General features: G+C 37.9%; 46 protein-coding genes and 1 other annotated feature (1 of these 47 only partly in view). Of the genes, 33 read left to right on the plus strand and 13 right to left on the minus strand.

Going from position 1 to position 50,279, the window contains the following annotated elements; genetic code table 11:
* From rplA to LI951_RS09325, 9 genes are all read left to right on the plus strand, one after another.
* Positions 1-462 carry the 3' portion of a 50S ribosomal protein L1 gene (rplA, locus tag LI951_RS09285; RefSeq protein ID WP_202066887.1) on the plus strand. 228 nt of this gene lie to the left of the window's left edge, so 462 of the gene's 690 nt are visible here — the last part of the coding sequence; its start codon lies off the left edge, out of view; its stop codon occupies positions 460-462.
* A 335-nt stretch (positions 463-797) separates the two neighbouring features.
* Positions 798-930, plus strand: a sequence feature (ribosomal protein L10 leader region).
* A 42-nt stretch (positions 931-972) separates the two neighbouring features.
* Entirely contained in the window at positions 973-1,470 is a 498-nt protein-coding gene (gene rplJ / locus LI951_RS09290; protein WP_202066888.1) for a 50S ribosomal protein L10, read from the plus strand.
* Positions 1,471-1,536: 66 nt separating this feature from the next.
* The gene (rplL, locus tag LI951_RS09295; RefSeq protein WP_202066889.1) at positions 1,537-1,905 is read left to right on the plus strand and encodes a 50S ribosomal protein L7/L12; all 369 of its coding nucleotides are present in this window, start codon (positions 1,537-1,539) and stop codon (positions 1,903-1,905) included.
* A 176-nt stretch (positions 1,906-2,081) separates the two neighbouring features.
* Positions 2,082-2,810 (plus strand): alpha/beta hydrolase, encoded by a 729-nt coding sequence (locus LI951_RS09300; protein ID WP_229441947.1) that lies wholly within the window; start codon positions 2,082-2,084, stop codon positions 2,808-2,810.
* A 278-nt stretch (positions 2,811-3,088) separates the two neighbouring features.
* Positions 3,089-3,385 (plus strand): ArsR/SmtB family transcription factor, encoded by a 297-nt coding sequence (locus LI951_RS09305; RefSeq protein ID WP_229441948.1) that lies wholly within the window; start codon positions 3,089-3,091, stop codon positions 3,383-3,385.
* 58 nt (positions 3,386-3,443) lie between these two features.
* Complete coding sequence (locus tag LI951_RS09310) at positions 3,444-4,379, plus strand: ABC transporter ATP-binding protein (RefSeq protein WP_229441949.1); 936 nt, start codon at positions 3,444-3,446, stop codon at positions 4,377-4,379.
* Positions 4,372-5,142: an ABC transporter permease gene (locus tag LI951_RS09315; protein WP_202066893.1), complete on the plus strand. Its 771-nt coding sequence runs from the start codon at positions 4,372-4,374 to the stop codon at positions 5,140-5,142. Before LI951_RS09310 ends, LI951_RS09315 begins: the two co-directional genes overlap by 8 nt.
* Before the next feature lie 337 nt (positions 5,143-5,479).
* The gene (locus LI951_RS09320) at positions 5,480-5,680 is read left to right on the plus strand and encodes a cold-shock protein (protein WP_202066894.1); all 201 of its coding nucleotides are present in this window, start codon (positions 5,480-5,482) and stop codon (positions 5,678-5,680) included.
* Positions 5,681-5,763: 83 nt separating this feature from the next.
* Complete coding sequence (locus LI951_RS09325) at positions 5,764-5,976, plus strand: hypothetical protein (RefSeq protein ID WP_202066895.1); 213 nt, start codon at positions 5,764-5,766, stop codon at positions 5,974-5,976.
* 170 nt (positions 5,977-6,146) lie between these two features.
* On the opposite strand, the gene LI951_RS09330 is transcribed toward LI951_RS09325, so the two are convergent.
* The 4 genes from LI951_RS09330 to LI951_RS09345 all read right to left on the minus strand — a co-directional run bounded on the left by LI951_RS09330 (position 6,147) and on the right by LI951_RS09345 (position 8,891).
* Complete coding sequence (locus LI951_RS09330; protein WP_202066896.1) at positions 6,147-6,659, minus strand: VanZ family protein; 513 nt, start codon at positions 6,657-6,659, stop codon at positions 6,147-6,149.
* A gap of 238 nt (positions 6,660-6,897) precedes the next feature.
* Entirely contained in the window at positions 6,898-7,188 is a 291-nt protein-coding gene (locus LI951_RS09335; RefSeq protein ID WP_202066897.1) for a hypothetical protein, read from the minus strand.
* A gap of 13 nt (positions 7,189-7,201) precedes the next feature.
* Entirely contained in the window at positions 7,202-7,582 is a 381-nt protein-coding gene (locus tag LI951_RS09340) for a hypothetical protein (RefSeq protein ID WP_202066898.1), read from the minus strand.
* Entirely contained in the window at positions 7,566-8,891 is a 1,326-nt protein-coding gene (locus tag LI951_RS09345; RefSeq protein ID WP_229441950.1) for a Y-family DNA polymerase, read from the minus strand. Before LI951_RS09345 ends, LI951_RS09340 begins: the two co-directional genes overlap by 17 nt.
* 1,220 nt (positions 8,892-10,111) lie before the next feature.
* On the opposite strand from LI951_RS09345, the gene LI951_RS09350 reads away from it, so the two are divergent.
* A complete protein-coding gene (locus LI951_RS09350; protein ID WP_202066900.1) occupies positions 10,112-10,420 on the plus strand; it encodes an antibiotic biosynthesis monooxygenase family protein in 309 nt (102 codons plus the stop codon).
* 175 nt (positions 10,421-10,595) lie between these two features.
* On the opposite strand, the gene LI951_RS09355 is transcribed toward LI951_RS09350, so the two are convergent.
* Positions 10,596-10,841 (minus strand): GlsB/YeaQ/YmgE family stress response membrane protein, encoded by a 246-nt coding sequence (locus LI951_RS09355; RefSeq protein WP_229441951.1) that lies wholly within the window; start codon positions 10,839-10,841, stop codon positions 10,596-10,598.
* Positions 10,842-10,963: 122 nt separating this feature from the next.
* Between LI951_RS09355 and LI951_RS09360 the strand changes: the two genes are divergently transcribed.
* Positions 10,964-11,512, plus strand: coding sequence for an RNA 2'-phosphotransferase (locus tag LI951_RS09360; protein ID WP_202066902.1), 549 nt, complete (start codon positions 10,964-10,966; stop codon positions 11,510-11,512).
* A 194-nt stretch (positions 11,513-11,706) separates the two neighbouring features.
* On the opposite strand, the gene rlmD (LI951_RS09365) is transcribed toward LI951_RS09360, so the two are convergent.
* Entirely contained in the window at positions 11,707-13,077 is a 1,371-nt protein-coding gene (rlmD, locus tag LI951_RS09365) for a 23S rRNA (uracil(1939)-C(5))-methyltransferase RlmD (protein WP_229441952.1), read from the minus strand.
* Positions 13,078-13,292: 215 nt separating this feature from the next.
* Here rlmD (LI951_RS09365) and recX point away from each other — a divergent pair, with 215 nt between their 5' ends.
* From recX to LI951_RS09385, 4 genes are all read left to right on the plus strand, one after another.
* Positions 13,293-14,096: a recombination regulator RecX gene (gene recX, locus LI951_RS09370; protein ID WP_229441953.1), complete on the plus strand. Its 804-nt coding sequence runs from the start codon at positions 13,293-13,295 to the stop codon at positions 14,094-14,096.
* Positions 14,086-15,279 carry an A/G-specific adenine glycosylase gene (gene mutY, locus LI951_RS09375; protein ID WP_229441954.1) on the plus strand — a complete coding sequence of 398 codons (1,194 nt, stop codon included), beginning with the start codon at positions 14,086-14,088 and terminating at the stop codon, positions 15,277-15,279. The genes recX and mutY overlap by 11 nt, the downstream gene beginning before the upstream one ends.
* A gap of 303 nt (positions 15,280-15,582) precedes the next feature.
* A complete protein-coding gene (locus LI951_RS09380) occupies positions 15,583-15,732 on the plus strand; it encodes a hypothetical protein (RefSeq protein ID WP_229441955.1) in 150 nt (49 codons plus the stop codon).
* Positions 15,733-16,670: 938 nt separating this feature from the next.
* Positions 16,671-17,204, plus strand: a complete 534-nt coding sequence (locus tag LI951_RS09385; protein ID WP_202066907.1) for a DUF402 domain-containing protein — start codon at positions 16,671-16,673, stop codon at positions 17,202-17,204.
* A gap of 143 nt (positions 17,205-17,347) precedes the next feature.
* Here the strand turns inward: LI951_RS09385 and LI951_RS09390 are convergent, their stop codons facing one another.
* Positions 17,348-17,779, minus strand: coding sequence for a GNAT family N-acetyltransferase (locus tag LI951_RS09390; RefSeq protein ID WP_229441956.1), 432 nt, complete (start codon positions 17,777-17,779; stop codon positions 17,348-17,350).
* 132 nt (positions 17,780-17,911) lie between these two features.
* On the opposite strand from LI951_RS09390, the gene LI951_RS09395 reads away from it, so the two are divergent.
* Both LI951_RS09395 and LI951_RS09400 read left to right on the plus strand, forming a co-directional pair.
* A complete protein-coding gene (locus tag LI951_RS09395; RefSeq protein WP_202066909.1) occupies positions 17,912-19,054 on the plus strand; it encodes an AI-2E family transporter in 1,143 nt (380 codons plus the stop codon).
* Positions 19,055-19,587: 533 nt separating this feature from the next.
* Positions 19,588-20,967, plus strand: a complete 1,380-nt coding sequence (locus LI951_RS09400) for a hemolysin family protein (RefSeq protein ID WP_202066910.1) — start codon at positions 19,588-19,590, stop codon at positions 20,965-20,967.
* Between the two features lie 391 nt (positions 20,968-21,358).
* Here LI951_RS09400 and LI951_RS09405 read toward each other — a convergent pair whose 3' ends face one another.
* On the minus strand, positions 21,359-22,840 hold the full coding sequence (locus LI951_RS09405) for a helix-turn-helix domain-containing protein (protein ID WP_202066911.1): 1,482 nt from the start codon (positions 22,838-22,840) through the stop codon (positions 21,359-21,361).
* Between the two features lie 323 nt (positions 22,841-23,163).
* On the opposite strand from LI951_RS09405, the gene LI951_RS09410 reads away from it, so the two are divergent.
* Complete coding sequence (locus LI951_RS09410) at positions 23,164-24,741, plus strand: peptide chain release factor 3 (RefSeq protein ID WP_202066912.1); 1,578 nt, start codon at positions 23,164-23,166, stop codon at positions 24,739-24,741.
* Positions 24,742-25,152: 411 nt separating this feature from the next.
* Entirely contained in the window at positions 25,153-25,371 is a 219-nt protein-coding gene (locus LI951_RS09415; protein ID WP_229441957.1) for a hypothetical protein, read from the plus strand.
* A 304-nt stretch (positions 25,372-25,675) separates the two neighbouring features.
* On the opposite strand, the gene LI951_RS09420 is transcribed toward LI951_RS09415, so the two are convergent.
* A complete protein-coding gene (locus LI951_RS09420; protein WP_202066914.1) occupies positions 25,676-25,990 on the minus strand; it encodes a DUF1827 family protein in 315 nt (104 codons plus the stop codon).
* 251 nt (positions 25,991-26,241) lie between these two features.
* Positions 26,242-28,464 carry an ATP-dependent Clp protease ATP-binding subunit gene (locus LI951_RS09425; protein ID WP_202066915.1) on the minus strand — a complete coding sequence of 741 codons (2,223 nt, stop codon included), beginning with the start codon at positions 28,462-28,464 and terminating at the stop codon, positions 26,242-26,244.
* 245 nt (positions 28,465-28,709) lie between these two features.
* On the opposite strand from LI951_RS09425, the gene LI951_RS09430 reads away from it, so the two are divergent.
* The 6 genes from LI951_RS09430 to LI951_RS09455 all read left to right on the plus strand — a co-directional run bounded on the left by LI951_RS09430 (position 28,710) and on the right by LI951_RS09455 (position 34,868).
* A complete protein-coding gene (locus LI951_RS09430) occupies positions 28,710-28,892 on the plus strand; it encodes a hypothetical protein (RefSeq protein WP_202066916.1) in 183 nt (60 codons plus the stop codon).
* 163 nt (positions 28,893-29,055) lie between these two features.
* Complete coding sequence (locus LI951_RS09435; protein ID WP_202066917.1) at positions 29,056-29,322, plus strand: phosphocarrier protein HPr; 267 nt, start codon at positions 29,056-29,058, stop codon at positions 29,320-29,322.
* Positions 29,322-31,049 (plus strand): phosphoenolpyruvate--protein phosphotransferase, encoded by a 1,728-nt coding sequence (gene ptsP, locus LI951_RS09440; RefSeq protein WP_229441958.1) that lies wholly within the window; start codon positions 29,322-29,324, stop codon positions 31,047-31,049. Before LI951_RS09435 ends, ptsP begins: the two co-directional genes overlap by 1 nt.
* 292 nt (positions 31,050-31,341) lie before the next feature.
* Positions 31,342-31,743, plus strand: a complete 402-nt coding sequence (locus LI951_RS09445) for a DUF1398 family protein (RefSeq protein WP_229441959.1) — start codon at positions 31,342-31,344, stop codon at positions 31,741-31,743.
* A gap of 219 nt (positions 31,744-31,962) precedes the next feature.
* On the plus strand, positions 31,963-33,246 hold the full coding sequence (gene tig / locus LI951_RS09450; RefSeq protein WP_202066920.1) for a trigger factor: 1,284 nt from the start codon (positions 31,963-31,965) through the stop codon (positions 33,244-33,246).
* A 287-nt stretch (positions 33,247-33,533) separates the two neighbouring features.
* Entirely contained in the window at positions 33,534-34,868 is a 1,335-nt protein-coding gene (locus tag LI951_RS09455; protein WP_229441960.1) for a hypothetical protein, read from the plus strand.
* Between the two features lie 70 nt (positions 34,869-34,938).
* On the opposite strand, the gene LI951_RS09460 is transcribed toward LI951_RS09455, so the two are convergent.
* The 3 genes from LI951_RS09460 to LI951_RS09470 are packed head-to-tail and all read right to left on the minus strand — an operon-like array spanning position 34,939 to position 38,541.
* Positions 34,939-36,864, minus strand: a complete 1,926-nt coding sequence (locus LI951_RS09460) for a PTS fructose transporter subunit IIABC (RefSeq protein WP_229441961.1) — start codon at positions 36,862-36,864, stop codon at positions 34,939-34,941.
* Between the two features lie 16 nt (positions 36,865-36,880).
* Positions 36,881-37,792 carry a 1-phosphofructokinase gene (pfkB, locus tag LI951_RS09465; RefSeq protein ID WP_229441962.1) on the minus strand — a complete coding sequence of 304 codons (912 nt, stop codon included), beginning with the start codon at positions 37,790-37,792 and terminating at the stop codon, positions 36,881-36,883.
* Positions 37,789-38,541 carry a DeoR/GlpR family DNA-binding transcription regulator gene (locus LI951_RS09470; RefSeq protein ID WP_324254782.1) on the minus strand — a complete coding sequence of 251 codons (753 nt, stop codon included), beginning with the start codon at positions 38,539-38,541 and terminating at the stop codon, positions 37,789-37,791. The genes pfkB and LI951_RS09470 overlap by 4 nt, the downstream gene beginning before the upstream one ends.
* A 339-nt stretch (positions 38,542-38,880) precedes the next feature.
* Here LI951_RS09470 and pcrA point away from each other — a divergent pair, with 339 nt between their 5' ends.
* The 8 genes from pcrA to rlmD (LI951_RS09510) all read left to right on the plus strand — a co-directional run bounded on the left by pcrA (position 38,881) and on the right by rlmD (LI951_RS09510) (position 50,010).
* Positions 38,881-41,094, plus strand: a complete 2,214-nt coding sequence (gene pcrA / locus LI951_RS09475; protein WP_420705925.1) for a DNA helicase PcrA — start codon at positions 38,881-38,883, stop codon at positions 41,092-41,094.
* Between the two features lie 13 nt (positions 41,095-41,107).
* Positions 41,108-43,141: an NAD-dependent DNA ligase LigA gene (gene ligA, locus LI951_RS09480; protein WP_229441965.1), complete on the plus strand. Its 2,034-nt coding sequence runs from the start codon at positions 41,108-41,110 to the stop codon at positions 43,139-43,141.
* 424 nt (positions 43,142-43,565) lie between these two features.
* Positions 43,566-43,871 (plus strand): Asp-tRNA(Asn)/Glu-tRNA(Gln) amidotransferase subunit GatC, encoded by a 306-nt coding sequence (gene gatC, locus LI951_RS09485; protein ID WP_202066927.1) that lies wholly within the window; start codon positions 43,566-43,568, stop codon positions 43,869-43,871.
* Positions 43,871-45,340 carry an Asp-tRNA(Asn)/Glu-tRNA(Gln) amidotransferase subunit GatA gene (gatA, locus tag LI951_RS09490; RefSeq protein ID WP_229441966.1) on the plus strand — a complete coding sequence of 490 codons (1,470 nt, stop codon included), beginning with the start codon at positions 43,871-43,873 and terminating at the stop codon, positions 45,338-45,340. Before gatC ends, gatA begins: the two co-directional genes overlap by 1 nt.
* Positions 45,340-46,770, plus strand: a complete 1,431-nt coding sequence (gatB, locus tag LI951_RS09495) for an Asp-tRNA(Asn)/Glu-tRNA(Gln) amidotransferase subunit GatB (protein WP_202066929.1) — start codon at positions 45,340-45,342, stop codon at positions 46,768-46,770. The genes gatA and gatB overlap by 1 nt, the downstream gene beginning before the upstream one ends.
* A 17-nt stretch (positions 46,771-46,787) precedes the next feature.
* Positions 46,788-47,846 (plus strand): diacylglycerol kinase, encoded by a 1,059-nt coding sequence (locus LI951_RS09500; RefSeq protein WP_229441967.1) that lies wholly within the window; start codon positions 46,788-46,790, stop codon positions 47,844-47,846.
* Positions 47,847-47,875: 29 nt separating this feature from the next.
* Positions 47,876-48,133 (plus strand): hypothetical protein, encoded by a 258-nt coding sequence (locus LI951_RS09505; RefSeq protein WP_202066931.1) that lies wholly within the window; start codon positions 47,876-47,878, stop codon positions 48,131-48,133.
* A 512-nt stretch (positions 48,134-48,645) separates the two neighbouring features.
* The gene (gene rlmD, locus LI951_RS09510) at positions 48,646-50,010 is read left to right on the plus strand and encodes a 23S rRNA (uracil(1939)-C(5))-methyltransferase RlmD (RefSeq protein WP_267491713.1); all 1,365 of its coding nucleotides are present in this window, start codon (positions 48,646-48,648) and stop codon (positions 50,008-50,010) included.
* The last annotated feature ends 269 nt before the right edge of the window (positions 50,011-50,279 follow it).

Genomic DNA, 50,279 nt, shown 5'->3' on the forward strand with positions numbered 1-50,279 from the left:
GTATTCGCTAAAGGGGACAAAGCAAAAGAAGCAGAAGCTGCAGGAGCTGACTATGTTGGCGATGCAGATATGGTTAATAAAATTCAACAAGGCTGGTTCGGTTTTGATGTAGTTGTTGCTACTCCGGATATGATGGCTGAAGTTGGTAAATTAGGTCGTGTTTTAGGTCCTAAAGGTCTAATGCCTAACCCTAAAACAGGTACTGTAACCATGGACGTAACAAAAGCAGTTAACGAAGTTAAAGCAGGTAAAGTAACTTACCGTGTTGATAAAGCCGGTAACATCCATGTACCTATCGGTAAAGTATCATTTGATACAGAAAAATTAATTGAAAACTTCAACACAATCAATGATGTATTGCTGAAAGCTAAACCATCAGCTGCAAAAGGTCAATATATTAAAAATATTTCAGTAACAACAACATTTGGACCTGGAATCCACGTTGACCAATTTTCTTTCTAATATTTAAAAGCTGAACGGACTCGGTCAAATCATGAGCAAATTAGGAAAATGACCCAAAGATGCTTTCTATCTTTGAGGGCAGTTTATCTATTTGTTGAATGATTTAGTTTGAGAAGCTGGATAAAGTAAAAGCTGAGCAGACTCGGTCAGCTCTCGAATAATAAGGAAAAGCAATTATAGCGATGCTTTTCGTCGCGAATTGTTTAGACTTATTATTGAAGAGAGCTAGTTTGAGAAGCTGGATAAAATAAAAGCTGAGCAGACTCGATCAAGTCATATAATATTAGATAATAAAAACTATTGACTCAACTACCTTACCTGTGGTAAGGTAATTGAGGTTAATAATAACTGTACCGAAGACAGCAGGTGACATAAGTCTTAATTTCCTGCCGAGGACAATGATTGATGAAAAAATTTGTCAATGAGTCCCTCTATGTCAACGGTGGCATGGAGTTTTTTGTTGTCTGCAGCAGAAAGCTTCTCCATCATCATTCAGGAGGTGAAAAATAAATGAGTGAAACAGCAATCGCTAAAAAAGCAGCATTAGTAGATGACGTAACTGAAAAATTCAAAGCAGCATCTTCTGTAGTTATCGTTGACTACCGTGGATTAACTGTTGAAGAAGTAACAAATTTACGTAAACAACTGCGTGATGCAAACGTTGAAATGAAAGTTATTAAAAATTCTATTCTTTCACGTGCAGCAAAAGCAGCTGGTCTGGAAGGACTTGATGAAGTATTCACAGGACCTACAGCTGTAGCATTCAGTAATGAAGATGTCGTTGCACCGGCTAAGATTATGGATGAATTTGCTAAAGATGCAAAAGCATTGGAAATCAAAGGCGGAGTTATCGAAGGTAAAGTGGCTTCTATGGAAGAAATTACTGCGCTTGCGAAACTGCCAAGTCGCGACGGTTTATTATCTATGTTGCTATCTGTTCTACAAGCACCAGTCCGCAACGTTGCCTACGCTGTCAAAGCAGTGGCAGAAAAAGAAGAAGCTGCTTAATCCCAGCATGAAATTAGTATTACAAAAAAATATAGTTTATCAAACTTTAAATGGAGGAAATTAAAAATGGCATTGAACATTGAAAACATTATTGCTGAGTTAGAAACAGCAACTATCTTAGAACTAAGTGAATTAGTTAAAGCTATCGAAGAAAAATTTGACGTATCTGCAGCAGCTCCTGTAGCTGTAGCAGGCGGAGCTGCTGCTGGCGCTGTTGAAGAACAAACTGAATTCACTGTAGAATTAACTGCAGCTGGAGATCAAAAAGTTAAAGTTATCAAAGCAGTTCGTGAAGCAACTGGTCTTGGCTTGAAAGAAGCTAAAGCTGTAGTTGACGGAGCTCCTGCACCAGTTAAAGAAGCAATCGCTAAAGAAGAAGCTGAAGCATTGAAAGCAGCTTTGGAAGAAGTAGGCGCTTCTGTAACATTAAAATAATACAAACTGATTATTTTAAGTCGGAATCCTTAGCAAATAAGGGTTTCGGCTTTTTTGTTTTTACTGATAAATTAACAATTTTTCTTTAAGATATCTTACTCATGAAATGGGTAGAGTGCAGGAATGGTATAATTATTTAGGTCAGCAATGAATTTTTTTAACAAGAGGAGGCTATCATGAAAGAAAGAGCTGTACTGATCATTCATGGATTTGGCGGGAATGAACAGGAAATTTTATTTCTACATAATTATTTAAGAGAGAACAAGATTGACTCTTTCTGGATTCAGCTTTCGGGACATAATGGCAACAGAAAAAGCTTTTCAAAAGCTACCTGTCAGGATTGGCTGAAAGATGTAAACAGCAAAGTTGCCGAACTTAGTGAAATTTATAAGCAGGTGACCTGTATTGGTTTTTCAATGGGTGGTTTACTTGCGATTCATGCTTCGGAAAATAAAGTAGTGGATCAACTGGTCTTATGCAGTACGCCTATCTATCTTTATAATCCAGCAGTTATTATGAGTAATCTTTTAGGCGGTTTTTTCTCCGGTAATAAGAATATAAGGGATTACTATTTTGATTCCGTAACGACCACTTCATTTAAGGCCTGTCTGCAGTTTTTAAAACTTTTGCATCTAACAAAGAAAAGACTTAAAGTGGAGAACAATGTGAAAAGCAGTCTAATGATTCTGCAAAATAAAAGAGATGAAACCAGTCATTATCGAAGTGCTGATTTTCTATGGCTGTATACCGGTAAAAAAGGAAGTGTACGCTTATATAATAATGGAAACCATCAGCTGTTTTTAAGTGAAAATAAAGAAAAGGCTGTTGAAGAGATTCTACTCTTTATTGTCGGACTGGAAGAAACAAACGTATTCCGGCAAAATATCACAGTATCTGGGATTTAATCATAAACAAAAATTTTGTCACAATACATAATAATCATTGATAGTTTGATTTATAACGATAATTGCAGTTTGACTTTCTGTGATTATCTTTTTTATTTTATCAGATGTTTTGAAGTTATTAACGATGTTCAAATTTTGTGTAACTCGTCTAAAATAGTGTTAATAGTTATTTATCTACATTTCTCATTTCATTCTCACAAATGTTCTTTAACAATTGACATTACATAGATGTTTATCTATATTTGAATAGATGATTATCTATGTAGGAGGAGATAACGATGGATTATGAATCAACTTCCCTGATACTTAAAGCGATAGCTGATCCAAACCGTATGAAAATTATTGATTTGCTTTCAAATGGCAGTATGTGTGCATGTAAGGTGTTGGAGCATTTCAATTTTACTCAGCCGACTCTTTCGCATCATATGAAGATATTGGAAAATGCTGGGATTGTTTCAGTCAGTAAACAAGGTCAATGGCATCATTATTTGTTAAGAGAAGATTTTGTGAAAAGATTTATGACTGATATGGAACAGCTGCTGTCCGATAAAAATTTGGAATCAGAAAAAAATTGACTGAAAAAGAGAGCGTCAATTAATAGGGAAAGAATATCAATAAGGGGATAGGTATCAAATGACAAATGCACTTGAAATTAAAGCCTTAACAAAAGTATATGCTACAGGAGTTGAGGCATTACGAGGGATTGATCTAATCGTAAAGGAAGGCGACTTTTATGCGCTGCTGGGACCAAATGGAGCCGGAAAATCAACGACTATTGGAATTATTACATCCCTTGTCAATAAGACCTCAGGAAAAGTGAAGGTATTTGATTATGATCTTGACATAGATTTAGTTCGTGCAAAGCAGCAAATAGGGCTGGTTCCTCAGGAGTTTAACTTTAATCCATTCGAGACCGTTCAGCAAATTGTTGTCAATCAGGCAGGGTATTATGGGGTTCCGCGTAAAGAAGCATTAAAACGCAGTGAAAAATATCTAAAGCAGTCAGATTTGTGGGAAAAGCGAGAGGTGCGTGCCCAGATGCTTTCTGGAGGGATGAAGCGACGATTAATGATTGCCCGTGCGCTGATGCATGAACCGCGTCTGCTTATTTTGGATGAACCGACAGCGGGAGTAGATATCGAGCTTCGTCGTGAAATGTGGAGCTTTTTAAGAGAATTGAATGAAAATGGGACTACGATCATTCTGACTACTCATTATCTGGAGGAAGCAGAAATGCTTTGCCGAAATATTGGAATTATCCAATCTGGTGAACTGATAGAGAATACAAGCATGAAAGAGCTTTTAGCAAAACTGCAATTTGAAACATTTATTTTCGATTTGGCGCCATTTGATGAAAAACCGAAAATCACAGGCTATAAAAGTATATTTGAAGATGAGCTGACCCTGGCTGTAGAAGTTGAACGAAATCAGGGAATTAATGAAATTTTTGAACAGCTTACTAAACAGGGGGTAAGGGTTCTTTCCATGCGCAATAAATCCAACAGACTGGAGGAGCTGTTCCTGAAAATTACAGAAGAAAAACATCAAGTGGGGGAAAAATATGTTTAGTCTTTATTTCACAGCATTGAGAAGTTTGGCAGTAAAAGAAACAAACCGCTATATGCGAATTTGGGTACAGACGCTCGTACCGCCGGTGATTACTACATCACTGTATTTTGTTATTTTTGGGAAAATGATTGGTGGACGAATCGGAGAGATGGGCGGATTTTCCTATATGGAATTCATTGTTCCCGGACTGATCATGATGTCTGCCATTACAAGCTCTTATTCCAATGTCTCTTCTTCTTTTTTCTCTCAGAAGTTTCAGAAAAATATTGAAGAGCTGCTGATTGCACCGGTACCAACACATGTGATTATCTGGGGCTTTGTTATTGGAGGAATGGGGAGAAGTATTTTGGTAGGTACACTTGTGACAATTATTTCTCTGCTCTTTGTGCCGTTACATGTTTATTCATGGTTCATTGTTATTATTACGCTGCTTATGACAGCCATATTGTTTTCATTAGCAGGACTGTTAAACGGTATTTTTGCCAAGTCCTTTGATGATGTGTCCATTGTACCGACGTTTGTTTTACAGCCGCTAACTTATCTTGGTGGAGTCTTTTACGCAATCTCCATGCTTCCGTCATTTTGGCAGGCTGTTTCAAGAATTAATCCAATTGTTTATATGATTTCAGGATTTCGCTTTGGTTTTCTTGGAACAACAGATGTACCGATTGCTGTTTCTGTAATAATTCTTGTTCTGTTTATACTAGTTCTTTATATTGTCTGCTGGCGTTTGATTGAAAAGGGCCGTGGGTTGAGAAGTTAATATCATATAAAAAAGCTGATTTTTAACAGGAATAATGTCTAGGGTCATCGTCATCTTTTTATTTTAAGCGTGGGATTATCACGGATTCACTCACAGTATTCTTCAATTTCAGCCTAATTTAAATATTCACTTCAAATTATTTTTATTTAATGTACTCAGTTATAAAGGATATTGCTATACTTTTTTAGTTACTTGTGGTATTGTAATAGATGTAGTATTTTTCTGGTTCAATTTAGTAGGCTTTATCCTTATCTGTTTTTAGAATAATTCCTCTTATTTTTATCATGAACATATATTGCAAATAAAATGTGCAAAAAGCACTAGGAGGAACATAACTATGAATACAGGTACAGTAAAATGGTTTAATGCAGACAAAGGATTTGGTTTTATTACTGGAGAAGACGGAACAGACGTTTTTGCTCATTTCTCAGCTATCCAAGGAGATGGATTCAAGACTTTAGATGAAGGTCAGTCCGTATCATTTGACGTTGAAGATGGTCAACGTGGACCACAAGCAACAAACATTGTAAAAAACTAATTTAATTTAACCATTAAAAACAGTCTTTTTAAGGCTGTTTTTTTAATAAGAAAGATTACTGCAATTAATTGGAGGCGAAAAAGATGTATAGAAAAAAAGTTGATAATGATTCTGAAATTAAACAATCATTTGATCTTGAACAGAAGGTCTCATTTATTTACAAGCAGGAAATTCGGACAGGAAAAATTGTTAAAAAACTTGATTACGCCGCTGTTGTAAAAATAGATTTGTTGGCTTCAGCATCGCATTCAGAGGACAAGACTGTTGTGAATTACAGTGATTTATACAAGAGATAAAGAAGATGTTTTCTTTTAGCCTACTAATACTTCAGTAATACAAAATCGATTATAAAGTTTTTAAAGAGCGATAATTCTTTGAAGTGATTCCAAAAAGTTAGACCAAAAAATCTAACTTTTTGGGATCGGTTTACTTAAGAAAAGAATTATCGCTTTTTTTATTGAGTCTGTTATAGTGCATATTTAAAGACTGAAAAAGTTAAAATTAAAATAGAAACAGTTCCCATTCCAGCTAAAATAGTCAGGTATTTATCCAAATCTGATCTATCTTTAATTATTTTCACTAATACCAGATAAACGAGAATTCCTGCAATCCCACCGCCAGTATTCATAAGAAAATCAGTTACATCTGAAACACCAATAGAGAAGATATATTGAAGAATTTCAAATGTCAGGCTTACACCAGCCATTAAGAAAATTTGTTTAACATAAGACAACTTGGTTGGAACCAGATTTAAATAGACCCCAAAAGGAAAAAAGATAAATAAATTGCCGAGAACTTCGGGCGTATTGAATTTTCCTTTTTTAAAGGAAGAATCGCCAAATGGGTGAAGATTAACTGACTGAAGGTCTGGCATATTATCGAGTGACAGTTGAAGCTTAAAAATAACAGTCCAGACCAGCATGAAAAGATAAATAATAAAAAGAACTATAGAAAATTTTTGAAAACTTGACAGTTTCATCCTATCCCTCCTTTTGAACAAGCCATTGTTTTATTATATCATGAATAAATTAAGCTTTAGGAATGACATTTACAATACAGGGCTTACATTAACGAAAGCTTAAAAAAATAGAAAAAGAATGACTGCTCATCGTAAGGAAGATAAAAATATTAACTTTTAAAAAAAGAGACAATTCAGTGTATTCCCATGAAAAATGCCCAGGCTCATGTTGATTTACTGGGCAGAGTATTTAATTGGACTAGGCAATATTTTTTAATGGTTGTAGGACAAATTTGCGGATGAATGAATTAGGATTTCTAACGATAAATTTTTCAATAACCAGCTGCTTTCGGCTGTTAAAATGACCAAAAACAGAAAGCTCAAAGGTATTATCCTCTAAAAAAAGTATGAGATTAGCCAGCTCTCGTTTGGCAACCAGACAATTAATCGGTTCATTTCGGTTATGCAGTGTGAAACGGACCAGTAGATCAGGGAACGATGAAACCAGTCTGATTTTATCAGCAATACCAACATAACTGTGTTTTTTCATAATAAATTCCTCCTTAAACTTCACTCCATTTATGAAACGCCGGCAGCTCAATATTTCGTATCTCATCATAATGTACTTTCGTATCATCCACAAAAAATCCAAGCTCATCAAAACCTTTAATTATTCCTGTAATATCGCTAAAATAATTATTTTCAAGATCCTTCATCTCAAGCTGAATTGCGACGATCTGCTGATTTTGATAGGCGAATGCCAACAGTTCCTGTATCTCATTTTCAGACATCGCTTTCTTGGGGAGAATCACCCGCTGTTCTCTTTTTTGTTCTTTCTCCATTTCAGCAGTATGCTCAGATAAATACATTCCTTGCCATTTTTGAATCCCTCTATCCTGATATTCTCTGAAGTAAGAATCATTTAAATCAATTTTTTTCGGCATCATATTCACTCCTTAAACCATCCATTCCTCCGGCATGTCCGCCAATCAGTGAAGCTCGGCTGATTGCTGTTCCTCCTGATAATAATGAATTGGCATGCACAATTGAGGTAAAACCATATTTTTTACGAATTGCATCAATCAAGTGATCCAGTTTATAATCATTTACCAGATCTGCCGGCTCGTGAAATAAATCCAGTTGGATCATATCTGTTTCCACCAGCTTTGAAAAAGAAACACCGACTTGTCGTACTTCCATTCCTGTCCAGTTATGTCTGAATAGTTCAAGGATATATTCTTTTAGTAACTTCGACTGATTGGTAGGCGGTACTTTCATTTGCTGGCGAAAGCCTTTGTTTCCCTGCTTTCTGTACCAGCTGGAATAACCTATGTAAAGAGAAACACACTGTGTCTGAGCATTATGTTTTCGTAATCTGGCAGCCACTTGATCTGTAACCTCCTGAAGTACTGTTTCTATTTCTGTCTGCAAACGATAGTCCCTGGGCAAAATCTGATTGTTGTTGAATGATTTTTCTGCTGGAACATAAGTATCAGAGATTCTTGTTCGATCGATGCCCCATGAATGGGCGTAAAGCTGTAAACCAATAACACCCAGTTCCTCTTTCAGCTTGTATTCATTTGCATGGGCAAGATCAAAGATTGAATGGATATTCAAGTTGTGTAAGCGTTTGGCTGTTCGACTATTAATGCCCCACATTTCGGTAATGGGGTAAATTTTCCATAATTTATCAGGCACATCTTCGTAGCGCCATTCTGCGATTGATTCAACCGTCTGCTTTGATTCAACATCCAAAGCTGCTTTAGCCAATAAGGGATTGTCTCCAATCCCGATGGTAACATGAAGTCCGGTATCCTCTTTAATCCGTTTTTGAATTTCTTCTGCCAACTCAAAAGTATTTTTTCCAAATAATTTTTTACTGGCAGTAATATCAAGAAATGTCTCATCAATAGAGTAGATGAGGATGTCTTCTACAGCTGTATACTGTTTAAAAATCGAATTGATTTTCATATTTTCATTAATATAAAGCTGCATCCGTGGAGGAACAATCAGCAAGTCTGGATGGTCAGGCAAATCCCACTTACGCATAACATTGGAAAGCCCCAGCGCTGATTTTGCCATAGGAGAAGCAGATAGAATCAAGCCGCCTGCATTTTCTGCATTGCTCATCACAACGAGCATGGTTTCCAGCGGATCAAGCCCCATCTGGATGCATTCTACAGAAGCATAAAAGGATTTAACATCAATACATAAAATATCTCTGCGTTCTTCTTTATCGTAGTCGAATTTCATGGTCAGCATCTCCTGAAAAATATTCTATGATTAAATTATACGAACATTTGTTCTTCTTGTCTAGCATAAGATATTTGACCAGAAGAACGTTATTAAATCAGTTATTGTAAAAAGAGATTAAATCTGGGATTTATTTATATAAAATATTAGAATCTGACTGAAAAGTATTGAGAAAATGAGTTACCAACGTTTTTCCAAATAGACGTATTTGTATTGAGAATTGAACAATGTGAGACTCACATATACAAAAAATTTTTATTAATATAGAAACTTTTAACAGAATGGAATGATTCATCTCTCAGAAGCTGATAGTTTAATAAATCACTGAGGAAAATAGGGAGTGGTTATCAACTTTCAACGAATGAATGATAGAAGCTTCCCGCTTTTGACGAAATAGAATAGGTGTTTTGGGAATAGATGGCTGTTTTTTACTTATGGGGGACAAATCATGGTATGCGTACCGAGAATGCAATTGATTTTATGGCTATAAAATCAATTCATTAATACGAAATTAAGGATATGCTCCTACGCTTCTTCGAATGCTCGTCGCATGTCTGAGGGGCAAGTAAAAACATGCTCCTACGGTTCTTCGCATGCTCGTCGCATGTCTGAGGGGCAAGTAAAAACATGCTCCTACGGTTCTTCGCATGCTCATCGGCATGTCTGAGGGGCAAGTAAAAACATGCTCCTACGGTTCTTCGAATGCTCGTCGCATGTCTGAGGGGCAAGTAAAAACATGCTCCTACGGTTCTTCGAATGCTCGTCGCATGTCTGAGGGGCAAGTAAAAACATGCTCCTACGCTTCTTCGAATGCTCGTTGCATGTCTGAGGGGCAAGTAAAAACATGCTCCTACGCTTCTTCGTATGCTCAGATCATACAAAGATTGGAACAGCGTTTATTTAGCTTTAAGGGTATCAGACATACTAATGTCACAGACTCATACGAAAGATGCGGTAATACTCCTTCTTTAAACGGAACTAGCTCATATCTATTTTTGCGAAAAAACTCACTGCTAAAGTTTTCAGACAAGTCTTAATAAAAGCAAAAGGATTAAGCTGTTAGAATGAAGGATAAAATTTTGGAAAATAAGAATAACTATGAAATATGTTGAGAATTTATTTATTTTAATAAGCGATAAGTAGAAAAAATGTAGTATAATTGATATTGATAATCATTATCAATAAAAGTTACCTACTTGCAAAAGAAATGAGGAGAGTAAATGTTTGTTCAATCAGTGACATTTGTCGTAAAAAAAGAGGGTAAAGAGCACTTTGAAAATAAGACGAAAAAAGATGTGGTTTCAATGCTGGGAAGAGATACCTGCTTATCAAGTGAATGCTGGTTTGCTGAAACAAAAGACACCTGTGAATTTGTATTAGTCTCCAAATGGAAGGATAAAAAAGCTTTTCAGGCGTGGTTGAAACGTCCGGAACACTTGCAGCAGCATAGGGAAGCTCATAAGAATAAAGATTCCAGACCAAATATTGTAGTGGAAAAAATAAAAAAAGGATATACAATTTTAGAATAGTTTTAAGAGTTAGAAAGCACTATTGCTGAAGTTTTAATGATTTCAATTACTGTAAATAACTTCTTTCCAACAGACGGAAAAAGGATATTTTGAGAAGCTTGTTTTTAATACAACATGACTCTCAAAATATCCTTTTTATGAAATTATCAGAAATGGAACACAGTTACTTCCCTAATTAATCTCTATGACCTGAAAAAAATGAAACAACAGCTATCAGAATTACTGCACCCAGTAGTGAGGGTACTAAAGCCATTCCTGCCAATTTCGGTCCCCATGAGCCAAAAAGCGCCTGTCCTATAGAGGAGCCGACTAAACCGGCGATAATATTAAATACACAGCCCATTGATTCTCCTTTATTTGTAATTGAACCTGCAAGGGAACCAATAACGGCGCCTACAATCAATGTCCAAAGCCAACTCATAATGATCACTCCTTCAAATTTATTTACTGTTTAATCATACCATAAACTGTGATATATTAAATCAGACGGAAGCCCTATCTAACCTATATACTAATAGATGACTAACATGGAGGACAAAGAAAATGCTGACAAATCAGGAAATAAAAATCAGTAAGACTCTTTCTTATGCATTAAGGCATAAGCCTGAGGAATTCAACCTTGTTCTGGATGACCAAGGATATACGGAGTTGTCAGAGGTTATTAGGAAAATGGCTGAAAGTGGTTTTCCGGGATTGACAAAAGAAAAACTCCAAGCTATTTTGAACAGAAGCGATAAAACTCGTTGGGAAATAAAAGATGAGAAAATTAGAGCAGTTTATGGTCACAGCACAAAGAAAAAAATCGAAAAACTTCCTGTAATACCGCCTCAATATCTTTACCATGGAACAGCACACAGGTTCTTAGAGAATATTTTAAGGGAGGGATTAATTCCTAAGGGAAGACAATATGTTCATCTGTCACAGGAGGTTGAGACTGCAGTGATTGTTGGAAAAAGAAGGGATCAGTCTCCGATCATTCTCAGAGTTGCTGCATTGGAGGCTTCTGGAAATGGTTTACGTTTTTATCAGGAGCTTGAAGGAATTTGGCTGAGTGATGTGATACCTCCAAAGTATTTGGAAATAGAACAATAACCAGATATATCCAAAATGTATAAGCTTAAAAATAGAAGCAAAGGTTATACTGATCTTTAGAAGTTAGATTTTGATCTAATTTTTTGAGTCAGTTTAGATGTGCTTCTATTTTTATTTGCTTGAAAATATTTATGATAAGTTTACCGGGCTCAGCCGTTTATTTCGTATATTTAATAAGTGGAGTAAACCTCCATTTATTTTTTTGTCAGTTTTACCACGACTTCACAACGGGCAGTTTGTGGAAACATATCGACAGATTGCAGATAATTTACTTTGAAAACTTTCGCTAGCTGAACTAAGTCCCGTGCAAGGGTTGAAACATTGCAGGAAATATAAACCATTTTTTTAGGCGGCTGTTTTAAGATGACCTGCAGCAGCTTTTCATCCAGTCCAGTTCTTGGCGGATCAACAACAATACTATCAGGAGAGAACCCTTCGTTCAGCCATTTAGGCAGCAGCTCTTCTGCTGTTCCGACTTCATAATGAGTATTTGAAATACCTAAGGCAGCAGCATTTTGTTGTGCATCCTCAACCGCAGCAGGAATAGTATCCATTCCCCGGACTTCTTTCACCTGCTTTGCCAGACTAAGACCAATTGTTCCCACCCCGCAATAGGCATCTACAACTGTTTCATTTGCTTTGAGATTCAGTGCCTGACGTGCTTCGGCATATAGATGCTCTGTCTGTTCAGGATTCAACTGGAAAAAGGCTCTTGGTGAAAGATCAAAAGATAGTTCGCTTATTTTTTCGTTGATACTTTCTTTTCCCCATAGATGAACAGTTTCTTCTCCCATGATAAGGGAAGTTTTTTTATTTTGTATATTCTGCATGATTGAGACAACCTCCGGCAGAAGCTGTTGAATGTCTGTCAGTATTTCTCTTTTTTTAGGGAATTTCTGTGATTGCATAATGAATACCACTTGAACTTCACCAGTCTGAACACCAATGCGAACCATTAGTGTCCGGAAAATACCGCTGTTTTTTCTTTCATCGTAGATTGGCAGCTGATATTTATTCAAAAGCTCAACTAAAGTATTTATGACCTTGGTCACAGTAGTGTTTTGAACAAGGCAATTTTCAATAGGTACCAGATTATGAGAGTTCGGCTGATAAAGTCCGGCTTCAATAACCCCATCTTTTTGACGAAGCTGAAACTGTGCCTTATTTCGATAGTTCCATGGATTTTCCATTCCAATTGTCTTTCGCAGCTCGTATTGCTGGTAATTATCCGGTTTGAATTTTGCCAAAGCTTGTTTCAGCAAATCTCTTTTGAATTCAAGCTGCGCACTGTAGTTTAAATGCTGCAGCTGACAGCCGCCGCAGGTTTCATAAACCGGGCAGGGCGGTGTGATTCTGTTTGGAGAAGGTGTATTGATTTTTAGCAACTGTCCTTCAATAAATCTGGGATTTATTTTTGTGATTTTTATAGAAACCTGTTCATTCGGTAAAGCATTGGGAACGAAAACAATTATCCGTTTATAGTAGCCTAAACCTTCTCCGTTAATGCCCAGACGTTTAATTTTTAAAGGAATGATTTGTCCGATTTTTATTTGTTGATTACTCATAAGTCCATCCTTTGATTTGTTTTTTTATGACAAAATTATTCGTAAACTTTTATTAATTTAACTTTAAAATAAGAGTGTGCATAGTTTATGAAATTCTGCCAGCTTTATTAATTTTGTCAAGCCTTTTTCTATTTTAGCACAGTTTTTCAGGTTTGGCTTCTTGAGAATTTATGGTATAGTAGAATGTATGTTCTGATAAGAAAGGCGGAAAAAAGATGGAAAAGATTGTAAAGATTACGAAAGAAAAATCCCAATTCTATCTTGTTTGGCTGACTTCGGGAGAACATTTGCGTGTTTCAGAAGATATCCTGGTGAGATACCGGTTACTAAAAGATCAGGAAATTTCAGATTCAATAATTGCAGAAATCAAAAAGGCCGGCTCTTATGATGTAGGGCTGCAGTTAGCTTTAAACTATCTTAGTTATCAAATGAGAACGAAAAAAGAAATTCGGGATTATCTTAGAGATAAGGAATTTGAAAAAAGCGACAGAGAAAAAATCATTAATCAGCTAGTTGAAATGCAGCTGCTGGATGATTATTTATATAGTGAAAGCTATGTCCGAACTTTGATGAAAACGTCTGATAAAGGACCGCAGCAGATTAAACAGCAGCTTAAGAAAAAAGGTGTGGAAGATGAAGCAATTCAACAAGGGCTGGCTGCTTATACATTAAGTGATCAGCTGCTGACAGCATCAAAAGCTGCTGAAAAAGGGATGCACCGATATCGAGATAAAAGTTTTAAGGATGCTGTTCAAAAGACTAAACTTTATTTGATACAAAGAGGCTTTTCAAAAGCTATTGTCGAACAGGCGATTACTGATCTGGAATTTGAAAAAGATGAGGACCAGGAACTGACAATACTGCAGACGCAGGGAGATAGACTCTGGGAAAGAAATCGAAGTCTTGAACCAGCTAAGCGGAAATTAAAAGTAAAGCAGTCGCTTTATCAAAAAGGCTTTGACTATGAACTGATTTCACAATTTATTAATGAGAAGGAACAGGAAGCTGATGGAGAATAAATGGCAGAGCTGGATGCCTGATAAGAAGCAGGATTTTCAGATAAATTTTATCGAATGGTACGAAAAAGAGAAAAGAAATCTGCCTTGGCGAATAAACCTTGATCCATATAGAATTTGGATTTCAGAGATTATGCTGCAGCAGACTCGCGTGGATACGGTGATTGATTATTATTACCGTTTTATGGAATGGTTTCCCACAATTCAGGCTCTGGCTGAAGCTCCTGATGACAAGCTGCTGAAAGCCTGGGAAGGCTTGGGGTACTATTCCAGAGCCAGAAATCTTAAAATTGCTGCACAGCAGATTATGATGGACTTTAATGGACAGATGCCTCAAACGATTGAAGAGATACGACGGTTAAAAGGAATCGGACCTTATACAGCCGGAGCGATCGGAAGTATTGCTTTCCAGCTTCCGGAACCGGCAATTGATGGCAATGTGATGAGAGTTGTCAGTCGTCTATTTGAAATCAATGCAGATATAGCTAAAGCTTCCAGTCGAAAAATATTCGATAAAGCTATGCGGGCGATCATTGATGAGGAGCGTCCGGGGGATTTCAATCAGGCAATGATGGATTTAGGTTCGTCAATTTGTACACCGACTTCTCCCAAATGTGGAGAGTGTCCAATCAGCGGCTATTGTGAAAGCTATGAACAGGGAACGATGACGAATTACCCTGTTAAATCTAAAAAGCTGAAACCCAAAGATGTCTATTACATTGGTACAATTATAGAAAATGCAAATCAGGAGTATTTGTTGGAACAGCGTGAAGAAAACGGTCTGCTGGCAAATATGTGGCTGTTTCCAATAACAGAAGTTGGAAAAAAAGAATTTGAACAAATGAAAACTGAGTGGTCAGGCACTGAAAATAATCAACAGATTTCTTTGGAGTTGGAACAACCGTTGTTAGTGGCAGAAGAGTTACCCGGAACTTCAGTGTTGGAAAATCATGATCAGGTTGTCTGGCAGAAACGTTCACTGGGAGAGGTCACGCATATTTTCAGTCATTTAAAATGGCATATTTTAGTTTTTTATGGTCGAAGTGTGGGAATTGCAGAGAATAAAAGAAATCAGACATGGGCATCGACAACTCAATTTTCAAAGCTCGTTTTTCCAAAACCGCAACAGAAGATGGTAGAGCTGCTAGAAAAAGTACAATACTTGAACAAGCATTTAAGAGAGTGATCAGCTTGTTATTATTATTATTGTTTTTTTCAAACACAAATAAAAAAATTGAAAAGAAGAGAAAAAATTCCTTGAAATGGAAACTTTTTTCTCTTCTTTTCTGTCTTTATATTATCATAAAATCAGCAGGTACGACATGATATTCTTTTTATATTTCTTATTTTGTTAAGTACTAGATAAAAAGGAGGGTTGAATATGATGTTCAGTCTAAATTAATTATTTAATGATGATTTTAGTAGTGGGTTGTATGGATTGAATTGTCATATTATACGAATAGATTTGCAATTAACAGAGACACAATTCATGAAACTGACAGAGAAAAGAACGGAGGCATTAAAAGCGAATCGCCTGCTGGATTTATCAATGGTAAACCAAAACTTCCCAGCTCAAAAACTCGGAGAATCTTTGCCAATTGATAATAGAAGTTCTTTCCAGTATTTAATTGAACTGTAGGAGATTTTCTATTTTATCCGAAGCAGTATCTCTTTTCAAAAAGAAGATAAGGAAATGAGGCAAGGAAAACTCTGTTTATTTTTAAAAGTGAACAGATATCTTTATTTCGAATAAAGGGATGCTTTTTTCTGAGTTTGCTTTGATTATCCGACAATTGGAAAATTTAAAAGGGATTGAGAAGGTTAAAATGCTGAAAAATAATTTTTTTCTGTCTACGAATATCTTGAATTTTTTGAATTGAACTTGTTGAATGACTGCGAGTTTGACTTGTTGCTTCACTAGTTAGGAATTTAAGTAATGACAATATTTTTCAAGTTCATTTTAAGTGAAGAGCAGGAAAGGATTCTATTAGTCCAAGAATTTTCAGCTAAATAATTTGAAGCAAATGGAAACAGCATCTGTAGAAATATCTTTTACGACTTAGCAGCAGACAGCAAAAAGAGCTGAAGAAGAAAATACTGAAAATAGGTCTTCCTCCTATGGATTTTAGCTGAAATTTGCTTAAAAACTAACTTGTTTGCAAAAAAGAAAATTGTGCTATAATTAAGAAGATATCGGTGTAATGAGATCCTGAGGTTGTGGCATAAGTTGATGGCAGCTTTAAAACCTGAACAAACGGTGCTCCAGTCTGTGTGCTTCGAGGATTGCAGCATGAGAGCCGTAGAAGCAAACCTTTTCGTGCGACGAGTAATTGCAGGAGAAAAAATAGCTCTTCTGTGCTGCGCATACAGTTTCACTAAACTAGCTGAGCTGGTTTCATTTAAGGAATACTTATCGAAACTATGTGTACCATTCTGTTAAAGTACCTATGCAAGCAGAAACGGCAAAGTGGAACTAGCATCTCGGAGCTGAACAATTTTGACTTTACGATTCTTACTTTGTTGTGATTCTCGAGTCATACAAAAATTGTCACAACCTCACGGGAAAGTTGGGGTATTATGAAGATTCCTAAAGAGGGAGAGTTTGTAACGATTCAAAGTTACAAGCATGACGGCCATTTACATCGAACTTGGCGTGATACAATGGTATTAAAAACAAGCGAGTACTCTCTGATCGGCGTAAATGATCATACTCTGGTTACGGAGTCTGACGGGCGCAGATGGGTTACTCGAGAGCCGGCAATTGTGTATTTTCATAAAAAATACTGGTTCAATATAATAGCAATGATTAGAGAAAAGGGGGTTTCTTATTATTGCAATCTTGCCTCGCCGTTTCTTTTAGATGATGAGGCTTTAAAGTACATCGATTATGATTTGGATATCAAGGTTTTTCCTGATGGAGAAAAACGTCTGCTTGATGTGGACGAATATGAATTTCACAGTAAAATTATGAATTATCCGGAAAATATCGATTTTATTTTGAAGGAGAATGTTAAAATTCTCGTAGATTGGATTAATAATGAAAAAGGGCCGTTTTCTGACGCGTATATTGATATCTGGTATCAACGCTATCAGCAGCTTGCTAAGAAATGATCGATGTAAATGAATCGAAATGTAGTAAAAACTTCCACACTTTTAAAGTGCGGAAGTTTTTGTTTGTAATGAATGAACCAGGTTTATCCAGTTCAGGCATTGCCAATAGTTATTTGAGAAATTTATTTCCTAATTTGACGACTCTAAAGAACTTTATCCATTTGAAAGTGGGGAATATCTGCATCAAGAAATTCTTCACCGTGCTTGGTATAGCCGAGCTTTTTATAAAAATCAAGAGCAGTAGCCTGAGCACCTAAAGTAATGGTGTGAAAGCCTTGTTTTTTTGCAAAATCTTCAACGCCTTCAATCAGCAGCTTTCCGAAATGCTTTCCTCTATAAGGCTTCAAAACAGCCATTCTTTGAAGTTTTACTGTATTGTTTTCTAATGGAAGCAGTCTGCAGGTTGCTATTGCCTGATTTTCCTGGTAAAGAATGAAATGAATGCAAGCCGCCTCATATTTATCTATTTCGATATCTTTGGGAACGCCCTGTTCAATCATAAAAACCTGATGACGGATGTGAAGTGCATCAAGATACATATCACTCATTGTGTCTTTTGTATGGACAATTTTCATACTTTGCCTCCTCTTAAGTTTTGAGATAAATCAATTATACTATAAAATAGGATAAAAAGAATTTTGCTATCTTTTTCTGCAAAAGATATGCTAGAATTCATTAACAAGAATTTTGGGTGAGGGGGAAATAAATTGTTTGAGAAATTAAAGCAGTCAAAGTTAATGTTTTGGTCTGTTGAACTGCTGGTATTGGCTACACTGATCCTGGTTTCATCGAAAATTAATTTCATTTTTGAACCAATCGGCACTTTTTTTTCTACGTTGTTTGCACCTGTACTGGTTGCGGGGTTTCTATATTATGTGTTGAATCCATTGGTGAATCTGTTGATGAAATTAAAAGTTAAGCGGATTTGGGCAATTGTTCTTGTCTTTTTACTGCTGATTGCTGCAATTATTTTGATTCTGGTTAGTATTATTCCAAGCTTGGCAAATCAGCTTGCCAGTCTGGCTGCAAGTATGCCGGAATTCATTAGAAATGCAGAAATCTGGTTTTATGAAATGGCTTCTCTGCCAATTTTCAAGGACCTGGATTTGACCAGCTATATTGAGCGGCTGGATATTTCTTATGGGAATATTATTCAACAGTTTCTGAGCGGGCTGTCCAACAGTTTAGGCTCTATAGTTTCCACTGTTGCATCAACAACAATTGTGATTTTCACCTCGCCGTTTATTTTGTTTTACATGCTTAAAGACGGCAGTCATGTTATTCCTGCACTTGAGCGTTTTATGCCGAAAAAGCGCAGAACTGATTTGGTTGAACTACTTGAGAAGCTGGATAAGACATTATCCAGCTATATCAGCGGACAGGCAATTGAATGTTTGTTTGTAGGTACATTCACCATTATCGGTTATTCGATTATCGGTGTGAGGTATGCTTTTCTGTTTGGCGTTATCGCAGGTCTGACGAATTTAATTCCTTATTTGGGTCCGTATCTGGGATTAGCCCCAGCTGTGTTAGTTACCATTTTTGATGATCCATTTAAAGCATTACTTTGCTGTATTGTTGTGCTGATTGTTCAGCAGCTGGATGGGAATATCATTTATCCAAATGTTATTGGTAAAACACTTAAAATCCATCCATTAGCCATTATTCTTATTTTACTGGTAGCAGGAAATATTGCTGGATTGTTAGGAATATTTCTTGGTGTTCCTTTCTATGCGGTTTGTCGGACAATTGTTATATACATTATTGAGACAGTGCGGAAAAGTAAGAAAGAAGAACGGGAAGCGTTGGTTTTGGAGGATTCAATTGAATTAAAAAATAGTAATCAATGATTGAAATAATTACCCACTTGTGCTACTCTTTTATCGTGACTGCTGGAAAGTGTGGTCACGTTTTTTATCACTTTTATTAGAGCAAAGAATTTAAAGAGACGAAGGCCCTGATGCTAAACATAGCAAGAGTAGCTAGGATTTTTATTTACAGTGGGACTCGATACAAAGACGTGTCAATAGGTGAATCTATGGTTCTCGTTACACTGCGATCCTCGATACAAACGCGTTTATAAGAAGATGAAACGCGTTGGCTACCGGACCTCAAAAATGAAAAGCAGATCATGAAAGATGAACTGCTAACTAAAATTTAAAGGAGAGCCGAAGTCCTTACCGCTTCAGCGGTATAGGAATTGGGACATCGGACCTCAAAAATGAAAAGCAGATCATGAAAGATGAACTGCTAACCAAAATTTAAAGGAGAGCCGAAGTCCTTGCCGCTTTAGCGGTATAGGAATTGGGACATCGGACCTCAAAAATAAAAGCAGTTCATAAAGGTGAACTGCTAACTAAAATTCAAAGGAGAGAATACCATTATGAACAATGCTGACCCCGAGAGTCAGTCGCTAATTGCGCAGCTTTTATTATTAGTTGTTTTAACATTGATTAATGCATTTTTAGCTGCTGCCGAAATTGCTGCAGTGTCGGTGAACAAAAATCGTTTGGAGCAAAAAGCAGATGAAGGAGACAATAAAGCTAAAAAATTATTAACCATTTTGAATGATCCGACAAATTTCCTGTCTACGATACAGGTTGGAATTACTTTGGTAAATATTTTGTCAGGGGCTTCACTTGCAAACACTTTATCATCAAAGCTGGCTCCCATACTAGGTGGAGGCGCATTAGCAAAAAATTTAGCCAATATTATCATTTTGACGATATTAACATATGTTTCCATCGTATTTGGAGAACTTTATCCAAAGCGTATAGCAATGAATAAATCGGAAGAGGTGGCTCAGTTTACTGCTGGTCCGGTTCGTTTTATAGGAATGATTGCCCGACCTTTTGTCTGGCTGCTTTCTGCTTCCACAGATTTAATCGCTAAACTGACGCCTATGAAATTTGACGATGAAAATTCAAAAATGACGAGAGATGAAATGCGGTATATGCTTGAATCTGAGGGTGTTTTAGAGCATGATGAGCTGGAGATGCTTCAGGGGGTTTTTTCACTTGATACAAAAGTGGCCCGCGAAGTTATGGTTCCCAGAACAGATGCGTTCATGATAAATATAGAAGATGATATTAAAGAAAATATTAGTCTGGTCTTATCGGAAAATTATTCGCGGATACCTGTTTATAAAGATGACAAAGATAAAGTAATTGGTGTTCTTCATACGAAAAATTTGTTGAAGGCTGCACATAATTTTGGATTTGACAATGTCAAGCTGCATGAAATCATTCAGGAGCCGCTGTTTGTACCGGAAACAATTTTTATTGATGATCTTCTATACGAACTGAAACGGACACAAAACCAAATGGCTATTTTGCTGGATGAATATGGCGGAGTAGTTGGACTTGCAACACTCGAAGATCTTTTAGAAGAAATTGTCGGTGAAATAGATGATGAATCAGACGAAATAGAAAACCTGTATTCTAAAATTAATGACAATGAATACCTTATTCAAGGTCGTATGCTCATAGATGAGTTTAATGAAGCCTTTGGAACAGACTTGCATATGAGCGATGTTGATACAATGGCAGGCTATCTGATTACGGCGTTAGGGACAATTCCTGATGAGAATGAAAAGCTTTCATTTGATGTTGGGAATGTCACACTCATCTCTGAAGAAATGGAAGGTGCTCGAGTTCTTGTTATCAAAGCGATTTTCCACGAAGAAGAAGAAATAGATGCTGAACCGGAGGAATCGAGACGTTTCTTCCGTAAAGAGCATGGAGAAGATGAACCTAGACGCTAAAAGATTTTGATGAGCTGAATATCTGATAAAGGAGTTTGGGACAGCAATAAAGTTCCAAACTCTCTTCATATAGAAATGATTTATTTTTATACTCGGGCTCTATGACCTAATGATTGGTGCAGATCTTTTTGTGCGACGAGTAACCGCAGGAGCAAATAAGTAGAACGATCTAGTTTGTCCCTCAAGGTCAACTTTGGAGAAGGACCTCAATTAATCATCGACCTACAAGCCTTTTCTGTCCTCTTTAGCATGACAGGAAATAGCGTGTAGGTCGATGATTTTTTATGTTCATTCTGTCTGGTGTGGGCGATAGCCCTCATGAGTGTGTCCCGACCTCCTTTTATCTGCAATTTGAAATAAGCGGTAAGAATTAACTGTTAATAGTTTTGTCCTAACTTAACTCTCTAGGAGCAGTCTTGTTGTTTTGCACTTCCTTCAGCATCTGATACAAAGCGACATACTGTTTTTGATTGTCTTTAGAGTATCTGAAAACAAATGTCGAAGCAGTGCACTCTTTGGGAAACAGACAAGAAGATGTAGCAATAATCAAATCGAAATCAGAATAATTTTCAGTAAATGTTTCTAATTTCACAAAGGTAAGTTCATCCAGAAAATTGATCAGATGCTGATTTAACAGGTAGTTTGATTCTGCTATTAAGCCGACATTGATCATTTTATTATTTTTCAGCTTTTCCCATGACGGAAACATCAGTAAGGCAAAAGCGATGGAAAGGAGTGCAATTTGTTCGCTTAGCCAGGAAAAATTTTTTCTTTTGGAAATTTTTCTGAAAAAAACTTTAAAAGAGTCATGCAGCTCCAGAAAATATTTATTTTGAATGTGATTCGAATTATTATTCGCTGTCAGTACACCGGGAACAGCCTTTTTTAGGATAGTTATCGGGAAAATGATATTTGCTGTGTTTCCGTAAATAACTCTGTGTTCATATTTGCTGAAACCATAAGTGGTTTCTAAAAAATGCCAAAATTCCTTAAACAATACTGTAGCCTGATTCTCTTCGATTTCAAGATAGTGTTCGAGGAAATAGAAGCGGGGATCTTTTTCACTGTAGAAATTTGGCGTAATAACCAGAAGCAGGGCAGAAAACTGAGCTTCGGCTTCCAAGACAGCATCATTGTCAACAATAGCCCCAAAAAAATCTTTGCTTAATTCAACACTTGTAGGTATATAGGCTGAAATTGTTGCTGTTTCTGTTAAAAAGTAGCCATTTGTTACACGCAGATATACGATGTCCAAAAGCAGCTGTATCTGCTTCGAAGCAGAGTAGCTGCGGCTTTCGGGAAAAAGAGGATCAACGTTATTCTGAACTTTTTCATAGTCAATACTCAATCCTACATCGGGTAAATTTGCATTTTGAGAGGTAAACCAAACTAAGGCATATAGAACGATACGAATCATTCGTTCTTCACCTGTCAGCTTTAGCTGGGATATATTCAGTTTAATATTGAACTGTTTAAAATAATTATTTAAGGATTTTGATTTTCTAATAACTGAAGCTTTGCTGAGAAAATTCTTTCTGCAGAAATCATCCAAAGTATCTTGAGGATAATAAATAATAGATAAAAGCAAAAGATAAGGAATACTTCGTGTAATCAAATATTGATAATACTGATCATAGGAAACAGAACGATCATAATGAATTCCCTGATCGGTGATAAAATTTGTTGGTTCCTGATTAATCTCGTCAAGATCTTGTTGAATCAGTTCTAATAAATATGAAACACGACTATATGAAAAATCCAAATTACTCTCCAAAAAGTTGATGCTATAATAATCATCAGGTAAATATGCTAGCAAATTAAATAAAGTCAGCTTTCTTTTAGTAATATCTTCCAGAATAAGTTCTTCAAACATAAAAAGCCCCTCCTTGTATTTTTTATGATTATAAGATAATTCTGACAAGCGTGTTTATCTGTCGACTACTCCCCAGTCAAGTGATATGTTCAATCAACAAAGTATCATTTATAGTATAAATAAGTCAATTAAAAAATAACGAAAAACAAAATAAGATATTAAATAAAACTTGTTTTTTTATTCCTGTATGTTTGAATCTTTTTGAAATCCGTACTACTTCCATGATATACTACACTAGTTGAATTTAACAGAGGAGAGTAGAAAATGTAGATAAATTGAGTTATATTATATACTTTTACTTTGATTGGAATGGAGAAGAACACATGAATAATCCTAATTTGAAAAAACAGGTTGACAGTCGTCGAACGTTTGCGATTATTTCCCACCCGGATGCAGGGAAAACAACAATCACTGAACAGCTGCTGTTATTTGGTGGAGCGATTCGTCAGGCAGGAACAGTTAAGGGAAAAAAGACTGGGAATTTTGCAAAATCTGACTGGATGGAGATTGAAAAGCAGCGGGGAATTTCTGTAACGAGTTCAGTTATGCAGTTTGATTATGATGGAAAACGAGTGAATATATTGGATACTCCAGGGCACGAGGATTTTTCCGAAGATACTTACAGAACATTAATGGCAGTGGATAGTGCTGTCATGGTTATTGACAGTGCCAAAGGGATTGAGGCCCAAACGAAAAAACTTTTCCAGGTTGTTAAGAAAAGAGGAATTCCTATTTTCACCTTTATTAATAAATTGGACAGAGATGGAAGAGAGCCGCTGGATTTGCTTGAGGAGCTTGAGGAACTGCTGGATATTGAATCTTATCCTATGAACTGGCCGATCGGTATGGGTAAAGGTCTGGAAGGCTTGTATGATATTTATAATCAGAGAGTCGAAGTTTATCGACCGGAGACAAATAATAGTGAAAAGTACATTCCTTTAACAAATGGAACAATCCCTGAAAGTCATTCGTTAAATGAGAATAACCTTTATCATCAGGCACTGGAGGATGTTGAGCTGCTGTTGGAAGCTGGAGATGCTTTTGATGAAGAAAAAATAGCACAGGGAAATCAGACACCTGTATTTTTCGGTTCGGCCTTGACTAATTTTGGTGTTCAGACTTTTTTGGAAACTTTCCTGAAGTTTGCTCCATCACCTTACGGGCATAAAACAGAAGATGGTAAAGAAATCAGCCCTTATGAAGAAGAGTTTTCAGGTTTTGTTTTTAAGATTCAGGCAAATATGAATCCTGCACACAGAGATAGAATTGCTTTTGTCAGAATTTGTTCAGGAACATTTGAACGCGGAATGGATATTGTGCTTGAACGGACGGATAAGAAAATAAAGTTGAGCAATGTAACCCAATTTATGGCTGATGCGAGAGAAAATGTGGACGAGGCTGTTGCCGGAGACATTATTGGCGTTTACGATACAGGGAACTATCAAATTGGAGATACTCTGTACGAAGGGAAGTTAAAAGTGAAATATGAAGAGCTGCCTTCGTTTACACCAGAATTGTTTATGAAAGTTACTGCTAAAAATGTAATGAAGCAAAAATCTTTCCATAAAGGGATGTACCAGCTGGTTCAGGAGGGCGCTATTCAGCTTTATAAAACTTACCTGACAGAAGAGTATATTATCGGAGCAGTGGGGCAGCTGCAATTTGAAGTATTCCAGCATCGAATGAATAATGAATATAACTCAGAAGTGGTCATGACACCGATGGGTTCTAAAATTGCCCGCTGGATTAAACCAGAGGATTTGGATGAACGCATGAGCTCAAGTAGGAATATTTTGGCGAAGGATCGTTTTGATCAGCCTCTGTTCTTGTTTGAAAATGAATTTGCAATGCGCTGGTTTGCCGACAAGTACCCAGATGTTGAATTAAGCAGCTTACTATAATAAAAAGATGCGAAGTGAGAGCAAAATCTGTGATAAGCATAGATTGAGCTCTTGCTTCGCTTTTTGATGCTAGTTTTTTTGAATTCAGAAGATTTAGTGAAAATATAGAAGAATGATTTTTCAAGCTTTTCTGCAAAGTTACCGTCCGAAAGAATAATGATAGAAACAGTCTGCAATTTTATACTTCTGCCCGTTATAATAGAAATGCAACTAACGAAACGAAGAGTATTATGGCTAAGAGAGAAACGGTGTCAAAGGATTTTGAAGAAATCTACAAACGTGGAAATCGTGAAGAAATAAAAAAAATTTTGAAAATAGTCAGGTGGCAGCTTATTTGGCTATAACAAAGCCAATGTATTCAGTATCAGAGAAATTCGGGAAACATTCATTATTTGATTGATGGAATAAAATGTGAATATCAATATGCAGGATCACCAGCAGAGAACTGCTCTTCACAATTATGCGGGCTATGGGGTGAAGAATCTGGAAGCGCTGATTAATGCTGGAGCAGATGTTGATGCTTTGGATTATCAGGGGGAGACACTATTGTTTAGTACGACTAATCATGTAGAGTACCCTATACTATTAAAGTCAGGCTTATTAAAGGAACAGCAGGAAATCTGCAGTTAGCTAATCCTTTGATTATTAAAGATTGCCCGCAGTTTCAGTTCAAAGCTGTGAAGTTTTTGGTCAGCGATTCAACCTTATTATGAGGCTGTTAGACAGATTCAAATTGCAGAAGAAGCTGAAGGTATGCTTGCAGGAAAAAATGTTCGGCCGGATATCGTGTTTCAGCCATATGAAATACTCGTTATACAGACAGAGATAAAATAATCAGGCGATAGAGGAGAGAGTGGTTAGACTATTTTCTGATAAACAGAAGGAACAGACTCGTCGTCTTGAGTGTTTCTCAAAAAGAGGAATCTGTTCCTTCTCAATTTCTAACCAGTGCTTGTGACAATGGAATCGATATTTCTGTAATGCCTTTTATTTCGATTGTTTCTATTTTTTCCTTTTCAATCAGTTCTTTAGGCAGTCTCCTTAAAAAGAACTTTAAAATTTCGTTGGTTTCCGTTTTTCGGATTGCCCGTTTTTGATTTAAAATCAAAATTTCAACATGTTTTTCTGCTTCGGAATAAACAACGGTTGTATTTCCTTCAGAATAGACTTTCACAAAATGAGCATCTGTATTTTCCAACTGTTTATTTACCAGTTTTCTATGGCTGTTTGTAACGTTAACTAGTTTCATATTTTCACCTCAACTTCCGGATAAATTCGTCCATACCAATTATGTAAAATATAACACACTTTAATTATAAACTTTTTTTTTCAAATAAAAAGAATTCTGCTTAAATTTTATCATAAAATACGATGGAAAGAAGACTAATATTTTACTTTTTTCAACACTCTTGACAGTTTGGATAAAAAACGATCAGACCACTGTCTTATTCATCTCGGTCTGATCGTTAATTGCTATTATCTAATCAAAAAAATTGTTGTTTACTCTGACTTGGTTTCATCAACAGCTTCTTCAGAAGTTACGATGATTTTTCCTTCATCCGTTAACTCTGCAGCCAGCTGATGTTCGCTGGAGTGATCCAAATAATATTCTGCAATACCATCTTCAATATGTTCCTGAATAGTCCGACGCAGTGGGCGGGCACCCATGGCAGGATCATAACCGAGATCAACCAGTTTTTGTTTCACTTCTGTTGGTACTTCGATATGCAGCTTTTGAGATGCAAGTAATTGATTTACTTCATCCAGCATCAGGCTGACAATCTTCAGCAAATCTTCCTTATCCAAAGCTTTGAATTCAACAATCCCGTCAAATCTGTTAAGAAATTCAGGAGTGAAGAAATTGTTTAATTGTCCTAAAATCGAACGAGTAATTCCTTCACGTGCTGCACCGAAGCCGACATTTGCTTCAATTTTTCCGCTTCCAGCATTGCTGGTCATGATAATAATGGTATCCTTAAAGCTTACAGTTCTTCCCTGAGCATCAGTCAGGCGGCCATCATCAAGAATTTGCAGGAACATGTGCAGAACATCCGGATGTGCTTTTTCAATTTCATCCAGCAGGATCAGACTGTAAGGATTTCTACGTACTTTTTCTGTCAGCTGACCAGCTTCTTCATAGCCTACATAGCCAGGAGGGGAACCAATTAGTTTCGCCACACTGTGTTTTTCCATATATTCACTCATATCGAAACGAATCATGGTATCTTCCGAACCAAATAGTTCAAATGCCAGCTGTTTAGCCAGTTCAGTTTTACCGACACCTGTTGGTCCGACAAACAGAAATGAGCCGATTGGGCGGTTCTTTTTGCCGAGACCGACCCGATTTCTTCGAATTGCTTTAGCAACTTTATCCACAGCGTCATCTTGCCCGATTACATTGGCTTTTAGATCTTCTGCCAGATTTTTCAACTGTGTCTGTTCCTTTTCTTTCAATTCGCCGACAGGAATACCTGTACGCTGCTCCACAATTGCTTCAATGATCTTTTCATCGATGACAGGTGTTTCTTCGTCACTGACCTGTTTTTCTTTCATCCGCTGCAGCTTATTGATTTGATCACGGTAATAGGCTGCTTTTTCAAAGTCTTCTTCTGCAGATGCCTGTTGTTTTTGTTGTTCGGCTTCTGCCAGCTTCTTCTCAATTGTTTTTGGATCAGCAATTTGAATAGTCAAATTCATTTTTGATCCGGATTCATCCAGCAGATCAATTGCTTTATCCGGCAGGAAACGATCCTGAATGTAACGGTTGGAAAGATAGGCTGCTGCTTTGATCGCTTCATCTGTGTATTTTACGTGATGATAATCTTCATAGCGTTTTTGCAGTCCCTGTAATATTGCAATGGTTTCTTCAACAGAAGGCTCATCAACACGAACCGGCTGCATCCGACGTTCAAGGGCAGCATCTTTTTCAATAATGCGGTACTCGCTTAAAGTTGTTGCACCAACCATTTGAAGTTCTCCGCGAGCCAGAGCTGGTTTTAAAATATTCCCTGCATCCATGTTTCCATCCCCGGCAGCACCTGCACCGACAAGCTCGTGAACTTCATCGATGAACAGAATAATATTTTCAGCCGTTTTAATTTCTTCGACCAATTTTTGAATCCGTTCTTCAAATTGTCCTCGGATACCGGTTCCCTGAACAAGAGATGCGACATCAAGTCGAATGACTTCCTTTTCAAGAAGCTTTTGAGGGACATCTCCGTCAACAATCTTTTGAGCGAGACCTTCAACTACGGCTGTTTTACCAACACCGGGTTCACCGATCAGAACGGGGTTGTTTTTTGTTCTTCTATTTAAAATTTCTATCACGCGTTTAATTTCTTTATCACGCCCGATAACAGGATCAATATCTCCGTTTCTGGCAGCTTCGGTAATATTAATGCCGTATTCACCCAGCAGACCTTCTGCCTGTCCGGGTCTTTCAGGAGGCTGTCCGTTAAAACCATTTCCTCCGCCGAACTGTGCAGGTGGAATTTGTTGACCTGGTTGATCATTTTGCTGCATTTGACGGGACAGTGAACGATATAAATCATCCAAGCTTCCAAAACCAAAGGGGTCTTGTGACATCGTTGGAGAAGAATTATTTGACTGAGATTTTAATTTCTGATAACAGCTTTGACAATAGTCCAGCTGCTTTCTTTGACCATTGACATTGGCGTATAGGTGAATTGTGGCTTCATTTTGATTACAGTTTTGACAAATCATCTGCTATAACACGTCCTTTCACTTCGTAAGACTAAAATAAAGTCTGCTGAAAAGGTCAAAATAGAAACTGACCTTTATTGACCTTTGAAGATATTATAGCATGTTTGCTCACAGAATCAAGTAATTTAACTCAAAAAATGTAATGAAATCAAGACATATTTTCAGCTTGTTAAAGCAATTAGCTTAGACAAAAAATGGAGTTTCAATTAAAATGGAAGCAGTGGAAAAAAGGAGGGATGTTTTCGATGTTTGAAAATCCATTTGAAGAAAAAATTCAACAGCTGAAGGTCGGAGAGATCGTTGAAATTGTTGTTGAAAAAAATGATTTCGACCTTTTCAGGGAAGCGTGGAAGATTCTTCCTGATCGAACAAGAATCGTAGGTGAAGCGGGACTGAATGGAAGAATTATTTACCGATTAACAGATTAATTGAAAAGGTTTCCGCAATTCCTTAAAAAATCGGCAAAAACAGTTGTAACAAGGTAAAAAAAATGGTAATCTTAAAAATTGAAAGGGTTGTTTCCAGACAGTGATTCTATCACTGGAGCCCCCTAACATTAAAATATTTTACTTACGAAGGAGACCGATTCATATGGAAAAGAAAGATTTTCACGTTGTAGCAGAAACAGGGATTCATGCTCGTCCAGCTACATTATTAGTACAAACTGCAAGTAAATTCAACTCTGATATTAATTTAGAGTACAAAGGTAAATCAGTTAACCTTAAATCAATCATGGGTGTTATGTCTCTTGGTGTTGGTCAGGGCTCTGATGTTACAATTTCTGTAGATGGTGTTGACGAAGCAGAAGCAATGGCTGCTATTGTTGATACTATGAAAAAAGAAGGATTGTCAGAATAATGTCTGAGATGTTAAAGGGGATTGCCGCAAGTGATGGTGTTGCAATTGCTAAGGCCTATCTTCTTGTTCAACCAGACTTGTCATTTAAAAAGGTATCTGTAGAGGATACTGCAGCAGAAGAAAAACGTTTGGATGATGCTTTGGCAGAGTCTGCAACGGAACTTCAAGCTATCAGAGAAAAGGCAGCAAAAAGTCTTGGTGAAGAAGAAGCACAGGTTTTTGATGCACACTTAATGGTTTTAGCTGATCCGGAAATGATTGGACAGATTAAACAAAATATTCAAGACAACACAGTAAATGCTGAAGCAGCTTTAAAAGAAGTTACTGATATGTATATCGGTATGTTCGAAGCAATGGATGACAATGCATACATGCAGGAACGTGCTGCGGATATTCGTGACGTAGCTAAACGTGTGCTGGCGCATTTGCTGAACGTAACATTGCCGAATCCTTCAATGATTAACGAAGAAGTAATCGTTGTTGCGCATGATTTAACTCCAAGTGATACAGCTCAGCTGGATAGAACGTATGTAAAAGCTTTTGTTACTGATATTGGCGGACGTACTTCTCACTCAGCGATTATGGCTCGCTCACTTGAAATTCCTGCAATTGTAGGAACAATGGAAATCACCGGCAAAGTAAAAGCAGGAGATATTCTGGCAGTTAACGGTATTGACGGAGATGTGATTATTCACCCTTCTGATGCTGAAAAAGCTGACTTTGAAGCAAAAGGAAAGGCATATGCTGATCTGAAAGCTGAATGGGAAAAGCTGAAAAATACAAAAACTGAAACTGCTGACGGCAAACATTTTGAATTGGCTGCCAACATTGGAACACCAAAAGATTTAGATGGTGTTCATAAGAACGGCGGAGAAGCTGTTGGTTTATACCGTACAGAATTTCTATATATGGATTCTCCTGATTTTCCAACTGAGGAAGATCAGTATGTAGCATATAAAGCGGTTCTAGAAGGAATGGAAGGCAAACCGGTTGTTGTCCGTACAATGGATATCGGTGGAGACAAGGAACTTCCTTATCTTAAATTGCCTCATGAAATGAATCCGTTTCTAGGCTATCGGGCATTACGAATCAGCTTGTCAGAACAGGGAGATGAGATGTTCCGCACACAGATGCGTGCATTGCTTCGTGCTTCTATTCATGGCAATCTGCGTATCATGTTCCCAATGGTCGCTACTCTGAAAGAATTCAGAGCTGCTAAAAAGATCTTTGAAGAAGAAAAACAAAAATTAGTAAGTGAAGGAATCGAAGTGTCTGATACTATTCAAGTAGGTATCATGATTGAAATTCCAGCAGCAGCAGTAATTGCAGACAAATTTGCTAAAGAAGTTGACTTCTTCAGTATTGGGACAAATGATTTGATCCAGTATACAATGGCCGCTGACCGTATGAACGAACGTGTTTCATACTTATACCAACCATACAACCCGTCTATTTTGCGTTTGATTAAAAACGTTATTGATTCAGCTCATGCTGAAGGTAAGTGGGCAGGTATGTGCGGAGAGATGGCTGGAGATCAAACAGCAGTACCTCTTTTAGTAGGTATGGGTCTGGATGAGTTCTCAATGAGTGCTACATCTATTCTTAAAACACGTAGTTTAATGAAACGTCTTGATACTGGTAAAATGGCTGAGCTTGCGGATCGTGCATTAAATGAGTGCGATACAATGGAAGAAGTTGTTGAGCTGGTAGAAGAGTTCACTAAATAAGCAAGCAGTACAGTCTTCGCTCGTGATTGCGGGTGAAGGCTTTTTTTGTTGAAAAATGAAAACAATGGGGAGGCAGGTATTGATAATTGAGTGAATGGAGCGGTCAGTTATCAGCTTTTTGGAGCTATACGTTTAAGCTGCCAGCATGCTGAAATAAAGAGCCCTAAAATGAAAAGGCTTGAGGCTAAGAAAAAAGGTTCCAGCAGGCAGAACGAACAGATGGTTTCAGGAAATTTGTCAGTAAAATCATATTGTGCTTAAATAGAGTTGCAGGGCTGAGGGAGGAAGAAAAATGTCGTTAAATTATAAAGCGATCGAACAGGCAGTTAACGAAGAAACGGATACTGGAGGATTTCCACAGCTGATTAGAGTATTCAAAGCATTAAATGTTAACAAATATGAGTATTTTGTTGCAGAAGGACTGTATCGGTATCATGATGCACATTCATTTGTTGATATGAAAATGAATGGGGTTCCGAAAATTGTAGAAAAAGAAACAAGCTTCAACGGAATCACAGAAGCGGTTAAGCAAGCTCAGGCTGGGGTGATAAATTTTGAGCAGTTTTGTGAACTTGCCGGGAAGTCCGGTATCAGTTATTGGGTCTCTGATCTGGAAGCAATGACGATTGCTTACTGTGACCTGTTTGGAACCATCATTTTAACTGAACCAATCCCGGAAGCAGAAAGTAACTGATAGTCAGCGTGAAAAGCCCCGTATCAGCTGTTGAAATTGTTGATTTGGCGGCTGAGCATTTGATTAATTGTATACTGCAGTTTCATTTTTACAGGAAAAATAATTATTTTTGACTGTTTCACCCTAAAATATTTACATTTTTCCAGTGATAGTGTACTATTTAAAGGTATGCATAACATAACTATGATGTATAAATAAATGTTATTCGGAGGGAATTTAATGTCTGCGAAATGGGAAAAAAAAGGCACAAATGATGGTGTCCTAACTTTTTCAATCGATAGCGAAACAATCGAAAAAGGGTTGAAAAAAGCATTCGATAAAGTAAAGAAAAATCTTAATGTTCCAGGTTTCCGTAAAGGAAAAGTATCTCGTCAGGTGTTTAACCGTATGTATGGTGAAGAAGCATTGTACGAAGATGCATTAAACGCTGTTTTACCTGAAGCTTATGAAGCAGCAGTTAAGGAAGCGGATATTGATCCGGTTTCTCAACCAAAAATTGATGTTGAAAGTATGAATAAAGGTGAAAACTGGGTAATTACAGCAGAAGTAACAGTGAAACCTGAAGTAAAACTTGGTGAGTATAAAAAACTGACTGTTGAAAAACAGGATCGTGAAGTAACAGAGGCAGATGTTGAAGAACGTCTGGCTCATGAACAGGCATCTCAAGCAGAGCTTGTAATTAAAGAAGACGAACCAGCTGAAACTGGTGATACTGTAGTTATCGATTTTGAAGGATTTAAAGCTGGTGAAGCATTTGATGGCGGAAAAGGAGAAAATTATTCTCTTGAGCTAGGTTCAAATTCTTTCATTCCAGGATTTGAAGATCAGTTAGTTGGTAAAAAAGCAGGAGAAGAGACAGAAGTAAACGTAACTTTCCCTGAAGATTATCAGGCTGAAGATCTTGCGGGGCAGGAAGCTGTCTTCAAAGTAAAAGTACATGAAGTGAAAGGTAAAGAACTGCCAGAGCTTGATGATGACTTTGCTAAAGATGTTGATGATTCAGTTGAAACATTAGCTGAATTAAAAGAAAAATATCGTACAGAGCTTACTAAATCAAAAAATGAAGCTGCTGAAGAAGCAAAAGACGAAGCTGCAATTCGTTTAGCTGTTGAAAATGCTGAGATCGTTGATCTTCCGCATGTAATGGTACATGATGAAGTTCACCGTTCAATGGATGAATTCCTGAACAACATGCAGCGTCAGGGAATTGCCCCAGATATGTATTACCAGTTAACAGGTACAACGGAAGCTGATCTTCATAAACAATTTGAAGGTGAAGCTGAAAATCGTACAAAAACAAATCTTGTGATTGAAGCGATTGCTGAAGCTGAAAAAATTGAAGCAACAAAAGAAGATATTGAGGCTGAAATCAAAGATTTGGCTGAACAATATAATATGCCGGAAGATCAGGTTCGTCGCGTGTTGACTGAGGACATGCTGAAACATGATATCCGCATGAAAAAAGCTGTAGAAGTTGTTACTGAAACAGCAGTAGAAAAATAATTTTATAATACGAAACGGGGTCGGTGATAAATTTATCTGACCCCGTTTTTTTGTCAACCTCTAAATTCTGTGAAGTATCAAAAATGGTATAATTAATTTGCGTATGCTATAGTTTAAACGTATAGATTTTCGGTTATTATGGAAAAGTTTTATTTTAAGCAGCAATTGATTATGCTAAAAGAGGTCAAGACTCTTTTTCTACAAATAAATCGATTCTTCCGCTTGCTAATAAAGCAGCGGGCTGTTCAGTTATCAATGTGAATCGGATTGTGATAGAGGTGGATGAAATGAGAAAAACTGAAAAAATATATATGTTGTCGCACTTAAGCAGCAATTCAAAAGATGAACTGATAGAACTGCTGAAGGACTGGGTCAGTTTTGTCAGGATTTTAACTGATCCTGAAATATTTCGGATAAACGATGGAGAAACGGAAGCTTTTAATTTGTTTAGAATAAAAGAAGCATTTGAGCAGCTGACTCCAGAAAGTAATCTTTGGTTGAAGATCCGAGCAGCTGGAGGCGAGTTTCAAGTACATATCTCAGGATTGACGATTGTGGAGAGAAACATTTTCGATGCCAGTATCTTTTCAGCTTATCACAAAATGGTTGAAAATTACTGTGATCTGAGAATGGAAAAAAATGGGACTTACGGGTATATTCGATCACTGGATGAATATTTGTATAATAATGTGGAAAGACTGGATAAACGAGATTTTCAAAGCCAAGATGAATTGGAAAAACTGCCGAAGCGTTACAATTACAACAAGGAAATTGTCGTTGATTGTAATCTTTTTTCGGGCTATGATATTTATTATAAAGGGTTATGTATGACCTCATGCTGGAAAATGTATTATTCCAATCTATATTTTCAGATTATTCCAAGACAGATTTTCCTGGAAGTACAGCAGGTACAGACCATTGAAGAGCTGCAAAATGATATGGTGAAAATTTCTTTGTATCTAGATCCTTTTAAATGGGAAGCTGAAGTCAATCAGAAATATCAGTGCTTTTTTAGAGAACAGATAGGCTTTGATCAGCTGGTGTGGACCAACGGAGTAGGCGTATTGCGGCCGCCATTAATAGAATTTGCATTCATTGATCAGGCAGTACAGACTGTTCAGTATCAAAACGATCAGCTTCAACCAGTTGAAAAAAAGAAAGCAACTTATTTTGTGACTCGCAGCAGTGATTATATTAGAAAGGAATATTCAGAAAATCGAACAAGAGGAATTTTAAATGTACAGGCGTATTTTCCATGGATTGACCATGAGGGAAAAAAAATGATGAATTATCGCGTCTTAAATCCGGAACTGACTCTTGACGAAGGGCTCTCTGCTTATGAATTTTATATTCGTCAATATCTTGAAATAGATATCATGGATGAAAGATATGAATCATACATTGCAGTGCTGCGCTTCTATTTACCGGATCAGTTTCTGAAGGAGCTTCCTTTGGAGCCTCTGTATGAAAAACTCTATGATGTAACTATCAGTAATTTAAATCAGGAGAAGGAAGTGACTTATTTTGATTTAGACAAAGCAAAAAATCATTTAAGAGTGGCTTTTCTGAGTAATACTCAGCTTGAAGCAAAGAACTTGAAAATGGCAGTAGAAGAAGAATAAAATGCAAACAGGCTGTAAGGGCATTAAAAAAGCTGCCGGGAAATTGATTCCCGGCAGCTTTTTTATAAATTTAAGCTTTCACTTCAATAACAGATTTCTTTAATGAGCCGACCACAATCGCTGAGACAAGAGCACCCACTGCGATAAACAGCAAGTACATGATTGGATTGTTTAGCAGCAATGCAACGAAAATACCGCCGTGAGGAGCCAAGAGACGAATACCCATTCCGCCGACCAAGGCACCTGTCAATGCAGAGCCGACAATAAATCCGGGAATCACCCGAAGCGGATCGGCTGCAGCAAACGGAATTGCTCCTTCTGTTACAAAAGACAGTCCCATAATCAGATTGGTCAGTCCTGCATCTTTTTGATCTTGTGTAAACTTGTTTTTGAATAATAAAGTAGCAATAAAGATAGCCAGCGGAGGAACCATTCCTCCTGCCATTACAGCTGCCATAATCACACTGCCGCCTTCTGTTAAAGAAGTTGCAATGGAAGCAGTTCCGAAAACATAAGCGGCTTTATTAATTGGTCCGCCTAAGTCAACAGCCATCATGCCTGCCAGCAGGGCACCTAGTAAAGCTGCGTTTGTTCCGTCAAGCCCTAGCAGGAAACTGTTTAAACCATCATTGATTACTTTCATAGGAATATTAATAAGCAGCATTGCTGCCCCGGTAATCAATAAACCAAATACCGGATAAAACAGAATTGTTTTAATTCCATCTAGAGATTTCGGCAGATTTCGGAAAAGCTTTTTCAAAAGAACAATGACATAGCCTGCAAGGAAGCCACCAATAAGTGCGCCAAGGAAACCTGCTCCTCCAGTATTTGCTAAAGCTCCTGCAGCAAATCCAACAATTAATCCAGGTCGGTCGGCTATACTAGATGCAATAAAACCAGCTAATACAGGCAGCATAAAGCCGAAAGCCGCACTGCCTATCTGATTGAACCAGCTTGCTGCTTCGTTGTAGCTTCCCAAACTCGCCAACTGATCCTGTGGAACACCTAAAAACTGGTCAATCATAAATGAAAGAGCAATAGCAATTCCGCCGCCAATGACGAAAGGAAGCATATGAGAAACACCATTCATCAAATCCTTATAAATTCTTGAACCAACGGAGCCTTCAGCAGCATCGTCTTCAGCAGAATGAGAGCCATCATTTTTTCCGTGGAAAACAGGGGCATTGCCGCTTACTGCCAAATCTATAAGTTCTTCTGGCTTGCGAATTCCATCACTGACGGGTCGGTTTACCAGATTTTTTCCATTAAAACGATTCATTTCCACTTTTTTATCTGCCGCAACGATAACTCCGTCAGCACGGGCAATTTCTTCAGCAGTCAGCTTGTTTTTAATTCCTTCTGAGCCATTTGTCTCTACCTTGATTTCAATACCCATTTCTTTAGCTTTCTTCTTGAGTGCATCTTCGGCCATATAAGTATGGGCAATACCAGTAGGGCAGGCAGTGACTGCTACGATAAATTTTTCTCCAGCTTTTGGGGAAGCCTGCAATGCTTGTTCCTGCTGTTCTGCTTCTCGTCTTTTTTGTTCTGCAGACTGAAACAGTTCCTGAACTTGTTCTGGTGTTTTCGCATTTTTCAATTGTGCAACAAAATCGGGATTAACCAGTAATTTGGAAAGAGCCGCCAATGCTTGAAGATGGGTATCGTTTGCACCTTCAGGAGCCGCAATCATAAAGAACAAGTAAACAGGCTGTCCGTCCAGAGATTCATAGTCAATGCCTTTCCTGCTTTTTGCAAACAAAACGGTAGCCTCTTTAACCGCATTATTTTTGGCATGAGGCATAGCAATTCCATCGCCCAATCCAGTTGAAGTTTGCGCTTCTCGTGCTAATATCCCCTCTTTGTATGTTTGGATATCGGAGATACGACCGCCGGCATACATTTTAGCAACCATTTCATCAATGGCTTCTTGTTTGTCTGTTGCTTGTAAATCCATAATCATGACGTCTTTGATAAGTAAATCTTTGATGTCCATAATGTTGTTCCTCCCTTTACATTTTTTTTATTTTAACTTCGTTAACCAGTTTATTGATAAGCTCAGCAGCTGCCAGATCATCTGAAAAAGCAGTAGCACTTCCGCAGGCAACTCCCCATTTGAATGCTTCAATTGGATCATTGGTTTCTGAAAATTTTCCGACGAATCCGGCAATCATTGAATCGCCTGCACCTACAGAATTTTTTAATGGATAGTTTAATACATTGGATTGATAAACAGCTTCTTTTGTGAAGAGGAGAGCACCATCACCGGCCATTGATACAATAGCGTATTTTGCACCTTCTTTTAAAAGTTGCTGACCGTATGGCAATATGTCTGATACACTCGTAAAAGATGTCTGATAAAGTTCAGCCAGTTCATGATTGTTAGGCTTAACCACTAAAGGTTGCTTACCTAGAGCGATCTTTAAATCCTCTCCGGTAGTATCAATTACAAATTCAGCACCACTTGAAGTAACCAGCTCTATCAGCTCTTTATAAAAGCCGACAGGAAGACTTGGCGGAGTGCTCCCTGAGAGGATGACAATGTCACCGGGAGAAAGGACTGAAAATTGTGCTTTTAATTGCTTTGCTTCTTCATCAGATATTACTGGACCAGTACCATTTATTTCAGTTTCCTGATCAGATTTCAGCTTAATATTGATACGCGTATCGTCCTTCACTCCAGTAAAGCTTGTTTTGATCTTTTCTGAGGAAAGCCAATCTGAAATAAAGGTTCCAGTAAATCCTCCGATAAATCCCATTGCAGTAGATTCAATGGACATTCTTTTCAAAACTCTGGAAACATTGATCCCTTTTCCTCCGGGAAGCTTTATATCAGTTTGCATTCGATTCAACCCGCCGATTTCCAGATGGTTGACGTGGACAATATAATCGATGGAAGGATTAAGAGTTACTGTATAAATCATTTTGAAACCTCCTTAACTGTTGTTTTTTCCTGAAACTCTTTCAACAGATCTTCCGGACAATAATCTGTCAGTAAAATTACACCATCTAAATCAGCTACTTTGGTAAACGTAATTTTGTTTAGCTTACTTTGATCTGCTAAAATAAATGCTCGATCTGCATGCTGGATTGCCAGTCTTTTTAAAGCTGCTTCTTCGGGGTCAGGGGTAGTTAAGCCAAATTCAGGATGTACACCATTCATTCCCATGAAAGCTTTATTAAATCTGAATTGCTGCAGCTGCTCCATGCCGGATGCCCCGATAATCGCTTTAGTTGAAAGCTTTAATGTTCCGCCCAATATAATTGTGTTGATATTCAGATCAACCAGCTTGGCTGCATGATGCACCGAATTAGTGACAGCTGTGATCTTTTTTAGGGCTAAAAAAGGAATCATTTCCAGCGTTGTTGTCCCCGCATCAAGGTAAATAACATCTCCGTCAGCTACCTGATCAGCGGCAGTCTCTGCAATAAGTTGTTTGTTTTGAACGTTTTTGACTGATTTTTCAATCATTGACTGTTCAGTACCTAAATCATTTTTTATTTTGGCGCCGCCATGAATTCTTTCCAGAAGTCCTGCTTTTTCAAGGTCCTGCAGGTCCCTTCTAATAGTTGATTCTGAAGCGTTAAGGTAAGAAGTTAAATCTTGGGATTTTACAATTGACTGCTGCTCCAACAGCTCCTTTATTTTTTTATGACGTTCTTCTGTAAGCATTTCCATCCCTCATTTCACTGCTATATTATCATGCTGAATAATAAAAATCAATCAAAAACAGTCAAAAACATCTAAAAACATCTAAATGTATCTGTATTTAACCAAAAAATTGAATTTTAGCAGCAGAAATTTGGGATAAAACAGTTCATTTTCTATTTTAATATTAAAGAAACAACTGGTTTTAGAAGAATAATCAATTCTTGAAGCTGCTGCAGAATAAATTGTTAAAATCAACAGGTCTTTTTAAAGAATTTCCCCCATTTATTTGGTATAATAGTAAGGATTGAAATTTAAGGGAGGACGTTGAAAATGGCTCCAAAAAACGCCTTGATTCAAGGGATGAATCCTAAACAGAAAGAAGCTGTTTTACATACAGAGGGACCGCTTTTAGTTATGGCCGGTGCCGGCAGTGGAAAGACGCGGGTTTTAACTCATAGAATTGCTTACTTAATTGAAGAGAAGAATGTCAATCCATGGAATATTCTGGCAATTACATTTACCAATAAAGCAGCTAAAGAAATGAAAGAACGAGTGGCTCGATTGTTGGCGCATGGCGGTGAGGATGTCTGGATTTCGACTTTTCACTCAATGTGTGTAAGAATACTCCGCCGGGATGTGGACCAGATCGGCTACAATCGGAACTTTACAATTATAGACACCTCAGAGCAGCGGACTTTGATGAAACGAGTACTTGCCGAACTGAATATTGATGCAAAAAAATATGATCCAAGAACAATACTGGGAACCATCAGTAATGCAAAAAATGCATTGCAGACGCCTGAAAAAATGGCTGAGCTTCAGGGCAGTCAATATGAGGAAATTGCCGCCAAGTGTTACGCTAAATATCAGAAAGAGCTGAGAAACAATCAATGTATGGATTTTGACGATCTGATCATGAATACAATTCGCTTGTTTAATGAACAGCCGGATACACTGGGATATTATCAAAATAAGTTTCACTATATTCATGTAGACGAATATCAGGATACAAACCATGCACAATACATGCTTGTCAATATGCTGGCTGAACGCTTCCGAAATCTTTGTGTAGTAGGAGATGCAGATCAAAGTATCTATGGCTGGCGGGGAGCTGATATGCAGAATATTCTGGATTTTGAAACAGATTATTCTAATGCTTCAGTCATTTTACTGGAACAAAACTATCGTTCAACCAAAAAAATCTTATCTGCAGCCAATAATGTAATCGGCAATAATCGAAATAGGAAAGATAAAAGCCTTTGGACTGAGAATGATGACGGTGAAAAAATTGTCTATTACCGCGGAAACAGCGAACGTGAAGAGACACAGTTTGTTGTTCAGCAAATTCAAAAAGAAATGGCAGACAATGATCGAATCTATGGTGATTTTGCAGTTCTTTACAGAACAAACGCACAGTCGCGTGTAATGGAAGAGATGCTGCTGAAATCGAATATTCCTTATACGATGATTGGCGGGCACAAATTCTATGATCGGAAAGAGATCAAAGATATTCTGGGGTACTTGAACATTATCTCCAATCCTATGGATTCTTTGAGCTTTGAACGAATCGTCAATTCGCCGAAGCGCGGAATTGGAAAAACATCGGTCGATAAATTGAGAGGTTTTTCTGTCATGCATGGCTGGTCTATGCTGGAAGCGGCTCAGAATGTGGAGCTTGCCAATATTTCTGGTAAAGCAGGGAAAGAGCTGGGGGGATTTGGCTTGATGATTCAGGAGCTGACTCAAATGGTTCCTTATCTGACAATTACTGAGCTGGTCAAAGAAGTGCTGGATCGAAGCGGTTATAAAGATGATTTGGTTGCACAAAATAATTTGGAATCACAGACGAGGCTTGAAAACCTTGATGAATTTCTAAGTGTTACGCAGGAATTTGATAAACGCTATGCCCGTCAGAATGAAGAAGAAGCGGAAGCACCGGAAGAAAAGCTGGCTGTTTTCCTGAATGATTTGGCCTTGGTATCAGATCTTGATGATTTTGAAGAAAGTACTTCACAGGTAACTCTGATGACTTTACATGCAGCCAAAGGGCTGGAGTTCCCAGTAGTCTTCCTGATTGGTCTGGAGGAAGGGATATTTCCTCTCTCTCGTGCCATGCTTGAAGAACATGAACTGGAAGAAGAGCGCCGCCTTGCCTATGTTGGAATTACAAGAGCAGAAGAAGTGCTGTATATGACAAATGCTTTTTCTCGTACCTTATATGGAAAAACGCAGTACAATCGTCCAAGCCGTTTTCTGGAAGAAATTGAAGAAGAGCTGTTTAACAGACAGGGTGTTGATTTTTCATCGCAGCAAAGAACTGTTCAGCAGCGGGAACCAAGGATTTTTAAACCTGCTTATAGTCAGCCGACGCAAAAATCAGTTACAGATAAAATAGCCAGCGGTGGTGAAGCGATGGACTGGAAAGCAGGAGATAAAGTGAAACACAAAGCTTGGGGAACAGGGACGATCGTTAAGACCGGAGGCAATGGAAAAGATCTTGAGTTGGATATTGCATTTCCGGAAAAAGGGATTAAACGTCTGCTGGCTGCATTTGCGCCAATCGAAAAAATATAGGAGGAGAACACAGATGGGAACGGATCAACCATTGACCTTGGAACAGGCAGCAAAGCGTTCAAAGGAACTTAGAGAGCAGCTGATCAGCTATTCTCATGAATATTATGTGGAGGATCAGCCGACAGTAGAAGACCATGTATACGACAGACTGTATCAGGAGCTTGTGGATATTGAAACAGAATTTCCTGATCTGATCACATCTGATTCACCGACACAGCGCGTAGGCGGGAAAATATTGGAAGGGTTTGAGAAAGTAACCCATGATGTTCCAATGTACAGTTTGAATGATGGATTTTCAAAAGGAGATATCTATGCTTTTGATGAGCGGGTTCAAAAGCTGGCTGGTCAACAAGTCAGCTACTGCTGTGAATTAAAAATTGACGGTTTGGCTATCTCGCTGAAATATGTGGATGGTGACTTTGTTCAGGGAGCGACGCGTGGAGACGGAACCGTTGGAGAAAATATTACTGAAAATCTCAAGACGGTGAAATCTATTCCGCTTAAATTGAAGAAGCCTGTATCTATTGAGGTTCGCGGCGAGTGCTATATGCCGAAACAATCATTTGTCAATTTGAACAAGGAGCGGGAAGAAGCTGGCAAGGATGTTTTTGCCAATCCAAGGAATGCAGCAGCAGGCAGTCTTCGTCAGTTGGATTCGGCTATTACAGCAAAGCGTAATTTAAGTACATTTTTATATGCTGTGGCTGATTTTGGACCGATGGAGGCTGAAACACAGTTTGATGCTTTGGAAGAGCTGCCTGAGATAGGCTTGCGTACCAATCCTGAGAAAACACTGTGCAAGGATATTGATGAAGTATGGGCTTATATTGAAGCATATCATGAGAAGCGTGAAAAACTGCCCTATGAAATTGATGGAATAGTAATCAAAGTCAATGACTTTCATGTGCAGGATGAGCTGGGATTTACGGTGAAAGCACCACGCTGGGCAATTGCTTATAAGTTTCCTCCAGAAGAGGCTGAAACTGTGATTGAGAATATTGAATGGACAATCGGACGTACTGGAGTGGTGACTCCAACAGCTGTTATGACACCAGTCCGAGTTGCCGGAACGACAGTCAGCCGGGCAAGCCTTCACAATGTAGATTTTATCAATATGAAGGGTATTCGATTGAACGATCACGTGATTATTTATAAAGCCGGAGATATCATTCCAGAAGTTTCTCAGGTGCTGCTTGATAAGCGAGGGGAAGACAGCAAAGGATTTGAGGCACCAACACATTGTCCGGTCTGCAACAGTGAACTGGTTCATTTAGATGAAGAAGTTGCTTTACGTTGTATTAATCCTAAATGTCCCGCCCAGATTAAAGAAGGGCTTAGTCATTTTGTTTCCAGAAATGCAATGAACATTGACGGATTGGGGCCCAGAGTTTTAGAGCAGATGTTTGATAAAGAACTGGTTTCAGATGTAGCTGATCTGTATTTCCTGACAGAGGAACAGCTGATGACTCTGGATAAAATTAAAGAAAAATCTGCTCATAACATTTATACAGCGATTGCTGCAAGTAAGGAAAATTCGGTGGAGCGGCTGATCTTTGGTCTAGGGATTCGCCATGTCGGAGCTAAAGCAGCTAAAGTATTGGCTGAGTATTTTGGAGATCTTCGAACAATTTCGCAGGCGGACAAAGAGACCATTGTTGCTTTGGATTCTATCGGTGATATTATTGCAGACAGTCTGGTTACTTATTTTGAGAATGAAGAAGTGCATGAACTACTTGATGAGTTTGAAAAAGCCGGAGTGAATCTGACGTATAAAGGATTGCGTAGTGAACAGCTGGAAGATGTGGAATCTCCTTTTAAAGATAAAACCGTTGTGTTGACCGGGAAACTGGAAAAATACACTCGGGAAGCAGCCAAAGAGAAAATTGAAAGTCTCGGTGGAAAAGTAACCGGCAGCGTCTCGAAAAAAACAGATATTGTTGTGGCAGGAGAAGAAGCAGGCAGCAAGCTGACAAAAGCGCAGGACTTAGGTGTATCTGTCTGGACGGAAGATCAAATGGTGGAAGCACTTGAAAACAGCCATTTCTAGTTAAGTTTAATGTCAGGCTTGGCTAACATAGACGATGTATGTATTTGTTGTCCGTCTGGCATAGCTTAGGCGATTTTACTGAATATCAGCATTGAAACAGCTGATGATCCTTCCTTAGGCAAAAAACAATCTAAGGGACGGCTAGTTGAAACAAACAGAGTAGAGCTGGCTCCTTTTCGCCTTTATGTTTGAAGGTTTGAAAGAAAGATCAGAAAAACAGGAAATTTACAGTTTTTTCCATGATCTCTTTCAATCACCAGATATTTTTATGATAGAATAGAAAAAACTGTCTTTTTTGTTGCCTGAGAAATGTTGGGGTTTATAAAACTTCATCAAATTAGATTAGGCAGCTGTGAAGTGTCATCTTTTGTTTTTGCGGTAAAGAAAAAAGACATTGGTATTTTTTGAGGAAAGAAGGGTATTTATGGCAATCAGTGAAGAACAAGTAAAGCATGTGGCAAAATTGGCAAAACTGTCATTTTCTCCAGAGGAATTGACTGGATTTACAGATCAGTTGGGTAAAATCATTGATATGGTTGAACTGCTTGAAGAAGTGGATACAACTGGCGTTCCGTTTACATCCAACGTTGTGGAAACAGTAAATGTAATGAGAGACGATGTTTCAGAGCCTGGAACAAATAGAAAAGAATTAATGAGAAATGTACCGGAATCACAAGATGGATATATCAAAGTGCCGGCAATTATTGACAATGGGGAGGCTGGCGCATAATGGAGAAATTATATGATAAATCTGTTGCAGAGCTGCATAATCTTCTTGTTTCAAAAGAAATTACTGCAGCGGATCTTACAAAAGCAACATTTGACCGAATCAAGGAAACTGAAACAGATATTGATGCTTTTATTACTTTAAATGAAGAAAAAGCCGTGAATCTGGCTGAAGCAATTGATAAAAAAGGAATTACTGAATCAAATCCTTTAGCAGGAATTCCAATTGGGATTAAAGATAATATTGTTACAAAAGATATTCTGACAACGGCAGCTTCAAAGATTTTAAACAATTTTAACCCTATATATGATGCAACAGTGATGGATAAGGTTTATCAGGCTGATTTAATTCCAGTAGGCAAGCTGAATATGGATGAGTTTGCTATGGGTGGAAGTACAGAGAATTCCTACTTTAAGAAAACGAAAAATGCATGGGATTATTCTAAGGTACCAGGAGGTTCTTCCGGCGGTTCTGCAGCTGCGGTTGCAGCGGGTCAGGTTCCGGTTTCTCTTGGAAGTGATACCGGTGGAAGCATCAGACAACCGGCAGCATTCAATGGGATTGTAGGAATGAAGCCTACATATGGGCGAGTTTCACGATATGGTTTGATTGCTTTTTCTTCAAGTCTGGATCAAATCGGACCATTGACAAGAACAGTTGAGGATAATGCGCTTGTGTTAAATGCGATCAGCGGCTTTGATCCGAAAGATGGAACTTCTGCAGGAAATTCTGTTCCTGATTTTGCTGCAGGCTTAACTGGTGATATTAAGGGAATGAAGATTGCTTTACCTAAGGAATATCTGGGTGAAGGTGTAGCTCCTGATGTGCGCGAAGCAATCTTAAAGGCTGTAGAAACCTTTAAGAGCCTTGGTGCAACAATTGAAGAAGTCAGTCTTCCTCATTCTAAATATGGTGTTGCAGTTTACTATATCATCGCTTCTTCTGAAGCAAGTTCAAATCTGCAGCGTTTTGACGGTATTCGCTATGGTTATCGTTCAGAAAATATTCAAAATCTTGAAGATGTCTATGTAAATTCACGTACTGAAGGATTTGGTCTTGAAGTAAAACGCCGTATTATGCTTGGAACCTTTTCACTGAGTGCCGGCTACTATGATGCCCATTTCAAAAAAGCCGGACAGGTTCGTACGCTGATTAAACAAGACTTTGAAAAAGTCTTTGCTGAGTATGATTTGATTATCGGCCCTTCAGCACCAACAGCAGCCTATGGTATTGGGGAAAATATTAATGATCCGATTACGATGTATATGAATGATATTTTAACGATTCCTGTTAACTTGGCTGGATTGCCTGGGATGTCAATTCCAGCAGGATTTTCAGAAGGATTGCCTGTAGGTCTTCAGATTATCGGTAAAGCGTTTGATGAAGCAACAATGTATGAAGCAGCCTATGCTTTTGAACAAGCAACTGATTTTCATACAAAAAAACCAGTGATTTTAGGGGGAAATGATTAATGAATTTTGAAACAGTCATCGGTTTGGAAGTCCATGTGGAATTAAAAACAAACTCTAAAATCTTTTCACCGGCTCCAGCCCATTTTGGTGCAGAACCTAACAGTAATACAGCAGTGATTGACTGGGGCTATCCCGGTGTCCTTCCTGTTATGAATAAAACAGCTTTGGAATTTGGAATGAAAGCAGCCCTTGCGTTGAATTGCCAAATTTCAAAAGATACACATTTTGACCGTAAAAACTATTTTTATCCGGATAACCCCAAAGCCTACCAAATTTCTCAGTTTGATCAGCCGATTGGTCATGACGGCTGGATTGAAATTGAAGTAGAAGGTCAAAAGAAGACAATTCGTATTGAACGCGTCCATTTGGAAGAAGATGCTGGTAAAAATATCCATGGAACGGATGGATATTCTTATGTCGATTTAAACCGTCAGGGTACACCGTTGATCGAAATCGTGTCTGAGGCTGATATGCGTTCTCCGGAAGAAGCTTATGCATATTTGGAAGCTCTGCGCTCAATTATTCTCTTTACAGAAGTATCTGATGTGAAAATGGAAGAAGGATCAATGCGCTGTGATGCGAATATTTCTCTGCGCCCGTATGGACAGGAGGAATTTGGAACAAAAACAGAATTAAAAAACCTGAACTCTATGAGCTTTGTTAAAAAAGGTCTGGCTTTTGAAGAAAAACGTCAGGCAAAAGTTCTTCTTTCAGGAGGAGAAATCCAGCAGGAAACGCGCCGTTTTGATGAAACAACGAATAAAACATTATTGATGCGTGTTAAAGAAGGATCAAGCGATTATCGTTATTTCCCGGAACCGGATATTCCACGTTTTGCAATTGACGATGCATGGATTGAACAGGTAAGGAAAACACTTCCTGAATTACCGGCTTCACGTCGTCAACGATACAGCAGTGAGTTGGGCTTGCCGGAATATGATGCTATGGTTCTGACGCTGACAAAAGAAATGTCTGATTTCTTTGAAGCTGTATTGGCAGCCGGTGCAGATGCTAAGCAAGCATCAAACTGGTTAATGGGCGAAGTTTCTGCCTATTTAAACAGTGAAAAGATGGAACTGCTTGATACTAAGCTGACTCCGGAAAATCTTGCAGGTATGATCAAATTAATTGCAGATGGAACTATCAGTTCTAAAATTGCTAAAACAGTTTTTAAAGAATTGATTGAACATGGTGGAGATGCGAAAGAAGTTGTTGAAGCGAAAGGACTGGTTCAGCTATCTGATCCTGCACAGCTGCTTCCAATAATTAATGAAGTGTTGGACAATAATCAACAATCCGTTGATGACTTCAAAAATGGGAAAGACCGTGCTGTTGGATTCTTAGTTGGACAGATTATGAAAGCAACAAAAGGAAAGGCAAATCCCGGCGTTGTGAACAAGCTATTACAGGAAGAGTTAGCAAAACGATAGAAAGCAGCTGACAGGATATGAAAAAAGCAAGAGTTATCTATAATCCAACATCCGGAAAGGAACTGGTCAAAAAGAACTTGGCGGATATCCTCAATGTCTTAGAGGAATCTGGTTATGAAGCAAGTGCATATGCGACAACTCCGGAACAGGATTCTGCAAAAAATGAAGCAAAACGTGCAGCTTTACAGGGATTTGATTTGATTGTTGCCGCTGGGGGAGACGGTACGATTAATGAAGTGGTCAATGGCATTGCTCCTCTTGAAAATCGTCCGTTGATGGCTGTTATTCCGGCAGGAACGACAAATGACTATGCCCGAGCACTAAAGATTCCTAGAAACAATATTCTAGAAGCTGCAAAAGTGATTCAAAAAAATCAGACGGTGAAAATGGATATTGGTCAGGCTGCTGAAAATTATTTTATTAACATTGCTGCCGGCGGGCACTTGACTGAATTAACGTATGAGGTGCCTTCTGAACTGAAAAGTATTTTTGGCTATCTTGCATATTTGGTAAAGGGAGCAGAAATGCTGCCGAGAGTAAAGCCGATCAAAATGAGAATGACTTATGATGACGGTGTTTATGAAGGAAATGCCTCTATGTTCTTTTTAGGTCTGACTAATTCGGTAGGAGGCTTTGAACAGATCGCTCCTGATGCAAAACTGGACGACGGCAAGTTTTCATTAATTATTGTAAAAACAGCAAACATCTTTGAAATTGTTCATCTGGTGGCATTGATGCTGAATGGCGGAAAACATGTAGAAGATAATCGTCTGATTTATACGAAAACAAACTATCTCCATGCAGAGACACTGAATGCTGAAAACAGGATGCTCATTAACCTTGATGGTGAATACGGCGGAGAAGCACCTATGACCTTTAAGAATCTGCATCAGCATATCGAAATGTTTGCAAATATGGATGATATTCCTTCTGACGCTGTTATTGGAATTGTTGATGAAGATGAAGAAGATTATGAAGGGATTACCAGAGATTTTGTGAAGGAAGTTGAAAAGCTGACAGATCAGGATATCGATGGTGATGGAAAAATTGCCGGAGGAGAAAAAGTTAAAAAATAACCTTTGATTTTAGGAAGCATTATTATTATATGAAATATAAGCTGAAATTTAATGAAAATCGCCAGTCGACTGCCATGGTGCGGTCGTACTGCGCACTTTCAGAAGAAGTGCTGATTTTCTTGAATTTCAGCTTTTTTGTTCTGTTAGAAAGGGAGATAATATTGGGAATGCTCGAGCGGCAGGATAAAAAAATTGGTTTACGATTGAAGCTGTCGACCTTTAATACTGTAGAAAAGGTGGGCGATCGACAGTTAATAGAAACATTGCTAGCATTGACTTTTGAGTAATAACTACAGTAAAATGGAGAGGTCAAAGCGAGAAAGTTAGCTGATCGACAGAACAGGCGCTGAAAATCCTTATGTGGTAAGGGGAAAATAGGCACCCGTTTTAATCTAAACAGAATGAAATTTATAATTTTATTTGATCGTCTGTCCCATTTTCATTGTCTGGTTTTAATCTAAACAGAATGAAATTTATAATAACAAGCGAAGCACCGATAACAAGAGCAGCATTATCGTTTTAATCTAAACAGAATGAAATTTATAACCATTTACAATCAACTAGAACCACCCCGGCAAAAAGGTTTTAATCTAAACAGAATGAAATTTATAAAAGTCATGGTTATTTCTGAAACCATGTTTTTTTTTGAAATTCCCAATGTATCTTTGACCATACAATATTACTAGATCACTGCGTATTCTAATGCCCTATTTTACTTTCCTGTTTTAAACGAAACATGATTGCTTTTCCTGCTGATTTTCATTAGAATGGAACAAGTGAGAAGAGGAAGGAACGAATTATGAAAACACAACCAGTACAGAAGAACGAAACAATTGAAGTAGAAATTATTGATTTAACTCATGAAGGCTTAGGTGTCGGTAAAGTGGATGGTTATCCGCTTTTCATAGAAAACAGCCTTCCTGGAGAAAAGGTAAAAATTCTGGTTTTAAAGGCTGGAACTAAATTTGGCTATGGAAAAGTTCTGGAACGTCTGACGGACAGTCCTGATAGAGTCACGCTGACTGACGAAAGTCTTTTGAGAACAGGCATTGCTCCGCTTCAGCATATGACTTATGAAGCTCAGCTTCTATTTAAACAAAAACAAGTCGAAAAAGTTCTGGAAAAAATCAGTAAAATGCCGGATGTTCCTGTTTTGCCGACTGTTGGAATGGTTAATCCTGTGGGCTACCGGAATAAAGCTCAGATTCCAGTTAGAAAAGTTGCCGGTCAGATCGAAACAGGTTTTTACCGCAAAAACAGTCATGATTTGATTCCTATTAAAGATTTTCATATTCAAGATCCGGCAATTGATCAGGCTATTGTAGTCATTCGTGATATTCTGGCTCGCTTCAATGTGAAGATTTATGATGAGAAGGGACACGTTGGAAATCTGCGCCATATCATTATTCGTCGTGGTCATTACTCTCATCAAATGATGGTTGTATTGGTAACCAGAACAGGGAAGATATTTAAGCATGAACAAATTACAGAAGAAATTTTGAAGGAACTGCCTGAAGTTGTTTCGATTATTCAAAATATTAATCCAGATAAGACCAATGTTATTTTAGGAAAAGAATCCAAGCTGCTCTACGGTAAAGATCATATTGAAGATCAGCTGTTAGGAAAAACTTATCAAATTTCAGCCCCCTCTTTTTATCAGGTGAATACAGAACAGACAGAGTTTATGTATCAGACAGCAATGGATTTTGCGGGACTTTCAAAAGACGATATCATCATTGATGCCTATTGCGGAATTGGAACTATTGGATTGTCGATGGCAGATCGAGTGAACCATGTTTATGGAGTCGAAATTGTTAAAGAGGCAATTGATGATGCAAAAATAAACGCCTTCAACAACAGTATAGAGAATGTTACGTTTAAAACTGGCTCTGCTGAAAAAGTAATGCAGAAATGGAAAGAGTCCGGTATTGACCCAACTGTTTTAGTTGTTGATCCGCCTAGAAAAGGATTGACAGAGCCATTTATTGAAACAGCTATTGAGATGCAGCCGGAACGAATTATTTATATTTCATGTAATCCTGCAACCCTGGCAAGAGATTTGAAACTGTTTGCTTCAAACTATGAAGTGAAGAAAGTTCAGCCAATCGATCTGTTTCCTCAGACCCATCATGTGGAAAGTGTTACTTTGTTGCAAAGAAAATAATAATATATGTGAGAGACATTCCTTGAAAGCGGGATGTCTCTTTTTGTCGAAAATTAGCAGGATTATTAGCAGGTATTATTGAATAGAAAAAGCTGTATATGGAACGAGAGAATCTGCTTGCCAAATATAAATATATAAAATAAACGGGCTCATTGTCAACTAGTGTTGGTGAAAGAAATACAAGAGAATAAAGCCAAGCAGTTAGGTGGGCACCTACCTAGCTGCTTGTTTTTCATGCATTGATTCTGTTAATGAGGGTTCTTTTTAAC

This window comes from Enterococcus sp. BWT-B8 (genome assembly GCF_020567625.1).
In the GTDB taxonomy this organism is placed as follows: domain Bacteria; phylum Bacillota; class Bacilli; order Lactobacillales; family Enterococcaceae; genus Enterococcus_L.

Bases quoted from the DNA above. Each gene is read 5' to 3' on its own strand.
- LI951_RS09360 (WP_202066902.1), top strand. From the start codon at position 10,964: ATGCTGACAAATCAGGAAATAAAAATCAGTAAGACTCTTTCTTATGCA.
- LI951_RS09320 (WP_202066894.1), top strand. From the start codon at position 5,480: ATGAATACAGGTACAGTAAAATGGTTTAATGCAGACAAAGGATTTGGT.
- rplJ (WP_202066888.1), top strand. From the start codon at position 973: ATGAGTGAAACAGCAATCGCTAAAAAAGCAGCATTAGTAGATGACGTA.
- mutY (WP_229441954.1), top strand. From the start codon at position 14,086: ATGGAGAATAAATGGCAGAGCTGGATGCCTGATAAGAAGCAGGATTTT.
- LI951_RS09330 (WP_202066896.1), bottom strand. From the start codon at position 6,659: ATGAAACTGTCAAGTTTTCAAAAATTTTCTATAGTTCTTTTTATTATT.
- LI951_RS09420 (WP_202066914.1), bottom strand. From the start codon at position 25,990: ATGAAACTAGTTAACGTTACAAACAGCCATAGAAAACTGGTAAATAAA.
- LI951_RS09355 (WP_229441951.1), bottom strand. From the start codon at position 10,841: ATGAGTTGGCTTTGGACATTGATTGTAGGCGCCGTTATTGGTTCCCTT.
- LI951_RS09445 (WP_229441959.1), top strand. From the start codon at position 31,342: ATGTCGTTAAATTATAAAGCGATCGAACAGGCAGTTAACGAAGAAACG.
- pfkB (WP_229441962.1), bottom strand. From the start codon at position 37,792: ATGATTTATACAGTAACTCTTAATCCTTCCATCGATTATATTGTCCAC.
- LI951_RS09400 (WP_202066910.1), top strand. From the start codon at position 19,588: ATGAACAATGCTGACCCCGAGAGTCAGTCGCTAATTGCGCAGCTTTTA.
- LI951_RS09405 (WP_202066911.1), bottom strand. From the start codon at position 22,840: ATGTTTGAAGAACTTATTCTGGAAGATATTACTAAAAGAAAGCTGACT.
- LI951_RS09505 (WP_202066931.1), top strand. From the start codon at position 47,876: ATGAAATATAAGCTGAAATTTAATGAAAATCGCCAGTCGACTGCCATG.
- LI951_RS09345 (WP_229441950.1), bottom strand. From the start codon at position 8,891: ATGAAATTCGACTACGATAAAGAAGAACGCAGAGATATTTTATGTATT.
- LI951_RS09470 (WP_324254782.1), bottom strand. From the start codon at position 38,541: ATGCTTACAGAAGAACGTCATAAAAAAATAAAGGAGCTGTTGGAGCAG.
- LI951_RS09410 (WP_202066912.1), top strand. From the start codon at position 23,164: ATGAATAATCCTAATTTGAAAAAACAGGTTGACAGTCGTCGAACGTTT.
- LI951_RS09325 (WP_202066895.1), top strand. From the start codon at position 5,764: ATGTATAGAAAAAAAGTTGATAATGATTCTGAAATTAAACAATCATTT.
- LI951_RS09300 (WP_229441947.1), top strand. From the start codon at position 2,082: ATGAAAGAAAGAGCTGTACTGATCATTCATGGATTTGGCGGGAATGAA.
- LI951_RS09350 (WP_202066900.1), top strand. From the start codon at position 10,112: ATGTTTGTTCAATCAGTGACATTTGTCGTAAAAAAAGAGGGTAAAGAG.
- gatC (WP_202066927.1), top strand. From the start codon at position 43,566: ATGGCAATCAGTGAAGAACAAGTAAAGCATGTGGCAAAATTGGCAAAA.
- LI951_RS09310 (WP_229441949.1), top strand. From the start codon at position 3,444: ATGACAAATGCACTTGAAATTAAAGCCTTAACAAAAGTATATGCTACA.
- LI951_RS09315 (WP_202066893.1), top strand. From the start codon at position 4,372: ATGTTTAGTCTTTATTTCACAGCATTGAGAAGTTTGGCAGTAAAAGAA.
- LI951_RS09380 (WP_229441955.1), top strand. From the start codon at position 15,583: ATGAAACTGACAGAGAAAAGAACGGAGGCATTAAAAGCGAATCGCCTG.
- ptsP (WP_229441958.1), top strand. From the start codon at position 29,322: ATGTCTGAGATGTTAAAGGGGATTGCCGCAAGTGATGGTGTTGCAATT.
- pcrA (WP_420705925.1), top strand. From the start codon at position 38,881: ATGAATCCTAAACAGAAAGAAGCTGTTTTACATACAGAGGGACCGCTT.
- ligA (WP_229441965.1), top strand. From the start codon at position 41,108: ATGGGAACGGATCAACCATTGACCTTGGAACAGGCAGCAAAGCGTTCA.
- gatB (WP_202066929.1), top strand. From the start codon at position 45,340: ATGAATTTTGAAACAGTCATCGGTTTGGAAGTCCATGTGGAATTAAAA.
- rplL (WP_202066889.1), top strand. From the start codon at position 1,537: ATGGCATTGAACATTGAAAACATTATTGCTGAGTTAGAAACAGCAACT.
- LI951_RS09340 (WP_202066898.1), bottom strand. From the start codon at position 7,582: ATGCCGAAAAAAATTGATTTAAATGATTCTTACTTCAGAGAATATCAG.
- LI951_RS09390 (WP_229441956.1), bottom strand. From the start codon at position 17,779: ATGAAAATTGTCCATACAAAAGACACAATGAGTGATATGTATCTTGAT.
- LI951_RS09305 (WP_229441948.1), top strand. From the start codon at position 3,089: ATGGATTATGAATCAACTTCCCTGATACTTAAAGCGATAGCTGATCCA.
- LI951_RS09435 (WP_202066917.1), top strand. From the start codon at position 29,056: ATGGAAAAGAAAGATTTTCACGTTGTAGCAGAAACAGGGATTCATGCT.
- tig (WP_202066920.1), top strand. From the start codon at position 31,963: ATGTCTGCGAAATGGGAAAAAAAAGGCACAAATGATGGTGTCCTAACT.
- rlmD (WP_229441952.1), bottom strand. From the start codon at position 13,077: ATGAGTAATCAACAAATAAAAATCGGACAAATCATTCCTTTAAAAATT.
- LI951_RS09385 (WP_202066907.1), top strand. From the start codon at position 16,671: ATGAAGATTCCTAAAGAGGGAGAGTTTGTAACGATTCAAAGTTACAAG.
- recX (WP_229441953.1), top strand. From the start codon at position 13,293: ATGGAAAAGATTGTAAAGATTACGAAAGAAAAATCCCAATTCTATCTT.
- rlmD (WP_267491713.1), top strand. From the start codon at position 48,646: ATGAAAACACAACCAGTACAGAAGAACGAAACAATTGAAGTAGAAATT.
- LI951_RS09500 (WP_229441967.1), top strand. From the start codon at position 46,788: ATGAAAAAAGCAAGAGTTATCTATAATCCAACATCCGGAAAGGAACTG.
- LI951_RS09455 (WP_229441960.1), top strand. From the start codon at position 33,534: ATGAGAAAAACTGAAAAAATATATATGTTGTCGCACTTAAGCAGCAAT.
- gatA (WP_229441966.1), top strand. From the start codon at position 43,871: ATGGAGAAATTATATGATAAATCTGTTGCAGAGCTGCATAATCTTCTT.
- LI951_RS09430 (WP_202066916.1), top strand. From the start codon at position 28,710: ATGTTTGAAAATCCATTTGAAGAAAAAATTCAACAGCTGAAGGTCGGA.
- LI951_RS09335 (WP_202066897.1), bottom strand. From the start codon at position 7,188: ATGAAAAAACACAGTTATGTTGGTATTGCTGATAAAATCAGACTGGTT.
- LI951_RS09460 (WP_229441961.1), bottom strand. From the start codon at position 36,864: ATGGACATCAAAGATTTACTTATCAAAGACGTCATGATTATGGATTTA.
- LI951_RS09425 (WP_202066915.1), bottom strand. From the start codon at position 28,464: ATGATTTGTCAAAACTGTAATCAAAATGAAGCCACAATTCACCTATAC.